Source organism: Stenotrophomonas sp. UBA7606 (assembly GCF_002477705.1).
GTDB lineage: Bacteria > Pseudomonadota > Gammaproteobacteria > Xanthomonadales > Xanthomonadaceae > Stenotrophomonas.
Window position 1 is genome coordinate 62,839 of sequence record NZ_DLJW01000113.1, and the last position, 56,340, is coordinate 119,178.

Here is a 56,340-nt window from a genome sequence, read left to right on the forward strand (position 1 = left end):
CTTCTCCCGCTTGCGGGAGAAGGTGCCCGGAGGGCGGATGAGGGGGCTTGTGGCTTCTTGCTTTGGCTTTTGCTGAAACCCAGACCCAAATCCAAGGCACCCTCATCCCACCCCTTCTCCCGCAGGCGGGAGAAGGGCTAGAGCCAAAGCCAAAGCCAAAGCCAAAGCCAAAGCCAAAGCGACAAGCACAACAAAAAAGGCCGCCCCTGCGGGCGGCCTTTCCTGTTCAAACGTTATTGCAGCCTTACTTCAGCTTTGCAGCCTTGCGCAGGGCTTCGGCGCGATCGGTCTGCTCCCACGAGAACGCGGTGGCGTTCTGGGTCTTGCCGTCGCCGTCGACGTACGAGAATTCCTTCGGCTTGCGGCCGAAGTGGCCGTAAGCAGCGGTCTGCTGGTACATCGGGTGGATCAGGTCCAGCATCTTGATGATGCCGTACGGGCGCAGGTCGAAGTGCGCACGGATCAGCTTCTCGATCTGTGCGTCCGGGATCTTGCCGGTGCCGAAGGTGGTGACCGAGATCGAGGTCGGCTCGGCCACGCCGATGGCGTAGGAGACCTGCACTTCGCACTTGTCGGCCAGACCGGCGGCAACCACGTTCTTGGCGACGTAACGGGCAGCGTAAGCGGCCGAACGGTCAACCTTGGACGGATCCTTGCCCGAGAACGCACCACCACCGTGACGGGCCATGCCGCCGTAGGTGTCGACGATGATCTTGCGGCCGGTCAGGCCGCAGTCGCCCACCGGGCCGCCGATCACGAAGATGCCGGTCGGGTTGATGTGCACCTTGTTCTTCGGCAGCTTGTCCAGCCATGCCTTCGGCAGCACCGGCTTGAGGATGTGCTCGCGCACGGCCTCGATCAGGTCCTTCTGCTTCACGCCCGGGTCGTGCTGGGTCGACAGCACCACCGCGTCCAGGCCTTCGATCTTGCCGTCCTGGCCGTAACGCAGGGTCACCTGGCTCTTGGCGTCCGGGCGCAGCCACGGCAGCGGCGAGTTCTTCTTCTTGCGGACCTTGGCCTGCTGCTCGACCAGACGGTGCGAGTAGTAGATCGGCGCCGGCATGTATTCCGGGGCTTCATTGCAGGCATAGCCGAACATCAGGCCCTGGTCGCCAGCGCCCTGTTCTTCCGGCTTCTTTGCCTTCTTGTTGGTGCCATCAACGCCGGCAGCGATGTCCGGCGACTGCTTGCCCAGCATGTTGATGATGGCGCAGGTGTGGCCGTCGAAGCCGACGTTGGAGTTGTCGTAGCCGATTTCGTTGATGACGTTGCGGGTCAGTTCTTCGATATCGACCCACGCCGAGGTGGTCACTTCACCGGCGACAATCGCCGCACCGGTCTTGACCAGGGTTTCGCAGGCCACGCGGGCGCGCTTGTCCTGGGCCAGGATCGCGTCCAGCACCGCATCGGAGATCTGGTCGGCAATCTTGTCCGGATGGCCTTCGGAGACCGATTCGGAGGTGAACAGGTAGCTGGACATCGGGCTATATATCCCTTGATTCGGATGGAAAGATGGGCGCGAATGATACACGCTCGGCCCCTTGACGGAATAGTGCCGATGCGGCTGTTGCCATACGGTTAAGGCGGGGTCACCAAATTGCCGCAAATCCGCAACCGGCCTGCCTTGTGGCGGGCGCAGGCTCCCGGCCAATGGGCCGTCAGGGAGACCTTGCCATGCAACAGATCGCGCAGCGCCTGCAGCAACGCTACCCCGATTGGTTCCACGGACCGCGCGGCCATTTGGCCCGGCCGCTGCTGCGCACCGTGGGGCGCTGGTCACGTTTTGCGCAGATGGACGCCTTCCTGCAGCGCAGTGCCGGGTTGCAGGGCTTCGCCTTTGTCAGCGCCGCGCTGGGCTTCCTGGATGCCGGTTATGCGGTGGACGCCGCGGCGCTGGCGCGGATACCGGCCAGCGGGCGGCTGCTGATCGTCGCCAACCACCCCTCCGGCGCGCTGGATGCGCTGGCCCTGCTGGATGCGGTGGGCAAGGTGCGCAGCGATGTACGGATCATCGCCAACGACATGTTGCTGGAGCTGGAACCCCTTCGCGAGCTGCTGCTGCCGGTGCGCATCCTCGGCGGCCGCGCCCAACGCGCCAGCCTGCAGGCGGTGGAACAGGCACTGCAGGCCGAGCAGTGCGTGATCGTGTTCCCGGCCGGGGAGGTCTCGCGGCTGTCGTTGCAGGGCATCCGTGATGGCCGCTGGAACCGCGGCTTTGTGCGTTTTGCCCGAGCCTGTGCGGCACCGGTGCTGCCGGTGCGGGTGCTGGCGCGTAACTCGGCGCTGTTCTACGGCGCCTCGGCGGTGTTCAAACCGGCCGGTACGGCGCTGCTGGCGCGGGAGATGTTCGCCCGCCGCAAACGCCCGCTGCGGCTGCAGATCGGCCAGCTGATGCAGCTGGACCCGCGGCAGGAACCCGGCCAGCAGCTGCAGGCGGTGCGCGATGCGCTTTACGCCCTGGGCACCGCAGCGCAGGACAGCGCCGCAACGGAGCAGCGCCCGCAGGCGCTGGCCGCGCCGCTGCCTGCCGCCGAGCTGGCAGCCGCCATCGAGGCGACCGAGCTGCTGGGCCAGACCGGCGACGGCAAGCAGATCCGCCTGGCTCGCTGCGCTGCCGATTCACCGTTGCTGCTGGAGCTGGGCCGGCTGCGGGAGCTGACCTTCCGCGAAGTAGGCGAGGGCACCGGCCGCAGCCGTGACCTGGACGACTTCGACCCGCATTACCAGCACATCGTGGTCTGGGATGCGCCGGCCCAGTGCATTGCCGGCGCCTACCGGGTGATGCGCGGCGCACCGGCGCTGGCCCGCAGTGGCCTGCAGGGGCTGTATACCGCCGGCCTGTTCCGCTATTCGGATGACGCCATCCCGCGTATCGCCGAGGGCCTGGAGCTGGGCCGCAGCTTCGTGGTGCCGGCGTACTGGGGCAGCCGCAGCCTGGATTACCTGTGGCAGGGCATTGGCGCCTATCTGGCCAGTCAGCCGGGTGTGCGCTATCTGTTTGGCGCGGTGTCGATCAGCGCCGCGCTGCCGCGCGCGGCGCGCGAGCAGCTGGTGGCCTATTACCAGCACTACTACGGTGCCGGCGCCGGCCTGGCCGAGTCCAACCGGCCATTCCAGTACTTTGCCGCGCCACCGAGTTTCGGCGAGCTGGGCGCGCAGGCCGCCTTCGATGTGCTCAAGGCCAACCTGGCGGCGCTGGGCACCAGCGTGCCGACGCTGTACCGCCAGTACACCGACCTGTGCGAGCCGGGTGGCGCGCGCTTCCTGGCCTTTGGCGTGGACCCGGATTTCAGCGATTCCATCGATGGCCTGATCGAAGTGGACCTGCAGGCCATCCGCCCGCACAAACGCAAACGCTATCTGCGTGATGCCGGAGCAACGGCATGAGTGCGGTGCCGCTGTTGCCGCCATACCGGCGCGCGGTGTTCATCTCCGACACGCATCTGGGCGCGCGCCATTGCCATGCGGCGGAACTGGCGCGCTTCCTCGCCAGCCTTCGTTGCGAACGTCTGTATCTGGTCGGCGACATCGTCGATCTATGGTGGCTTTCCCATAAGCGTGCAACCTGGCAGCAGGCGCACAACGAGGTGATCGAAGCCCTGCATGCGCTGCGCCGCGCAGGCACCGAGATCATCTACATCCCCGGTAATCACGACGCGCCGCTGCGGCGCACCTGTGGCCTGATGCTGCCGGCCATGCAGGTACGCCGCCGCGCCATCCACACCACCGCCGATGGCCGGCGCCTGCTGGTGGTGCACGGTGACGATTACGACGGCATCACCCATTTTGGTGGCCTGCAGGAGCGCTTTGGCGACTGGCTGTACTACCGCATCCTTACCGGCAACCGCCTGCTCAATGCCGTGCGGCGGCGGCTGGGCATGCGCTACTGGTCGCTGTCGGAGTTCCTCAAGCGGCAAAGCGGTGCGGCCGAGCGCTATATCGCGCGCTTCGTGCAGGCAGGGCTGGCCGATGTGCGTCGGCGCGGCCTGGACGGCATCATCTGCGGCCATATCCATCGCGCCGCGCTGGTCGAGCATGACGGCCTGGTCTATGCCAATGACGGCGACTGGGTGGAAAGCCTGACCGCGCTGGCCGAGGACCCGGATGGCAGCCTGCGTCTGCTCGATCATTCCGGCCGCAGCCTGGTATGCCTGCCAGGCAACCGGCGGCTGGCGCAGGCAGCCTGATTACGGGTCTGACTTCATCCTCACCTGCCGGGCGGCTATGCTGAGCTCAGCCGACGAGCGGGGAGTATCGGGGTGGCAGGCAAGCAACCAGCATCGATCGCGATAGGCTTGTGTGTGCTGTGGTTGCTGCTGGCGCCGCCGGCAGCGGCGGCAGAGGTGGTGCCGGCCTTGAGCTACGAGCAGGCGCGTCAGCGCCTGGAGCAGGTGTCCGATGCGCTGGCCGCCGCCGATGCAGGGGTACGCAACAAGCTGGATCTACAGGATGCCAGCCGTTATCTGCGCTTGCCGGAAATCACCGCCGACGTGCGCCGCATGCAGTTCCAGAAGACCTTGAACCTGCCCTTGGGTTCATTGGCACCGGTGGCTGAGGCGTTTGGCATCGAGTCGCCGCTGGAGTTCGGCGAGCGCGACTGGCGTACACGTCCCATTGTTACTGCCAGCGTGCCCTTGTACAGCGGTGGCCTGATCCCGGCCGCGCAAGGGGCTGCACAGGCCGCCAGCGAACTGGCCCAAGCCGATCGCGAACTGCAGCGGCAATCCTTGTCGCTGCAGCTGGTGCAGGCTTACTTCGGTCAGCAGTTGGCCGAGCAGGCGGTACAGGTGCGCCGTGACGTGCGTGACGGTCTGCAGCGGCACCTCGAAGATGCGCAGAAGCTCGAACGCGAGGGCTTTGCCACCAAGGCGCAGCGGCTGCAGGCCAACGTCGCCCGCGACAAGGCCGAGCGCGAGTACCAGAAGGCCGTCAACGATCTGTCCACCCTGCAGCAGGCGTTGGCCACCTTGCTGCGCAGTGGTGTCACGGTTGCGACGACGTCGCCGCTGTTCGTAATCAATGGCCCGGTCGGTGCGCGTGAGGAGTTCGAGCGCAGCGCCCAGCAGCGGCATCCGCAGGTTGGCCGGCTGCGCGCGTTGGCCGCGCAGGCCGAGCAGGGCGTGCGTGCACAGCAGGCCAAGCTCAAGCCGCAGATCTATCTGTTCGGCCAATACGACCTGCGCCGTCGCGATGCGTTGTTGACCGACGCCGACTGGGCATTCGGCATCGGCCTGCGCTACACCTTCCTGTCGCCGACGGCGCGGCCGCTGCAGGTCAGCGCGGCGCGCGCGCAGCTGGAGCAGGCGCAGTCGGGGTTGAGCGAGGTGGAGAACCAGTTGCAGCTCGGTGTCGGCAAGGCCTGGAACGAGCTGGAGACCGCCCGCGCGCAGTTCCAGCTGCTGGACAGCAGCATCGCCCAGGCGCAGGAAAACCTGCGTCTGCAGGAGCTGTCGTTCCGCGAAGGCCAGTCGACTTCGCTGGATGTGATCGACGCACGCCTGGGCCTGGGTGGGGCACAGGTGGAGCGTGCACAGGCCGCCTATCAGTTCGACGTGGCGCTGGCGCAGCTGCTGGAAGTGAGCGGGCAGCTGCAACGTTTTGACGACTACCGCCAACGCGCGGACAAGGTGCTGGAATGAGCGATTCGCTGCAGGTGGAGACCAATCCGCGGCAACGCCGCGTGTTCCCGATTGCCGGCGTGGTGCTGCTGGTGCTGGTGGCGGTCGGCCTGTGGCTGGGCCTGCGCAGCCCGCCGGACCAGGTGCAGGGCATGGCCGATGCCGACAACGTCAATGTCGCCGCCAAGGTCACCGCGCGCCTGCAGCAGTTGCATGTGCGCGAAGGCGACCGGGTCAAGGCCGGGCAGGTGCTGTTCGATCTCGACAGCCCAGAGGTCGCCGCCAAGGAACGCCAGGCCGACGCGGTGGTGGCTGCGGCTGCGGCGATGGCATCCAAGGCCGAGGAGGGCGCACGCAGCGAGGACATCCGCGCCGCCGAAGCCAACTGGAAGCGTGCGCAGGCCGGTGCCGAGCTGGCGACCAGCACCTTCCGCCGGCTCGACAATCTTTATGCCGAAGGCGTGGTGAGCCGGCAGAAGCGCGACGAAGCACAGGCGCAGGCGCGCAGTGCCAACGAGCTGACCCGCGCTGCCCGCGCGCAGTACGACCTTGCCCTGGCTGGTGCCCGCGTGCAGGACAAGGACGCGGCACTGGCGCAGATGCGGCAAGCGGAGGGCGCCAAGGCCGAGGTCGATGCGGCCCGGCAGGAAACCCAGGGCCGCGCGCCGCTGGCCGGCGAGGTTGGCAAGCGCATGGCCGATATCGGTGAGCTGGTACCGGCCGGCTATCCGGTTTTCACCCTGGTCGACATCGACCATATGTGGGTGGCGCTGAACCTGCGCGAGGATCAGATGAACGGGCTCAAGCCCGGCGCCCGCCTGCAGGGCACGATTCCGGCGCTGCAGGATCGCAGTGCAGCGTTCGAGGTCTATTTCATCAACCCGGCCGGTGACTACGCCACCTGGCGCAGCACGCGGCAGTCCTCCGGCTATGACGTGCGCAGCTTCGAAGTACGGGCGCGGCCGCAGCAGGCAATCGAAGGATTCCGGCCGGGCATGAGCGTGCTGTTTGCATGGCCGCAGGACTGACATCTGCCCACGCCTTCGCCGCCTCGCTGCGGCGCGAGCTGCAGCACTGGCGCAGTGACCGCTGGGAGCTGGCACTGGTGACGGTGCTACCGCTGCTGCTGATGGCGCTGATGATGTGGTTGTTTTCCGGCTCGGTGCTGCGGCAGGTGCCGATTGCCCTGGTGGACCTGGATCACAGCCCGATCAGTCGTGGCTTGGCACGTGCCATCGATGACAGCCCCGGCGTGCGGGTGGCAAGCCAGCCGGCGTCGCTGCAGCAGGCGCAGGCGCAACTGCGGGCGCTGGAAGTGTTTGCCATCGTGCTGGTGCCGCGCGACCTGAGCCGGCGCGCGCTGCGTGGCGAAACCTTGTCGGTCTACGCCTTCTACAACGCCACCTACATGGCGACCGGGCAATCAGCCGGGCGCGATATTGGCGACGCGGTGAGCGCCTACAACGCGCGCATGCTCAAGCAGCAGATCGCGCTGCAGGTTGGCCCGGCAAAACTGCGTGGGCCGCCGGTGACGGTGCAGGCGACGGTGCTGTCCAACCCGGCGCGCAGCTATGAACTGTTCCTGCTGCCGCTGATCTTCCCGGCCATGCTGTCCCTGCTGGCCGCGCTCGCCGCCGGCGCCGCGTTTGGGCGCGAGCAGCGCGATGGCCTGCTCGGCGACTGGTTGCAGCAACGGCCGTGGGCGGCGATGGCCGGCAAGCTGTTTCCGTATGTCACGCTGTTCTCGGTGTATGGCGCGTTTGGTGTGTTGTATCTGGCCTATGTGCGCGGTGACGGCATCGCCGGCAGTCTGTGGCTGATGCTGCTGGCGCAGCCGCTGTTCTACCTGGCCTGCTGCAGTTTCGCGCTGCTGTTCATTGCCGTGACCCGCGACACCTGCACGGGCCTGTCGGCGGTGGGTCTGACGATTGGTACGGCGTTGGCGTTCTCCGGTGCCACCTTCCCGGTGATCGAGGCACCGTTGTTCACCCGCGTCTGGAACATGTTGCTGCCGCTCACCGCCTATGTGCAGGTGCAGATGCAGCAGTTGTTCATGGGCGCGTCTTGGCAGGTGTCGCTGCGGCCGCTGGCGGTGCTGTTGTTGATGAGCGTGGTGGCCGGCGGTTTGGGGGCCTGCCTGCTGCTACGTGCAGCCCGCCAGCAGGCACGCGCATGAGCGGCTTTGGCGCAGGCTTCCGGAGCGCCTTGCAGGCCATGTTCGCCGACCCGGCCGCGCGCGCGGTGATGATAGGCGCGGTGCTGCTGTACTCGTTCTTCTACCCGGCGGCCTATCGCCATCAGGTTGCCAGTGACCTGCCGATCGCGGTGGTGGACGCCGACCACAGTGCCACCAGTCGCGAGCTGATCCGGCATGTGGATGCACTGCTCGCGGTACGGGTGGTCAGCCAGCCAGCGGATCTTGGTCAGGCCAAACAGCAACTGTTGCGCGGCGAGGTGGATGGCATCGTGCTGATCCCGCAGCGGCTGGAGCGTGACATCCTGCGCGGCGGCAGCGGCCAACTGGTGCTGCTGGGCAACGGCGCCTACCTGAGCCGGGCCAGCACCATCCTCAATGGGCTGGCTGAAGGCATCACCGGCTTTGGACGCCAGCAGGCCGTGCGCCAGGCGGCGTTCATGGGCGCGCCGCAGGCAGCGCCGCTGCAACTGGTGCAGCGGCCGCTGTACAACACGCGCGAAGGCTATGGCAGCAGCGTGGTGCCCGGCGTATCGGAACTGATCGTGCACCAGACCCTGCTGCTCGGTATCGGTGTACTGCTAGGTAGCCGCCGCGCGCAGCTGGGCAGGCGATTGCAGTTCGACCTGCCGACCTTGTCCGGCATGGCCTTGGCGTTCACTGTGGTGGCGGTATGCGGACTGCTGTACTACGTCGGCTTCACCGCTTGGGCGCAGGACTATCCGCGCGGCGGCAATATCCCGGGAATGTTGTTGGCGGTGCTGCTGTCCGCGCTGGCGACGGTGCCGTTCGGGATGTTCATCGCCAGTTTCTTCGATACCCGCGAGCGGGCCTTCCAATACGTCACCGCGGTATCGATCCCGCTGTTTTTCCTGTCCAACCTGTCGTGGCCGGCGATTGCCTCGCCGCCAGCGCTGGTGGCGCTGGCCAAAATGCTGCCGACGACCGCCGGCATCAACGCCATCGTCCGCACCCAGCAGTTGGGTGCGCGCCTGCCCGAGATAGCTGGCGAGCTGCTGAACCTGTTGTTGCTGGCGCTGCTGTACGGAAGCCTGGTGCTTTGGCGGCTGCATGGCCGGCGGCGGCACTGAGCGCAGCGTTGGCTGCTAGCATCGGCGGCATGGATTCCCTCAGTCAGATCGTTCTCGGTGGCACCATTGCCGCCGCCATCACCCCCGCCGCCCATCGTCGCGCCGCCTTGCTGGCCGGTGCTGCGCTGGCCACGCTGCCGGATCTCGACGGCTTGGCGATCATGGCCTTCACCGACAACCCGGTGAGCCTGATGACGGTGCACCGCAGCTTCAGCCATTCGCTGTTCGTGCTGCCCTTGCTGGGCACCTTGATCTGGTGGTTGTACAAGCGCTTCGGCCATGGCCGCGTCGCCCAGGCGCCGAAGCGCTGGTGGTGGGCGATGGTGCTGGCATTGGTGACCCATCCGCTGCTGGATGCCTTCACTGTTTACGGCACGCAGCTGTGGTGGCCGCTGACGCCGCCACCGACAATGTGGTCCAGCGTCTTCATCATCGATCCGCTGTATACGATCTGGTTGTTGGTCGCCTGCGGCATTGCCTGGTTCGCGCGTGCCCGGCCGTTGGCGCAACGCACGCTGGTGGCGGGCCTGGTGTTGAGCAGCGGTTATCTGGGCTGGTCGTTGATCGCCAAGGCGCAGGTGGATCGGGTTGCCGCGCAGTCCTTGGCGCAGATGGGCCTGGCCGATGCGCCGCGTTTCTCGGTGCCGATGCCGTTCAACACTTTGCTGTGGCGGGTAGTGGCGATGACGCCGCAGGGCTATGTGGTCGGTGATCGCTCGCTATGGGCCGATCACGGGCCCATGCAGTTCCAGGGCTATCCGTCGAATGTGCAGGCATTGCGGCAGGCCGCCGATGTGCCTGCGGTGCAGCGGTTGGGCTGGTTCAACCACGGCTTCATGCGCGCGCAGGTAGTCGATGGCGAACTAGTGCTCAGCGATCTGCGCATGGGCCTGGAGCCGGAGTACAACTTCAACTTCGCTGTTGCCAACGAACGCGGTGGCCAGTGGCAGGCGATGCCACCACGGCAGGTGATGCCGGCCTATCGACAGGCCGGCAATCGTGACGTGCTCAAGCAGCGTCTGGCGCAGGTGTGGCAGCGTATCTGGCGCGCGCCGGTGGCAAGCGACGCCGCCGCCACTCAGTAGACCGTGGCGCGGGCCTGTACGAAGGAATAGAAGAACACGGCATTGGGGTCGTTCTGCACCTGGGTGAACTCGGCGCGCATGCCATCCACTGTGGCCTGGTCGACCTTGCCGGCTTCCAGCAGTTGCTCGGCCGCTGACAGCAGCAGTTCTTCCCACAGCGCGAACATCACCTTGCGCCTGGCGGGCTCGCGGTTGTCCAGGTGCACGGTCTTGGTCTGCGTCTGCACATCGCGGAAACCGCCGGCCAGCAGCAGGTTGCCCAGCTTGGCCCCGACGAACGGGTCACCGCCGCTGTCGATCTGGTAGTCGTTGAAGGCCATCCAGTAGCGCCACAGGTTGGGCGAGTAAGGGTCGAGCAGGAATGAGGCATTCATCACCTCGGTGACAAATACCGGTGAGCCCGGGCTCAGTACGCGGCGTACCTCGGCCAGTGCGCGCGCTGGTGAGGGCACGTGTTCCAGCACCCAGCACAGGAAGGCGCCATCAAAACTGCGGGGCTCGAAGGGCAGGTCGCTGGCGTTGGCGCGTTGGAACTCGGCGCGTTCCTGCAGCCACGGCACCTGCGCCAGATGTGCATTGGCGGCGGCCAACTGACGTTCGTTGAGATCGATGCCGGTCACCCGCAGGTCGGGGAAGCGGCGCAGCAGGATCTCGGTCTGCGCGCCGACCCCGCTGCCTACTTCCAGGATATGGCGGGCATTGCAGAAATCGATGTCATGGAAGATCGCCGGCTCGAACAGGCGGGCCTGCTTGCGCAGCCGGGCCTGTTCGGTGGCGGAGAAACCATGCAGGTAGGGGAAGTCGTTGAGGGTCATAAAGCAGTGTCATGCAACAAGCCCCCAAGTATCGCCAGCGCCTGTTACCGCGGTGCATACGCTGCGGAACCCAGCATTGCGCTGGCCGTGGCAATGCTGCCGTGGCAAGGGCCGGGCGCCAGCAGTCTGCTCATGGTCATTGGTTCTCAGCAATCGGCTCCGGGACCAGGCGGGCGGATGCGATGGTGGCTGGGACAGCGCCGCGCGGCCGGTTCGCGCAGAAGGCAGAAGTGGATTTGTTCCGAAAATGAAACGAATCATTGGAATTTGAGTAATTGTTCTAATTTTGCCGATAAATACAATGGCCGCCAACAAGCACGGATCGGCCTGTCGCCGGTCTGCTTCTCCTTCCAAGGATCCGATCATGAGCAGCCAAGTCATCTCCCTGTACAAGAAGCGCCGTTCCCAGTACGCCCTCGGCAAGAATGTGCCGATCAGCCAGGCCGAGACCACCGAGCTGATCAAGCAGGCCATGCGCGAGGCGCCGTCGGCCTTCAACGCACAGTCCTCGCGCGCGCTGATCCTGTTTGGCGCCGAGAGCCAGAAGTTCTGGGAGCTGGCCAAGGATGAACTGCGCAAGATCGTGCCGGCCGAGGCCTTTGCTGCCACCGAAGGCAAGCTGACCAGCTTCGCTGCCGGCGCCGGCACCGTGCTGTATTTCGTCGACACCGACGTGGTGAAGGGCCTGCAGGAGCAGTTCGCGCTGTACGCCGACAACTTCCCGGTATGGGCCGAGCAGTCCAACGGCATGGCCCAGTTCGCGGTGTGGACGGCACTGGCCGATGCCGGTATCGGCGCCAGCCTGCAGCACTACAACCCGCTGGTGGACGAGGCGGTGCGCAAGGAATGGGGCGTCCATGGCAACTGGCAGCTGCGTGCGCAGATGCCGTTCGGCTCCAACGAAGCACCGTTCGGCGAGAAGAGCTACATGGAAGACGAAGCCCGTTTCAAGGTTTTCGGCTGAGCCACGTCGACGCGGATCTCTCCCCCGCGCGTTGATGCAGGCCGACCCGACCCGCCAGCCCCGCTGGCGGGTTTTTTTCTGCCAGGTTCTGTAGTGCCGAGCCATGCTCGGCAAGAGCCTGCCCGAAAATCTGGATCGCACGTTCACTGCGCGTACTTCGGGCTCGTCTGCGTCGCGACCTAGGCCGCGCCTACCGCCTCGGCATCGATCAGCGCGTTGAAATAATCACGGGTCAGGCGCAGCTGCGCATCGGCGGTTTCGGCGGAATTGACCACCGCGCGGAAGGCGGCGTTTTCCGGCCGGTCCTTGGCATACCAGCCCAGGTGTTTGCGGGCGATGCGCACGCCCTGCGGCTCGCCGTAGAAGGCGTGCAGGTCGGTGAGATGTCCCAGCAGGATGTCGCGTACTTCCTCCACCGAGGGCGGTGGCAGCTGCTCGCCGGTGGCAAGGTAGTGGGCGATCTCGCGGAAGATCCACGGCCGGCCCTGTGCGGCACGGCCCACCATCACCGCATCGGCGCCGGTGTGCTTGAGCACCTGTTCGGCCTTGCGCGGTGAATCCACGTCGCCATTGGCCAGTACCGGGATCTTCAGCATCGCCTTGATCGCGGCGATGGTGTCGTACTCGGCCACGCCGGTGTAGTGCTGGTCGCGGGTACGGCCGTGGATGGCCAACGCGGCGATGCCGCTGTCCTCGGCAATGCGGGCGATGGTCGGCGCGTTGCGCACGTCCGCGCACCAGCCGGTGCGGATCTTCAAGGTCACCGGAACGTCAACGGCATTGACCACCGCTTCGAGAATACGTGCGACCAGCGCCTCATCACGCATCAGTGCCGAGCCGGCCCAGGCGTTGCAGACCTTCTTGGCCGGGCAGCCCATGTTGATGTCGATGATCTGCGCGCCGTGGTCGACGTTGTAGCGTGCCGCCTCGGCCAGCTGCTGCGGCTCGGTGCCAGCGATCTGCACGCTGATCGGGGCGGGTTCGCCGGCATGATCCATGCGGTGGATGGACTTGCGGGTGTTCCAGAAACGGGGATCGCTGATCGTCATTTCCGACGCAGCCAAGCCCGCGCCCAGCCGTTTGCACAGCTGGCGGAAAGGTTTGTCGGTGACGCCGGCCATGGGCGCGAGCACCACATTGGGTGCGATGGTGTAGGGGCCGATCTGCATGGGGCTATTGTACGGCGCGGGCCGTAACCCGGGCTGTGTGGGGATGTGGGAGTGGCGTAAGCCGCGAAGCTGGCAATGCGCAAAAGGCCAGAGAGCTTACCCCTCCCCAACCCTCCCCTGCTGCGCAAGGGAGGGGGCAAAGCCGGGCCTCAGGCGTCGGCCGGGGTCATCTTCGGCATCGACAGAGCCGCGCCTTCGTTCTCGGTCGAACGCGCGGCGTACTGGTTGGCGAAGCGCACATGCTTGATGAACGACGCCTCCGGGGCCTGTGCCAGCGACGCGGCCAGCGCGCCGTTGAAGGCATCCCCGGCGCCGGTGGTGTCCACCACCTGCACCGATTCGGCAGCCACGCGGTAGTAGGGCTGGCTGTCGCCGCGCAGCTTGTCCTCGTCGTGCGAGACAAACACGCCCACCGCGCCCAGGGTCACCACCACGGTGTTGCCGGATAACTTGCGGCACAGCGCGTGCAGGCTGGCACCATCCAGGGTGGCCACGTCATCTGCCTCGATGCGCTCACCGACATGGCGGCCGAGCAGGGCGGCAAACTCGGTTTCGTTGGGGGTCAGCACATCGGCCAGCTTGAGCAGGCCGATGGTGGACGGGGCATTGGCCGGGGCGGCGTTGAGCATGGTCAGCACGCCGGCCTCGCGCGCCAGCGCCAGTGCCGCCTCGATGGTTTCCACCGGCGATTCCAGCTGCGCCAGCAGGACCTTGGCGGCGCTGACCAGGGCCGCATTGGCGGCCACGAAGCCCATGCTCAACGAGGCGTTGGCGCCGGCGCCGATCACGATCGAGTTGCGGCCACGGCCATCGACGTAGATGCCTGCGGTGCCGGTGGGTTCGTCACTGGCTTCGGCCACCAGCGCGATGCCGTCGGCAGCGGCCAGTTGGCGGGCCAGCGCGCCGCCGGCATCGGCACCCAGGGCGCAGACAAAACTGGTCTGCGCGCCGGCGCGGCCAGCGGCCACCGCCTGGTTGAAGCCCTTGCCGCCGGGGCCGGTGCTGTAACGGCCAGCAATCGTCGCTCCCGGCGCGGGCAGGGCATCGCAGCGCCAGACGTGATCGACATTGAAGGAACCAGCAACGACAACAGAACTCATGGAATCTACGTCTCTAAGGTGGCGATGAAGCAGCAGCTGCGGTGGTCGGGCAGGAAGCGTTCGGCCGGGTTGGATCAGGTGAAATGGGTCAGCACGCCGGCGATGGTGGCGGTCATCAAGGTGGCGATGGTGCCGCCCAGAACCGCACGCAGGCCGAACTTGGCCAGGTCCTGGCGACGGTCCGGGGCCAGCCCGCCGATGCCGCCGATCTGGATGGCGATCGAGCTGAAGTTGGCGAAGCCGCACAGGGCGTAGGTGGCGATCAGGCGGCCTTCCTCACTGAGGGTGACGCCGGCAACATTGCCCTTGATGATCTCCGACAGGTCCATGTAGGCGACAAATTCGTTGATCACGACCTTCTGGCCAATCAGCGAGCCGACCGTGGTGGCGTCAGCCCACGGGGTGCCGATCACCCAGGCAATCGGGGCCAGCACATAGCCGAAGATGGTCGCCAGGTTGGTCGGCTTGCCGATGGCGGCGGCCAGGCCGGTCACGTCGCCGATCCAGGTCAGCGGCGCATTGAGCAGGGCGATCAGGGCGATGAAGGCCAGCAGCATGGCGCCGATGTTCAGTGCAAGGCGCAGGCCGTCGCCGGCACCGGCGGCGGCGGCGTCGATGATGTTGGAGGAGGTCTTTTCCACTTCCATCTTGACTGTGCCACGGGTCAGCGGGGTGCCGGTTTCGGGCACCAGCAGCTTGGAAATCACCAGGGTGGCCGGTGCGGCCATGATCGATGCGGCCAGCAGGTGCTTGGCGTAGAAGGCCTGGGCCACCGGGTCGCCACCGCCGAGCATGCCCACATAGGCGGCCAGCACGCCGCCGGCGATGTGCGCCATGCCGCCGATCATCATGGTGATCAGCTCGGACTGGGTCATCTTGGAGATGTAGGGGCGCACGGTCAGCGGCGCCTCGGTCTGGCCGATGAAGACGCTGGCGCAGACGCTGGTGGTTTCGGCACCAGACACACGCATCACCTTGGTGATGGCCGCCGCCATGACCCGCACGATGGCCTGCATCACCCCCAGGTGGTACATCACGCCCATCAGCGCCGAGAAGAAGATGATGGTCGGCAGCACCTGGAAGGCGAAGATGAAGCCGTACTTGGGCACATCCATCAGGCTGCCGAAAATGAAGTTGGAGCCTTCATTGACGAAGCTCAGGATCTTGACGAAGCCCTTGCCCAGCCAGTCGAACACGTCGCGGCCGCCCGGAACCAGCAGCACCAGCGCGGCAAACGCGATCTGCAACGTAATACCGGTAGCAACCAGCTTCCAGTCAATGGCTTTCTTGTTGTTGGAGAACAGCCAGGTGATGCCCAAAAGCACCGCCAGGCCGAACAGGCCGAAGCCGATTCTGCCCAAACCTTCGAACATGAGTAATCCCCGGGCGTGCCCGCAAAAGACGCAAGCCTAGAGCAGCGGCTGATGCCGGGCAAGAATATCCATGGCATGAGGCCGAATTTGCCGCGATTGCGCCGGTATCGGCAAGGTCCGGGGGGCAGGCCGGCGCGCAGCCAGGGTTACACTGGGGGCCTGGCTGCGCGACTGCCGCGCAGCGTCCAATTGTTGGAGCCAGCCATGCAATACCGTCGTCTCGGGTCCTCCGGCCTGCAGCTGTCCGCCTTGTCCTTTGGTGCCTGGGTGACCTTTGGCAGCCAGATCGGGCGCGACGAGTCGCGCAACCTGATTGCCGCGGCCTGGGACAACGGGGTCAACTTCTTTGACAACGCGGAGGGCTATGCCAAGGGCCGCGCTGAACAGGTGATGGGCGATGTGATCGCCGACCTGCGCCTGCCGCGTGACGGCTATTGCGTATCGTCCAAGGTGTTTTTCGGCTCGGCCGAGGAGCCGGCGCCGACCCAGCGCGGCTTGTCGCGCAAGCATGTCACCGATGCCTGCCACGCCGCGCTCAAGCGCCTGCGGGTGGACTATCTGGACCTTTATTACTGCCACCGTCCCGATGCCGAGACCCCGATCGGCGAAACCGTGCTCGCCATGGACGCGCTGATCCGCCAGGGCAAGGTGTTGTATTGGGGCACCTCGGAGTGGTCGGGGGCGCAGATTGCCGAGGCGGTGGCCTTTGCTCGCGCCAACCATCTGTATGCGCCCAGCATGGAGCAGCCGCAGTACAACCTGCTGCACCGCAAGCGCGTGGAGCAGGAGTACGCCGGGCTGTATGGCGACGCGGGGCTGGGTACCACCATCTGGTCGCCGCTGGCCTCGGGTCTGCTGACCGGCAAGTACAACGATGGCATCGCCGCCGATTCGCGCCTGGGCCAACCGTCGCTGGAATGGCTGCAGGGTGCGGTGCTGGGCGAGCCGGCCGATGATCGCCTGGGCAAGGCGCGGCGCTTTACCGCCCTGGCCGCCGAGCTGGGCGAGTCTCCGGCGCAGCTGGCCATTGCCTGGTGCCTGCGCAACCCGCAGGTGTCCAGCGTGATCCTGGGCGCCAGCCGGGTATCGCAGCTGGAAGAGAACCTGCGCGCGCTGGATGTGCTGGCGCGGGTGGAAGAGGGCGCCTGGCAGAAGATCGAGGCCATTTTCGCCTGATCGCGCTGTGGTAGTGCCGAGCCATGCTCGGCAATGCCTTGCCAGCGGGGTTTCAAGCCCGGGGCATATGTGGGGGTAAATCGCGCGGCCATTGATCAGGCAGATTGCGGGCCGGGTGGTGGTTGCAGTGCTCCCAGCGTCGCGGCTTGTGCCGCTGATGAGATGGGCCGGCAAGGCCTTGCCGAGCATGGCTCGGCACTACCTGGCCCTCCCTTGCGCCGCAGGCGTAGGGCGGGGGGCTTTGGGGGGATTGGCTTTTGCGCCTTCCGGCGTAGCAGGCTTGGCGGCTTACGTCGCTCTTGCCTTGGTTGTTGAAAATAGTTCTTGCATCGCTATTGAGAATCATTATCATCAACTCCGTCCCCAGCACGGAATCACGATGATGTCCGCTCAGCCCATTCTGCTTCGCCCGCGTACCCTCCACCTGCCGCAGCGTCCGGTCCAGTTGATGTCGGCCGACGGTGCAATCGACAGCAGTGCCCTGCTCAAGGGCCAGCGCGAAATCCTGATCCAGCACGGCGACAAGGTGTACCGCCTGCGCCATACCAGCAACGACAAGCTGATCCTGACCAAGTAATACCGGCCGCGTTCGCCCGCCAGCCGCCATCGCGCGCGGCAAGCCTGAATCGCACAGCTCTCTCCCCCCTTGGCCGCGGCCGGCCTGTTCGCAGACCGGCCGTCCCGCCAAGGGTTTTGTTTACCCACCGATTCCAGGTTCCCATGATCCGTCCAACTGCCTTGAGCGCTGCCCTGTGGGTGGTGCTTTCCCCCGCGTATGCCGAAACCTCGGCCGCGCCCGACGTCCACGACTTCGACCGTATGCAGGTCACCGCAACCCGTACCGAGCGTGCGGTCAGCGATGTGGCGGCCACCGTGAATGTGATTGACCGCGAGCAGATGGACAAGCAGTTGGCCAACGACATTGCTGATCTGGTGCGCTATGAGCCGGGCGTATCGGTTACCCGCAGCGCCACGCGTTTCGGCCTGGGTGGCTTCCGCATTCGTGGCCTGGACGCCAACCGCGTGCTGATCCAGACCGACGGCATCGCCATGCCGAAGAGCTTCAACATCGGCAGCTTCGCCAACAGCAACCGCGATTTCACCGACCTGGAAACGCTCAAGCGGGTGGAAATTGTGCGCGGGCCGGCCAGTTCGCTGTACGGCTCCGATGCGCTGGGCGGGGTGGTGGCCTTCGTCACCAAGGATCCGGCGGATTACCTGAAGGACGGCAAGGACAGCTACGTCGGGCTGAAGTTCGGCTATGACGGTGACTGGAAAGGCCTGCTTGGCAGCGTGACCACTGCCTTCGGCGGCGAGCGCTGGAGCGGCATGGTCAATGTCAATCACCACCAGGGCCAGGAAACCGCCAGCAAGGGCGATGTGCACAGCCAGGACTACACCCGCACCGCCGCCAATCCGCAGGAGCGTGACGGCCGCAGCGTACTGTCCAAACTGGTTTATGCGCCTGACGATACCCAGCGCTTTCGTCTGACCGTGGAAGGCAACGAGGACATCACCGATACCGATGTCTATTCATCGGTCAACGCCAACCATCCGGTCGCGGCCTCGCGCACCACCACCAGCATGCGCGCGCATGACAAGCAGACCCGGGCGCGGCTCTCGTTCGGCCATGAAATGGATGCACTGCAATCGGCATTCGCCGACAGCCTTACCTGGCAGCTCTACCGGCAGGACAGCGAGACCACCCAGGTCACCGACGAAGGTCGGGTCAACGGCAGCCGTCGCCACCGTGAGTTCAACTTCGACCAGCGCGTGCACGGCGCACAGGCGCAGTTCAACAAGGCGGTGCAGACCGGTACGGTCGAGCATGCGCTGACCTGGGGCTTGGATGGTGCCTGGACCGAGATCCGGCAGAAGCGGGATGGTTTCCAGGTGCTGGCCAATGGCACGGTGAGCAGCAACATCTCGCCGGACAGTTTCCCGGTACGTGATTTCCCCATCAGCAAGACCACCGAGCTGGGCCTGTACGCGCAGGATGAGATGCGCCTGGCCGATGGGCGACTGTCGCTGGTGCCTGGCCTGCGCGTGGACCACTACCGGCTGAAGCCGGAGCTGGACACGATCTTCAGCGAGGACAACCCGGGCATGGCGGTGGCCGCGTTGAACAAGACCAGCGTGTCACCGAAGTTGGGCATGGTGTTGCGGCTGGACGAACAATGGTCGCTGTTTGCCGGCTATGCGCATGGCTTCCGCTCGCCACCGTACAACGACGTCAACCTGGGCTTCACCAACCTGGCCTTCGGTTACACCGCCATCCCCAATCCGGACCTGAAGCCGGAAACCAGCAACGGGCTTGAACTGGGCATCCGCTACATCAGCCCGGCTGTCTATCTGAGCCTGAGCGGCTATTGGAACGACTACCGCGATTTCATCGAATCGCAGCGCTATGTCGGGCGCAATGCGCAGGGCCTGATGGTGTTCCAGTCGCAGAACATCGCCGATGCGCGCATCTATGGCAGCGAGCTCAAGGCCGGTGTGGATTTCGGTGAACTCGCGCAGGCATTGGACGGTTGGGGCTTGTGCGGTGCCGTGGCCTGGTCGCACGGGCAGAACCGCACCGAGGACGTGCCACTGGATTCGGTGGATCCCCTGCGGGCCACGGTGGGTCTGCTGTATGACCGCGAGCACTGGGGCGTGGAACTGGCAGGCACGTTTGCCCGCCGCAAGGATCGCGTGGCATCGGCCGATGTCTATCGACCCGCAGGCTATGGCGTGCTCGACCTGATGGCGCATTGGGAGTTCACCCCTGGCTCGCGGTTCAACCTTGGCGTGTTCAACCTCACCGACCGCAACTACATCGAGTGGTCCGGCATCACCTCCACGCTGGCTGCCGGCAGCAGCGTCGTGGATCGTTTCAGCAGCCCCGGGCGCACGGTATCGGCCAGCGTCTCGGTGTCCTGGTAAGCAAACGGTTCCTCCAGGAACCCGGCGATGGACCGCCAAACGGCCAGGGATGGCCTTCTTTCAACCCCATTAGGAACGCCCATGAAGCTGTCTTCCGCCAGCCTGCCGCTGCTGCTTGTCATCAGCACCGCCGCCAGCGCCGCCCCTGCCGACATCGCCCGCGACCACGACAGCATCCTCAGGATGCAGGGTGAATACACGATCGATTTCGCCTTCGACGAAACCGTGCTGCTCAAGCCTGGTTATGAGCGTGCGCCGGCCATGCGCAGTGGCGGCGATGAAGTGGTGATCGTGGTCGAGGACAGCCCGCGCCGGGTGGTGCTGCAGCACCTGCTGGTGGACAGCAAGAGCGGTCACGTCACCAAGCATTGGCGCCAGGATTGGGTCTACGAGGCGGCGCATCGCTTCGAGTTCAGTGCCGACCAGACCTGGACGGTGCGCTCCATTCCCGCGGAGCTCAACCAGGGGGCATGGACGCAATGCGTCTATGAGGTCAGCGATGCGCCACGCTACTGCGGCACCGGCCGCTGGAGCTATGACAACAACGTATCTACCTGGACCAGTGACCTGAGCTGGCGGCCGCTGCCGCGCCGTGAATACACCAAGCGCAGCGATTACAACGCGCTGGCCGTGGTCAACCAGCACACGCTCACCCCCAATGGCTGGACCCACGAGCAGTTCAACACCAAGGTGCAGCGCAATGCCGACGGCAGCCAGGTGGAGATCGCACGCGAGTTTGGCTTCAACGATTACATCAAGACCACCGAGGTCGACTTCGGCCCGGCCCGCGTGTACTGGGCGGCCACTGCGCCGTTCTGGGCGCAGGTGCGGCAGCGCTGGGGGGCGTATCTGGGCAAGGCACCGGGCGTGCACCTGAAGACCAAGCTGGATGGCATGGCGATGATCATTCCGCTGTTCGAACAGGCGCAGGCCATCCAGGAAGGTGCTGCGCTGGACCCAGGCAAGATCGATGCGGTGTTCGCACAATACGTCGAAGCCGCCCAGTGACCGGGCCCCGCACTTGCCCATGTCAGGTGCAGAAGTCCCGGCAGGCGCAGCATAAGCAGCGAAAAACGCGGGGCCGGCAGGACTGAAGGGCCGCCAGCTAATCCCCCACTCCTGCGCCTGCGGCGCAGGAGTGGGGGCTGATCGCGCAGGGCCAAGCTCACTCCTTGAACATCAGCAGCGCCGCCAGCAGGATCAGCGCGAACGCAGCCCAGTGATTCCATTTCAGCGGTTGCCCCAGATAAGTGGCGGAAAACACCGCGAAAACGACTAGGGTAATGACCTCCTGCATGCCCTTCAGCTGCGGCGCCGAGTACACCGCGCTGCCCAGCCGGTTGCCTGGTACCTGCAGGCAATACTCGAAGAAGGCGATGCCCCAGCTGACCAGGATCACCGTCAGCAGGGGCGCGGACTTGTATTTCAGGTGCCCATACCAGGCCACGGTCATGAAGACGTTGCTGGCGACCAGCAGGAGCACGGGGTACAGGTAGGCGGTGAAGGGCGCGCTGGGCATGTGCAGATTCTTCGGAGCGGGTCGATAGGATAGGCGGGCAGGGTGGTCCCGCCGGGATGTCGCAGGCGGTGGTTTCATTCAAAACCATTCCCCGTTCCACTCTCTTCACATGATTTCTACTCCGGGTACGGCATCTTTCACAAAGCTGAAGACTAGGAGGCTCCATGCGACAGACAAAGGAATCGGCAGGGCTCGTGTTGGTTGTCGAAGACAACCGCAACATCTCCGAGATGATTGGCGAGTACCTGGAAGGCAAGGGGTTCGAGGTGGACTACGCGGTCGATGGCCTGGACGGCTACCGGCTGGCCGCCGAGAACAGCTACGACGTGGTGGTGCTGGACTTGATGCTGCCGCGCCTGGATGGCATCGAGGTCTGCCGGCGGCTGCGCAACGAAGCGCGCAAGTCCACCCCGGTACTGATGCTCACCGCCCGCGACACGCTGGATGACAAGCTCACCGGCCTGGGCTATGGCGCGGATGATTACCTGACCAAGCCCTTCGCCATCCAGGAACTGGAAGCCCGCCTGCGCGCCCTGATCCGCCGTGAACGCCGCCAGGTCGGGGCCGAGGTGCTGAAGGTGGCGGATCTGGTGCTGGACCCGGTGAGCATGCGTGCCACCCGTGCCGGCAACGAGCTGCAGCTCTCGCCGATCGGCCTGCGCCTGCTGACCATCCTGATGCGCGAGTCGCCGCGGGTGGTCACCCGCCAGGAGATCGAGCGTGAGATCTGGGGCAATGGCCTGCCGGATTCGGACACCTTGCGCAGCCATCTGTACAACCTGCGCAAGATCATCGACAAGCCGTTCGACCGCCCCCTGCTGCACACCGTGCAGAGCGCCGGCTATCGCATTGCCGATATCGGCCAGCCCATGGGCTGATGCGGCAGTCAGGCGTGATGGGTTCAGGCAGGCACCGCTGCATGCCAGCTGCAGCGGCCTTTCCTGGCTGTACCCCCGCATACAGCCGGCTTGAATCCCTATAATTGCGCCAGCTTCGGGGGGGAGCGGAATGCCATACGGGTTGCCGCGCAAATTGAGAAGGGCGTTCATCGTGCAGGCGCTGCTGGCGAGCCTGGCGGTGTTGGTGGGCGGCTATCTGGTTGCGCTGGTGATCAAGCATGGCCTGGTGCAGGAGGTGCTGCGCGAGGAAGCCGTACACTTCTGGAGCGCCTACGCCCGCGACCCCCGGCATCCCGCTCCGGACACCCTCAACCTGCAGGGCTATCTGCAAGCGGCCGGGGCTGGCCAGAGCACGCTGCCGCCGGCGCTGCAGCCGCTGCAGCCCGGGTTCCATGAGCTCAAGGACGCCGGCCTGCTGGTCCTGGTGGATGAGCGCAAGGAAGGGCGGTTGTACCTGGTGTTCCAGCGTGCGCAGGCCCAGCGCGCCGCGTTCTGGTTCGGGGTGGTGCCGGTGCTGCTGGTGCTGCTGGCGATTTACGGGGCCAGTTGGATCACCTACCGGGCCTCGTGGCGATTGGTATCGCCGGTGGACTGGCTGGCCCGGCGGGTGGCGCAATGGGACCCGCGCCACCCGGATGTCCACGAACTCTCGCCCGAGCGCCTGCCGGCCGATGTACAGGGGGAAAGCCGGCAGCTGGCGCTGGCCCTGCATGCGATGGCCGGCAAGGTCAGCGAACACGTCGCCCGCGAGCGCAATTTCACCCGCGACGCCAGCCATGAGCTGCGCACGCCGCTCACCGTGATCCGCATGGCCAGCGACATCGGTCTGGCCGACCCTGACCTGACGCCACGCCAGCAGCGCAGCCTGCAGCGCATCCAGCGTGCCGGGCGCGACATGGAGGCGGTGATTGATGCCTTCCTGCTGCTGGCCCGCGAAGTGGACGTGGAGCCGCAGTCGGAGCTGTTCGATGTCGGTGAGCTGGTGCGTTACGAGGCAGCCAATGCTGCCGAGCTGCTGAAGGACAAACCGGTGCGGATGACGGTCTCGATCGACGGCGCGCATCCGCTGGTGGCACCGCCGCGGGTCATGCACGTGGTGGTGGCCAACCTGCTGCGAAATGCCTGCCAGTACACCGACGCCGGCCAGGTGGAAGTAAGGGTGGCAGACGGCAAGGTGGTGGTCCGCGACACCGGCATCGGCATGAGCGCCGATGCGCTGGGGCATATCTATGAGCCTTTCTACCGTGCTGACCGCAACCAGAGCCACGGTGTTGGGCTGGGTCTGCCCATCGTGCGCCGTCTCTGTGAACGCTGCGGCTGGCGCATCCAGCTGGAAAGCGCCGAGGGGCAGGGCACCACTGCCACCCTGCACTACGGCTGAGCCGGCCTGGCAGCCCTGGTTCCGTTGGGTTGACGGCAGATGTGGCAAAATTACCGATTGCTCATCCAGCCGCTGGTATCTGTCAGATGACGGTTTCCTCGTTTTCCCTCTCATCGCTTCACCGTGACAAGGTGATCGGCATGGTGTGCCGTGGCTGACCAGATGGGGCATATGCCGCGTGGTCCCGGACGTATCTTCAAGGCGGCCAAGTGGTCCTGGCAGGGCTTGAGGGCTGCGTGGCTGTACGAATCCTCGTTCAGGCTGGAGGTCTGCCTGTTCGTGGTACTGGCCCCGCTGGCACTGTGGCTGGGCCAGACCCCGGTGGAACAGGTATTGCTGATCGGCTCGATGCTGCTGGTCCTGGCCATGGAACTGGCCAATTCCGCCATCGAGGCGGTGATCGAGCGCTACGGCCCGGAGTACCACGTGCTGGCCGGGCGTGCCAAGGACATGGGCTCGGCCGCGGTGTTCGTGCTGATGATGAATGTGCTGCTGTGCTGGGGCCTGATCCTGGTGCCGCGTCTGCTCTGATTTCAAACCGGCGTCAGGTGGCGTTGGTGATCTGGTTTTACTGAAGGATTTTCCGCATGTCTTTAGAGTTTTTGGCTGACCCGAACGTATGGGTAACCCTGTTCATGCTCAGCGCACTGGAAATCGTGCTCGGCATCGACAACCTGGTATTCATCTCCATCGCCGTCGGGCGCCTACCCGAGGAGAAGCGTCCGCTGGCGCGTCGCGTCGGCATCGCGGTTGCCTGCATCACCCGCATCATGCTGCTGATTTCGCTGGCTTATCTGGCGCACATGGAGAACAACCTGTTCACCGTGGCAGGCATGGGCATTTCGATCCGTGACCTGGTGTTGATCGTGGGCGGCGTGTTCCTGCTCTACAAGGGCATCAAGGAAGTCCGCGAGCTGGTCAGCGGTGGCGAAGATGCCGACCCCACCACCACCAAGGCCTCCGCGGCTTTTGGCATGGTCATCGCGCAGATCGCGGTGATCGACATCGTGTTCTCGCTGGACTCGGTGATCACCGCGGTCGGGATTGCCGACCACATCCCGGTGATGGTCTGCGCGGTGCTGCTGGCAGTGGCGGTGATGCTGCTGGCGGCCAATCCGCTGGGCCGTTTCATCGACGCCAACCCGACCGTCAAGCTGCTGGCCCTGGCCTTCATCCTGATGGTGGGTGCGGTGCTGGTGCTGGATGGCCTGGACGTGCACGTACCCAAGCCCTACATCTATGCCGCGATGGGCTTCTCGGTGCTGGTGGAGTGGCTGAACCTGCTGATGCGCCGCAATGCAAAGGCGCACCACGTGCCGGGTTCGGACAACTGGTAAGTGTTTGCAGGCCGGCATTGCCGGCCGGCAACAGGACCCCAAGGGCCGGCTCTGCCGGCCCTTTGTCTTTTGAAGGAGCGCCGTAAGCCGCGAAGCTGGTGCAGCTGTCGGTGGGGGGATGCCTCCAATTTGGCGGATGGCCGGCTTCGCGGCTGACGCCGCTCCCACGGTACCCACACACTCAAGATCATGTAGCCCGGGTAAGCGCAGCGCAGCCGGGGGGCGGATCCCATGGTCCTTCCGGGCTCGCGCCGATCGCCCCGGGTGCGCTGCGCTTCCCCGGGCTACGCGGTGCTCCGGCCCGACCCGATCCGGCCGGTGCTCCCGCCCGGAGGATCTTTGCAGACCTTGAACAGGCAACGTGGCATCCTCGGCACTCCAGCCTCACAGGGTCCGACCCATGCGCCAGTACCTTCGCCTGATGTTGCTCGTCATCGCGGTGATTTCCATTTCCGGTTGCGGTTACAACGCCATCCAGCAAAAGGACGAGGCGGTCAAGGCCGGCTGGTCCGAGGTGCTCAACCAGTACAAGCGCCGCGCCGACCTGATCCCCAACCTGGTCAATACCGTGCAGGGCTATGCCCAGCAGGAGCGCCAGGTGCTGACCGAGGTCACCAATGCCCGTGCCAAGGTGGGGCAGATCCAGGTCAATGCCGACGATGCCGATTCGCTCAAGCAGTTCCAGCAGGCCCAGGGCGAACTGGGCAGCGCGCTGTCGCGGCTGCTGGTGGTCAGCGAGAACTACCCCACGCTGAAGTCGGACCAGAACTTCCGTGACCTGCAGGCGCAGCTGGAAGGCACCGAGAACCGCATCACCGTGGCCCGCGGCCGCTATATCCAGCTGGTGCAGGACTACAACACCTATATCCGTTCGTTCCCACAGGTGATCACCGCCAAGATGTTCGGCTATGCGGCCAAGCCCAATTTCACCGTGGACAACGAGGCGCAGATCGCACAGCCGCCGGCGGTGAACTTCGGTACCCAGCCGGCAACCCCGCAGCAGACCCCGCCGCAGCCTGCCCCGGCACAGTGAGCCGGGCGCGATGAGCGCGTTGCTGCAGCGGCTGGGCCTGTTGCTCTGCCTGCTCGGCCTGGGCTGGGCAGGGCCGCTGCTGGCCCAGCAACTGGCGCCGATCCCGCCGCTGGATTCGCCGGTGGTCGATACCACCGGCACCCTGGATGCGGCGCAGAAGCAGGCCCTGGAACAGCAGGCGCTGGCCCTGCAGCAGCGCAAGGGCGCGCAGTTGCAGGTGCTGGTGGTGCCGACCACCCAACCGGAAGACATCGCCCAGTACAGCACCCGCGTTTTCGACCAGTGGGCGATTGGCCGCAAGGGCGTGGATGACGGTGTGTTGCTGCTGGTTGCCAAGGACGACCGGCGGGTACGGATCGAGCCGGGTTATGGGCTGGAAGGTGCCATTCCCGATGCCATCGCCAACCGGGTGATCCAGGAATACCTGGTGCCGCATTTCCGCCAGGGCGACTATGCCGGTGGCATCACTGCGGCCAGCGCGATGCTGGTCAAGGTCATCGATGGCGAAGCGCTGCCGGCGCCGGTCAGCAGCAATCGCGCCAATGGCAGCGGCGGCAGCGGCGACTCGATTTTCTTCTTCGCCATCCTGATCGGCGCATTTGCATCCACCTTCATGCGCATGCTGCTGTCCAAGCTGCCGCGCCCGGTCCGTGGTTTGGCGGCCGGGCTGATCGCCGGTGCCGCCGGTTGGCTGCTGTTGTCGGTGCTCGGCGGGGGTATCGCCGCATTGGTGGCCTTTTTCCTGTCCTTGGGCAAGGCCTCCCCGGGCGGTTTTGCCCGTGGCGGCGGCTGGGGCGGCGGCGGCTTTGGCGGCGGGGGTTTTGGAGGCGGCGGCTTCGGCGGCGGTGGTGGTGGCTGGGGCGGTGGCGGCGGACGGTCAGGAGGCGGTGGCGCCTCGGGGAGTTGGTGATGCGGTGGTTGCGCCATCTGTTCGCGCCTGCAGCGCAGGCCGCATTCCCGCCGGCCAGTCTGGACCGGATAGCCCAGGCCATTGCTGACGGGGAAAAGCGGCACAGTGGGCAGGTGATGTTCGCGGTCGAGTCAGACCTGTCGCTGACCCTGCTGTGGCAGGGGATCAACGCCCGCCAACGCGCTGAACATGCTTTCGCCGTGCTGCGCACCTGGGACACGCAGGCCAACAATGGGGTGCTGATTTACCTCTTGTTGGCCGACCATGCCATCGAGATCGTTGCCGACCGCGGGCTTCGCGCCCAGGTGGACGAGGCGCAGTGGCAGTTGGTCTGCGAGCACCTGCGCCAGCAGCTGAACGAACGCGGCCACGAAGCGGCTGTGCTGGCGGCCGTGAACGAGGTGTCCGACCTGCTGGCGGCGCGGTTTGCGCCCGATCCGGCGGGCCGCAGCCGCAATGAACTGCCGGACCGGCCGCAACTGCTTGGTTGAACCGGCTTGTGGGGCGGGGACCCTGCCCCGAGAATAGGAGATCGTTCGTTTGGCAGTGTCTACATGATCTATCTCCACGACATCGACCCCATCGCCTTCTCGCTGGGGCCGATCAAGGTGCACTGGTACGGCATCATGTACCTGCTGGGTTTTGCCGCCGCCTGGTGGTTGGGCCGCAGCCGCATCCTCGCCGGGCGCCTGCCGGGCGTGGGCATGAACGGGTTCTCCGACCTGTTGTTCTACGCCATGCTGGGCGTCGTATTGGGTGGCCGCATCGGCTACATGCTGTTCTATGCCACCGCTGAGTTCCTGCACAACCCACTGATCCTGCTGCGGGTGTGGGAAGGCGGCATGAGCTTCCACGGTGGCCTGCTGGGCGTGCTGATCGCCGGCTGGTGGTGGACCCGCAAGCACAAGCTGCATTTCTTCGACACCATCGATTTTGTCGCGCCATTGGTGCCGCTGGGTCTGGGCCTGGGGCGGTTGGGCAACTTCATCGGTGGCGAGCTGTTCGGCAAGTTCACCCATGCCGGTTGGGGGGTGATTTTTCCGCATGCGCCGTTGAAGGACATTCCCGCGGGCCTGCCCAGCATGCAGCAGCTGCTGTCGGCTACGCAGATCCAGCAGGACTACGCTGCCGGCCTGCTCAATCAGTACGCACGCCACCCCTCGCAGCTGTACGAAGCGCTGCTTGAGGGCCTGGTGATGTTCCTGGTGTTGTGGTTCTACTCGATGAAGCCACGCCCGCGTTACGCGGTGTCGGGCCTGTTCGCCTTGATGTACGGCAGCTTCCGTTTCCTGGTCGAGTTCGTGCGCATGCCGGACAACGGCGTGTATGTGGCGTTCGATTGGCTGACCCGCGGCCAGATCCTCAGCCTGCCGTTGATCGTGCTGGGCCTGGAATTGCTGGCCATGTCGCGGCGCGCGCCGGTGTTGCAGCCGGTACTCCCATTGGAAGAGAAGGCATGAAGCAATATCTGGATCTGCTACAGCATGTGATGGAGCACGGCACCGAGAAGTCCGACCGCACCGGAACCGGCACGCGCAGCGTGTTTGGCTGGCAGATGCGCTTCGACCTGAACCAGGGCTTCCCGCTGGTCACCACCAAGAAGCTGCACCTGCGCTCGATCATCCACGAGCTGCTGTGGTTCCTGAAGGGCGATACCAATATCGGCTACCTGAAGGACAACAAGGTCAATATCTGGGACGAGTGGGCCGATGCCAATGGCGACCTCGGCCCGGTCTACGGCAAGCAGTGGCGCAGCTGGGCCACCGCCGATGGCCGCGAGATCGACCAGATGCAATGGCTGGTGGACGAGATCAAGCGCAACCCGGATTCGCGCCGGCTGGTGGTCAGCGCCTGGAACGTGGGCGAGCTGTCGCAGATGGCGCTGATGCCCTGCCACAACCTGTTCCAGTTCTACGTGGTGGACGGCAAGCTCAGCTGCCAGTTGTACCAGCGCAGCGGTGACATCTTCCTCGGCGTGCCGTTCAACATCGCCAGCTATGCCTTGCTGACGCATATGGTGGCGCAGGCGACCGGACTGGGCGTCGGCGATTTTGTGCACACGCTGGGCGATGCGCACATCTATTCCAACCACTACGAGCAGGCACGCGAGCAGCTGTCGCGCGAACCGCGCGCGCTGCCCAAGCTGTGGTTGAATCCGGACGTGACCGACCTGTTCGGCTTCCAGTTTGATGACATCCGCATCGACGGCTACGACCCGCACCCTGCCATCAAGGCGCCGGTGGCGGTATGAGTGCGGGGTCGGGACTGGAAATTGGGGATGAGTGGGATTCGCAGGGGCAGAATGCAGGAGCGCTTGCATCCCGAATCCCGAATCCCCAACCCCGTCTATCACTGATCGCCGCGCTGGACCGCAATCGGAGCATCGGCCACGACAATGCGATGCCCTGGCACCTGCCCGATGATTTCAAGCACTTCAAGGCACTGACGCTCGGCAAGCCGATCCTGATGGGGCGCAAGACCGCGCAGTCATTGGGGCGCGCGTTGCCGGGCCGTACCAATCTGGTGCTGACGCGTAGTGGGCAGGTGCCATTTGCCGGCATGCGTGCGGTGGCGTCGCTGGAGGAGGCGTGGGCGATTGCTGCGGGCGAGGGCGCTGAGGAGTTGTGCGTGATTGGTGGTGGTGAGATCTATCGGCTGTTGCTGGATCAGGCCACCGACCTGCACCTGACCTGGGTGGATGCCGTGGTGGTTGCCGATACGCACTTCCCGGAGGTTGATCCTGCGGTGTGGCGGGAAGTGGAGAGCCAGGCGCATGCCGCTGATGAGCGGCATGCGTTTGCGTTCCGGTTCGTCCACTACGTACGCGTTTGAAGGGCAGCGTGATCGCCTGCTGTTGCGGTGGCCGGTCTATGGCAGAGCGCCGAGCAACAGCTTTAAAGCCAAAGCCCCCATCACCAGGCCAATCAGGAAATCCAGAATGCGCCATGCGCGCGGGTTGGCGAATACGGGGGCCAGCAGGCGCGCGCCGTAGCCCAGAGCGAAAAAGAATACGAACGAGGCCGTGATCGCACCCGCGCCGAAATGGAAGCGCTCAGCGCCGTAGTTGGCGGAGATGGTTCCCAGTAAAACCACGGTGTCGAGATAGACATGTGGGTTGAGCCAGGTAAAGGCCAGGCAGGTGAGAAGCGTTGCTTTCAGGCCAGGTGGACTTGTTTCCGCGGGGTTGAGGGATGCCTCATGGCGGAATGCCGAATAGAAGCTCCTGCATGCGTAGATGGCAAGGAATGCCCACCCAAGCAGGCTCATGGTCGCGGCTATCCACGGCGCCTTGCTGATGACGGCGCCGAATCCGATGACGCCAGAAAATAAGGACGGCATCGGATAGCGAGCACGCAAGGCTGACCGCAAAGACGTGTCTTTTTTGCAGGCCCTGTCGCAGCACGAATGCGTTCTGGGCGCCGATTGCCGCGATCAGGCTGAGACCAAGAAGAAATCCGGATAGCAGCGCATTCATGGAGCGGGGCTCTGATCGGCGTCGCGGTCAGCCGGTGTCTGCGCTTGTTCAAAGGGGGCCTTGATGCGTCGGTGATTCGCCCGATAGACGTTGTCCTGCATCAACAGGTTATGGAAGCGCCCAAGATGCTCCACCGGCACTCCCGGGAAAAGAGGGTGGACCAGGTGGTAGGCGTCGTTCCTCGGGAAGAACATGAGCCTGGGCAGCAGTGGGACCCTGACGTTTCTTGAGCGCCATATTTCGTCTTTGTTGCCGAGCAGGCCGCCATGGTCGATGCAATCGGTCCAGTAGTTCAGGGCCGGATGGATCCAGACGAATGGAATGATGACGAAAGCCAGGGCCGCTGTGAGTGAGTTGAATGCAAAGAAGGCTGCGGCGTAGAGAATCGCGGCTTTCAACGCGGCATAGCGGAAGCCGTCATTCAGTGACAGATCGAATTGCAGGTATCTGCGCAGGTGCAAGCCAAGCAGCGGTGTGATCGCGTGGCGGAAGAAGGTCCTGGTTGTCATCTGATCTTCAAGGCGGTAGTCCTCGATGTTGCGGAAGTCCAGGTCTTGCTTGTACTGGCCCAGATGGGCGTGATGCGTGCGGTGTTCAAGTCGATACGTCCGGAACGACTTCATCAGGATGGCGGCCGCCACGCAGCCATAGATGGCGTTCCATCTTCTTGAATGCGTGAATGAGGCATGGCTGCACTCATGCACGATGTTGTTGATGCCTCTGAGGCGGGTTGCGATGAAGATCGAGAGTACGACGGTGGTGATATGTGTAAGCGGTGTGGATGCATGCAATGAAAGGGCGCCCGCGACGATGCTGATGATGATCAGGAACAGGTAGACGCCCAATGTGATTCCGGCCTGCACTGGCCCTTTTCGCGTGAGTGGGCGAAACACGGGTGCGTACTTTTTCCGGATTTCCTTCGTGGGGTCGTTCTTCATCATCCAGCCACCTTCTCTCTGAGGATCGCGCTTCCGACGGGTGCTTTCCTGTGCCGATGCCGTGGATCCTGGTCCAGGTCATGCAGGCAAGGAGGCCGAGTTTCGCCGTGTGTGAAGCAACAGCATCGGCGAGGCAATTCTTATGAGCGAGTCATTGAATGCCGTGCAGGCGGGTAGGTGGGCAACCATAAGGTTAGGCGGAAAGTTCTGATCGTTTTCCTGTGGCGCTTGTTGAGCGCGATGCGCCGGATCACCGCGCCAAGGAACGTACGGGCTGTTGTCGCTTTGCCCGGGTATGCAAGTGGTCAACTCTCCGGGATGGTGCCAACGGGCACCGGTTGGCGCGACGAGGGACAGCGCCGCCTAGCGGGCAGAAACTGCCTGCTGCATGCGGTAGTGCCCGATGATCGTGTGCCGGAACAGCAGATCCTGCTCCTGCGTGCCCTGCGCAATGTTGTGCAGGACCAGTGGGGTGCCATCGCCCAATCGTCGATCCGAGACGATGCCCACGTGCAGCAGGCCACTTCCGTTGAGTCGCCACGCCACGATGTCACCGGCAGCATAGTCATTGGCAAGTGCGCTGATTGGCAGTTGCCAGCCCTGGCGCTGGAACCAGCGCATCTGGTTGGGCACGCGGCGGTGATCGATGTTCCGATCCGGTCGCGATAGCCCCCACAACCGAGGATAGGCAGCGAAATCAGCGCGCATGTCGTCATTGATGCGCTGCTGCAGGTCAACACCTTGCGTGCGCAGGGCGCGGATCACCACGTCGGTGCAGACGCCACGATCCGCTGGCGGGTCGCCGCCGGGATAGCTGAGTGAGAAATAGGCCGGATCGTAGCGGGTGGTGACCCCGATCTGCGCCCGTGCAGCTGCCACCAGCGGGGGCGAAGTTGCAGCAGGCGTGGATTCGGTTGCTGCCTGCGACGGCGGGCTGGTCTGCGTGTCATCCGTCTGCGGACGACAGCCGGCAAGCACTGCGATGACCATCAGCACCAACGCTGATGGCCAAGGCCTCATGCAGTCGTGCCGTTGTTGTCCGGCGTAGGGGTGCTGTTGCTGCCGTTGTTGTTGCCATTGCCGTTGCGCCCACGCGGACGCTGGCGGCGCGGCCGGCGGCGCTGTTCACCGCTGCGCTCGGGGCGGGGCGTTTCGCTGCGCGTTTCGGATTTGGCCTCGGGCTTGGCTTCCGGCTTGGCTTCCACGCGCGGCTTGCGCGGCGGGTGCTGGCCCGGCACCGGTGCTGGCACGTCACGGCCCGGCACCTGCACGACGCGCAGGTCTTCGCTGTCCAGCTGCAACGCGGTGAGCTTGCCACCCCAGACCGCACCGGTATCGATGGCATGCACGCCCTGGGTGATGGTCAGGCCCAGCGCCGACCAATGGCCGCAGACCATCTTCAGTTCGCGTTCGACCCGCCCCGGCACTTCGAACCACGGGTACATGCCTTGCGGCTGGGTGCCCGGGGTGCCCTTGTCGTCCATGCCGATGCGCCCGCTGGGGGTGCAGTAACGCATGCGGGTGAAGATGTTGATGATGGCGCGCGAACGGTCATAGCCGCTCAGGCCCGGCGACCATGCCGGCTTGTCGCCGTACATGTTGCGGAACAGCTTGCGGTAGCCATTGCCGTGCAGCTGCTGCTCCACCTCGCGGGCATGTTTTTCGGCCAGCGCAACGGTCCACTTCGGTGCCAAACCGGCATGGAACATCATCCAGCCCAGCTCGCGGTCCACGTGGGCCAGTTTCTGCAGGCGCAACCAGTCCAGCAACACGTCGCGGTCCTCGGCCAGCACGATGCGCTGCAGGTCGGGGTTGACCTTGCGCTGCTCCTCCTCGCTGCGGGCACCGATGGCCAGCAGTGACAGGTCGTGGTTGCCGAGCACGATGACGCTGTGCTCGCGCAGCGAATGCACCAGCCGCAGGGTTTCCAGCGACTGCCCGCCACGGTTGACCAGATCGCCGGCAAACCACAGCTTGTCCGCCGCGGGGTCGAAGTTGATCTTCTCCAGCAGGCGCTGGGTGACGTCGTAACAGCCCTGCAGGTCGCCGATTGCCCAGGTGGCCATCAGTGCAGCGTCCTGGGAATGGTGAGCACGAAGGGCGCGATGGGCGCGGCGAACTCGGTGCCGTCGTCGGCGAGCATGTCGTAGTGACCCTGCATGGTGCCGTGCTCGGTGCCCAGCATCACCCCGGAGGTGTAGCGGAACTCTTCGCCGGGGCGCAACCGCGGTTGCTCGCCGACCACGCCCTCACCATCGACGTGCTCGACCCGGCCTTCGCCGTCGGTGATGCGCCAATGGCGGCTGATCAGGCGGGCCGGGACGGTGCCACGGTTGTGGATGCGGATCGTGTAGGCGAACGCAAAGCGGCCGTCTTCAGGGGCCGACTGGTCGTCGATGAACCGAGGCGAGACCTCGATCTCGATCGCATAGTGGCGGGTGTCTTCCATGGGGGGAGTGTAAGCAAAAGCAGGTGAGCGGGGCGCGCGGATGCGCGCTCAGGTGTGCGGTACGTTGGCCAGGCGGATGAAATCGGCCACGTCCAGCTGCTCGGCACGGGCATCGCTGCGCACCCCCGCGGCCTCGAACTGCGTCTGATCAATGACGCCATTGAGTGCGTTGCGCAGGGTTTTACGGCGCTGGCCGAAGGCGGCCTTGACCACCTCGGCAAAGCGTTTGGGATCATCGATGCCCACGCTGGCAGGGTCGCGCGGCACCAGCCGGGCAACTGCCGAATCCACCTTCGGCGGCGGCCGGAACGCACCCGGCGGCACCACGAACAGCGACGTCACTTCGCACCAGGCCTGCAGCATCACGCTCAGGCGGCCGTAGACCTTGCTGCCGGGGCCGGCCGCCATGCGGTCGACCACTTCCTTCTGCAGCATGAAGGTCATGTCCGAGATCGCCGCGGCATGGTCCAGTGCATGGAACAGGATGGGCGAGGAAATGTTGTAGGGCAGGTTGCCGACCAAGCGGATCTTTTCACCTGCAGCCAGCTCGGTGAAATCCACCCGCAGCACGTCGCTATGGACGATGGTCAGCTCGCCCAGCGGCGCGGCGGCCTCGGTCAAGGGCACGATCAGGTCACGGTCGAACTCGATGACGGTCAGCCTGGGGTGGCGGCGCAGCAGCGGGAAGGTGATCGCGCCCTGGCCCGGGCCGATCTCGACCAGGCGGTCGCCGTCCTTCGGGTTGACCGCCATGACGATCTTCTCGACGTAATACTTGTCCGCCAGGAAGTGCTGGCCCAGCTGTTTCTTGGCCGGGGCAGTGAAGCCGCTGCGCGGGGAATGATCTGAATTCATGCGGTGATTTTACGTTGTGCAGCCAGCCGGGCGCACAGCTCGGTGGCGGCAAACAGGCTGGAGGGATCGGCCACGCCCTTGCCGGCGAGGTCCAGGGCGGTGCCATGGTCAACCGCCACGCGCGGGTAGGGCAGGCCCAGGGTGATGTTGGTGGCCTGCTCGAAGCCGCTGTACTTGAGCACCGGCAGGCCCTGGTCGTGGTACATCGCCAGCACCGTGTCGAAACCGGTCAGCTTGGCCGGCAGGAAGGCGGTATCGGCCGGTAGCGGGCCGATCAGTTGCATGCCTTCGGCACGCAGCTGTTCCAGGAGCGGGATGATCAGGTCCAGCTCCTCGCGGCCCAGGTGACCGTCTTCGCCGGCATGCGGGTTCAGGCCGAGCACGGCGATGCGCGGTGCGGACAGGCCGAAGTCGCGGCGCAGGGCGGCGTGGGTGGTACGGATGACCTTGCCCAGGCTGTCGGCGCTGATGGCGTCGGCGACGTCGCGCAGCGGCAGGTGGGTGGTGGCCAGGGCTACGCGCACGATGTCGTTGGCCAGCATCATCACCACTTCCACGCCGGCCTGTTGGGCCAGCAGCTCGGTGGTGCCGCTGTAGGCGATGCCGCCCTGGTTGATCACCGCCTTGTGCACCGGGCCGGTGACCACGCCGTCGAGGCTGCCGTCCAGGCAGGCTTGGCCGGCGCCGAGCAGGGCGTCGATCACCGCGCGGGCATTGCGCGGGTTGGCCTGGCCGAACTGCGAGGGGGTGGCGTTGCGGACTTCACGCAGGCGCAGGTCGCCGGGGCGCTGGGCGTCGGCGTGTTCGGGCAGCAACTGCAATGGAAGGTTCAGCGCGCGGGCTGCGGCCTGCAGGGTATCCGGGTCCGCAAACGCCAACAGCCGGCAGTCACTGCGCGGCTGTTGGGCAAGGCGGATGCAAAGTTCCGGGCCGATCCCGGAGGGCTCGCCCGGGACCAGAGCGAGCTGGGAAATCATCGGTCAGGGCTTGGCGGGTTCTGCGGGCGTGGTTGCCGTATCGGCATTGCCCTCGGCACGGTCGCCGCTGCGGAAGCTGACATAGGCTTCGCCGCGCAGCTCCTGCAGGAAGCGGTTGTACTCGTCGTCCAGCTTGCGGCGGCCGATCTGCTCACGGATCTGGGCGCGCTTGTTGTTGTCGCTGACGTCGGTCTGGCGGCTGCCCACGCGCTGCACGATATGCCAGCCGGCATCGGTGCGGAACGGGGTGCCCACACCGTTGTCGGCGAGGCTTTCGACCTGCTTGCCGAAGTCCGGGCCGAAGGCGTCGGCCGGGAACCAGCCCAGGTCACCGCCCTGGCCACGGCTGTTGGCGTCGTCGGACGACTCCTTGGCCACGGTCTGGAAGTCGGCGCCGCCGGCGATGCGTGCACGCAGGGTGTCGATCTTGGCCTTGGCCGCCGCTTCGTCCACCTCGTCGGTGATGCGTACCAGGATGTGGCGGGCGTGGTATTCGGTGACCTTCTGGCCATCGCCGTCACCGGCACCGGCGTCACGTACTTCCACCAGCTTGAGCAACTGGAAGCCGCTCGGGCCACGGATCGGGCCGAGCACGTCGCCCGCCTTCATGGCCTTGATCTGGTTGGAGAACGCGTTGGGAATTTCGTCGGCGCTGCGCCAGCCCAGGTCGCCACCTTCCAGCGCATTGGGGCTGTCCGAGTAACGGACGGCGGCCGCGGCGAAGTCCAGCTCGCCCTTGTCCAGCAAGCCCTTGACGCCATCCACCTTGCTCTGGCCCGTGGCGATCTGCTCGGCGCTTGCGCCATCGGGCAGTGCAATCAGGATATGCGCCAGGTGGTACTGGGCGCCGCCACTGCTCTGCTGGGCCAAGGCGGCGTCAACCTCGCCTTCGCTGACGCTGATGCGGCTCTGCGCAAAGCTCTGGCGCAGGCGCTGGGTGATGATTTCCTCGCGCACCGAGTTGCGGAAGTCGGAGAAACCAATGCCGTCCTGGGCCAGGCGCTGGCGCAGGCCATCGACATTGGTACCGTTTTGCTGGGCAATGCTGCCGATGGCGTGGTTGAGTTCTTCGTCGCTGACGCGGATGCCGCTGCCGTCGGCGCGGGCGACCTGCAGCTTGACCAGCACCAGGCGCTCGAGCACCTGCCGCTCCAGCACGGACTGCGGCGGCAGCTGGCCTTCACGACCGGCGTACTGGGCCTTGATGTTGTTGACCGCGCGCTCCAGCTCGCTCTGCAGGATCACGTCCTCATCGACGATGGCGGCGATGCGGTCCAGCGGCTGGCTCTGCTGGGCAAAGGCCGGGGTGGCAGCAGCGGAAAACGCCAGCAGGGTGGCGAGGACAGCGGGAAGGGTCTTGGTCATGGAATCAGGTTGGGATCGTAGTCGTCTTCGTTCGCCTCGATATTGCTCGGGGGAACGAGGTACAGGTCGTCGCGGTTGTAGCCGAGAATAGCACGGCGCAAGGTGCGGTCCGTGTCCTGGCCGAAGGAGCTCAGGCCCTTGAGTTCGAACTCGACCTGGAAGGAGTTGTTCAGGTCGCCGTCGCGGTTGCGCACATAGCGGCGGGCCAGCGCGCGCACGGTCAGGCAGCAGCTGTCCCACTGCACACCACCGATGATTTCCAGTGGTTTGCGGTCCATGATCGAGTAGTAGTAGCGGCCCACCACGCTCCAGCGCGGATTGATCGGGTACAGGAAGGACAGATCGGCCTGCTCAAGCTGGTCGCGGCCGTTGCTCGGATTGCGCCGGTAACGGTAGGCCAGATTGACCACGCCATCCTGCGGCATCAGGTAGCGGGCGCGGATGGTGGCCAGGTCCTCCTTGCGGTACTTGGGATTCCATTGGTAAGTGGAACCCAGCGTCCAACGGTCGGTAATGGCCCAGTTGACGTCGGCCACCCAGGCGGACTTGCCTTGCTCCACCGGTGCTTCATTCTTGTTGAGGCTGACCAGCGAGTCTTCGAAATAGGTGATCTGGCCGAGGCTGGCCGACAGCTTTTCGCGGCCGTCTTCCTGCCGGATCAGGCGCGTGGTCAGTGCCGTGGTCAGCTGGTTGGCGTCGTTCTGGCGGTCCGCACCGGTGTAGCGCGAGTCGCGGAACAGCTGGCCCCAGCTGAAGGTGAAAGCACGGGTGTCGAACAGCGGCAGACCGGACTGGTCGCGGTACGGCGTGTTCAGATAAAACACGCGCGGTTCCAGGGTCTGCAGGTAGGACTTGCCCTTGATGCTGGTATCGCGATCAAAGAACAGGCCGGCATCGATGGTGGTGATCGGAAGACTGCGGGTGGGGGTGCGGTCGCCGCCCAGCGTGTCGGCCAGCTTGCTGTCCAGTTGATACGCGGTATAGCGCCAAGCCAGGGTCGGCGTGATGTACCAGGAGGCGCCTCCCAGTGGCATGGAAATGTAGGGTTTGATGTCCAGGCGCGAGCCGCCTGGCATTTCGGTGACCGTACCGTCGCGGACATACTCCCCGTCGGCATCGATCACCTTGCCGTGCACGTCGTCATGGGTGAAACGCACCACATCGGCAGAAACGCCAGCCTCGAACCAGCGGCCGAAGTCCTCCTCCCAGGTGGCGAACAGGCGCGGCTCGCGGTTGTAAGGCAGGGCTCTTTCGGTCAACGTATAGTCGCTGAGCTGGGCGTGGTCGGCCATGATGCCGGCCGTCCAGCTGCGGCCGGTACCATACAGCCCGGCCGTGCTCTTGATGTTGGAGGCGGCAATGCCCAGCAGCCGGCTGGAGAAGTCCTCCACATAGCGCTCGTCACTGACCCAGGCGATGTTGCCGCGGGCCTGCCAATTCTTGTTCAGATTGTGGTGGCCGAGGTACCTGACCTGTCCGCGGTCCTTGTCGCGCAGCGAATCGTTGGGCAGGTAGCTGGTGCTGAGCTCGCCGCGGCCGCTGCCGTACAGGTAGCGGAATTCGTTCTCCAGCATCAGGCCGCGCTTGCTCATGTAGCGCGGGGTCAGGGTATCGTCGAAATTCGGTGCCAGATTGAAGTAGATCGGCTGGCCATAGTCGAAGCCGTTGCGCCCGGACAGGCTCAGCTTGGGATACAGCAGACCGGTCTGGCGGCGGTCGTCGATGGGGAACTTGAAGTAGGGCGCATACAGCACCGGCACCTTGCCGATCCGCAGCACCGCATTGCGGGCAGTGCCGAAACCTTCCTCGTTGTCCACCTCGATCTGCGGGGCGATCAGCTTCCACAGCGGCTGCGAGGGATCGCAGGTGGTGTAGGTGGAATGGTGCATCTGACCGACCGAGCCCTGCAGGTCGATCGAGTCGGCGCCGCCATTGCCGCGCTTGGACACCAGCTGGTAGCGGATGTTGCTGATCTTGTGCGAATCGGTTTCCTGGTTGCCCTCGGCCCGTTCGGCCACCACCCGGATCGAGGAATCCGAATAGCGGACGTTGCCCTCGGCGATGTAATTGCCAGTCTCGGTGTCGATGCGCAGGTTGTCGGTGCCCATGAACTGGTCACCGCGCTTGAGGATCACATTGCCCTGGTACTGCGGCACGGTGCTGGTGCCGCTGAGCTCGTTGCCCTCGACCTCGGTCGGGAGCTGCTCACGCGGGGTGGTGGCCTTGGGGTCCGGCGGCGGGGCTTCATCAAAGGCGGGCAGGGAGTCGGAAACCGGGCACAGGCCCCAGTTCACCGGCTTTTCGCCCGCCCACGCCGGCAGGCAGATGGCAATACCCAAGGGAAGAGGCAGCAGGCGGAGGGCTCGTCGCACGCGGTTCGGATTCAGTGAAAACGGCCGCTAGCTTGCCGCATCACCTGCATGGGGGCAATGAAGACGCCCGCAAGGAGCGGGGCGGGGTTCATCCGTCAGCCGGTTGCGAGCAGTGCCTGGACATGGGCCACGCTGCATTCGCGCAGGGCCTGCAGGTCGTAGCCGCCCTCCAGCATTGACACCACCCGGCCGCTGCCGTGGCGCTCGGCCAGCGTGACCAGCTCGGTGGTCAACCAGCCGAAATCCTCGGTTTCCACCATCAGGTCAGCCTGCGGGTCGCGCATATGGGCGTCGAAGCCGGCCGAAATGAACAGCAGCTGCGGCCGGAATGTCTCGATCTGCGGCAGCATCTCGTCGGCCCAGGTATTGCGGAAGCGGAAGCCGCCACTGCCCGGCGGCAGCAGGATGTTGCAGATGTTGCCGACCCCGCGTTCGCGCATATTGCCCGAGAACGGGAACAGGCCGGACTGGTGGGTGCTGTAGTAGGCAACCTTCGGGTCGGTTTCAAAGATGGCCTGGGTGCCGTTGCCATGGTGGACGTCGAAATCGACGATGGCCACCCGCTCCAGGCCATATTTGTCACGGGCGTAAGCCGCAGCCACGGCGATGTTGTTGAACAGGCAGAAGCCCATCGCAGTATCGGCGGTGGCGTGGTGACCGGGCGGCCGCACCGCGCAGAACACATGCTTGTTGTCTTCTTCCAGCATCACCGCATCCACCGCCGCCACGCCGGCACCGGCCGCGTGCAGGGCCGCGCTGGCCGAGCCGGGGGAGGTGAAGGTGTCCAGGTCGATGCGCCGCAGCGGCGCGGTCTGCGCCTGCAGCATGGCGTCGATCAGCTCGCGGCTATGTACCCGCGCCAACTCGCCGAGTTTGGCCGGCGGTGGATTGCGCCATTCCAACTGGTCCGGGAATTCGGCGCGCAGGGCGGAAATGACGGCGTGCAGACGCTCGGGCGACTCGGGGTGGTCGATACCGGGGTCATGTTCAAGGCAGGCGGGGTGGGTGAATACCAGCATGGCCGCACTGTAACCGGCGACGCCGCGCGGTGCGCGGCGTCGTATGAAAGGGGAGGATCAGCCGTGACGGCGTTCGTGGTTCCACAGTACTTCGCCATGGCCACCGGCCCTGGCAAGTACGCGGGACAGCACGAACAGCAGGTCGGACAGGCGGTTCAGGTAACGCACGGCCTCGGCGCGGATGTCTTCGACCCGTGCCAGCGCGACCGTCTCACGCTCGGCGCGACGGACGATGGTGCGTGCCAGATGGCAGCGTGCGGCGCCTTCGCCGCCGGCCGGCAGGATGAAATCCTTCAGCGGCGGCAGGTCGTCGTTGTAGCGGTCCAGGTGCTGCTCCAGCGCGTCGATGTCGGCGGCGTGGATGGCGGCATGGCCGGGGATGCACAGCTCGCCGCCCAGGTCGAACAGCTGGTGCTGGATGGTGGTCAGCAGATCGCGCACGTCCTGTGGCAGCTCCACCGCCAGCAGCACGCCGATGGCCGAATTGGCCTCGTCGACGGTGCCGTAGGCGTTGACCCGCAGCGAATCCTTGCCGGTGCGGCTGCCATCGCCCAGGCCGGTGCTGCCATCGTCACCGGTGCGGGTGTAGATCTTTGAGAGGCGGTTACCCATTGCCTGGCGCGCCCTCAGTGGGCAACGCGGCCGGCGGCCGGCTGCTTGCTGGTGGCCTCGACGACTACCTGCACCACTGCGGCGGCACCGACGTACATGGCTGCGGTCTGCATGTAGGGCAGCAGCCAGTCGCTGTAGTTCTTGGCCCAGCCGGCAACGCTCGGTTCAGCCACCGAGGCGCTGATCCAATAGAAGCTGCCCTGGGCGATCAGGTGGCACAGAGCGACAGAACCGATCACGCTGGCGGCCAGCAGGCCCAGCGACTTGAGGCTGGCGCCGGTGTAGTAACGACGCAGCAGCATGCCGCCCGCCCACATCGCGAAATAGGCCGGGATCAACATCCAGTAGGCGGCCGAGACACAGTAGTGCTGCCAGAAGCTCATGCCCTGGTTGGAGATCACCACCCAGTCAACCACCACGGCCAGACCCATCAGCAAGGGGAAGGCCCAGCGGGTCCAGTTGCGCAGGTAGAAACCACCGATGAAGAACACCGCCCAGGACGCATCCGGCACCGGTGCGAAGTGGTTGAGGCGGGTGCCGGCCATCAGCAGCACGAGCAGGGACAGGATGATGGCGCGTTGGACGTTGGCGGTCATGGTGTCGGTTTCCGTTAATCAGACGGCCATTCTAGCCGTAGTGGGGGTGAACCGGCGGTTGCGCTGCGGCAATACGGGCGTAGCCGTGCCGGTGATCCCCCGTATCATTGGGCCATGAGCAAGAACCATGACGTAGTGATCGTTGGTGGCGGGCTGGTCGGCGCCAGCCTGGCCATCGCACTGGACCGGCTGGGACTGGACGTTGGCCTGGTCGAGGCGACCCCGGCCGGCACCATGCCGGCGGTGTTCGACCAGCGCAACCTCAGCTTTGCTGCAGCTACGGTCAACGCCCTGACCGCGCTGGGCGTAATGCAGAAGCTGGCCAATCCGGGTGGCCCGATCCGCCGCATCCATGTCAGCCGCGCCGGCGATTTCGGCCGGGTGGTGATGCAGGCCAGCGACTATGGCCGCGAAGCCTTCGGCCAGGTGGTGGTGGCGCGCGACTTTGGTGCCGCGCTGGAAGCCCGGCTGGGCGAACTGCAGCACCTGACCCGCTACCGCCCGGCGCGCTTCCTTGGCCTGGGGGGCAGCAGCGATGGCCGTCGCCAACTGGTCATCGACGATGCGTCTGGCGAGCAGCAGCTGCAGGCGCGGCTGGTGGTGGGGGCCGACGGCACCCGCAGCGCGGTGCGGCAGGCGCTGGGCATCGCGGTCAGCGAACACGATTACGAGCAGACCCTGTTCGTGGCCCGGCTGCGCGCGGCCAAGGCGCCGGACGGCACTGCCTACGAACGCTTCACCGATACCGGCCCGACCGCGCTGCTGCCGCGCGGCGATCGCCATTACGGTGTAGTCCACGGCGTGGCCCGCGACGAGGCCGACGCGGTGATGGCACTGGACGATGCGGAATGGCTGGCACGGTTGCAGGATGCGGTGGGCTGGCGCGCCGGGCGCCTGCTGGAAAGCGGCCCGCGCAGCGCCTACCCGCTGATCCAGGTGCTGGCGCAGCAACTGGTGGGCGAGCGCGCGCTGTTGCTGGGCAATGCCGCGCAGACCATCCACCCCTTGGGCGCGCAGGGCTTCAACCTGGGGCTGCGCGACGCGCTGACCCTGGCCGAATTGATCGAGGACGGCGCGCAGGACCCGGGCAGCGATGCGCTGTTGCAGGCCTATGTGGCCCGCCGTGGCCCCGACCGTGAGCAGACCCTGGCCTTCTCCGACGGCCTGGCGCGCCTGACCAGCAACGAGGCAGCGCTGATGCGGCCGCTGCGCAGCCTGGGCCTGGTCGCGGCGGCGCAGGCGTCGGCAGTGCAGTCCTTCCTGGTGGGAGGGGCGATGGGCTTCCGTGGCCAGGTGCCCGAATTGTGCAGGAGCGAAGTGCGATGAGCCGGCGCGGACAATGGGATGCGGTGATCGTGGGCGGCGGCGTGGTCGGCGCGGCCTGTGCGCTGGCGCTGGCCCAGGAGGGCCTGCAGGTGGCCTTGGTGGAAGGCCGCGAGCCGCCGCCATGGTCAGCGCTGAAGCCGGACCTGCGCGTGTTCGCCTTCGCGGCTGACAATGCCGCCCTGCTGGAATCGCTGGGGGTGTGGAAGCAGGTGGACCAGACCCGCGCCCGTGCCTATCGGCGCATGCGGGTCTGGGACGCCGCCGGTGGCGGTGACCTGACCTTCGATGCCGACACCCTGGGCCGCCGCGAACTGGGCTGGATCGTCGAGAACGGCCTGCTGGTGGATCGCTTGTGGGCGGCGTTGCCGGCGGCGGGTGTGCAGTTGTATTGCCCGGCACGGGTGGAGGCGATGGAGCAGGATGCGCAGGGCGTGCGCCTGCGCCTGGACGATGGCCGTCGGGTCGAGGCCTCGATCGCGATAGCCGCCGATGGCGCCGAATCCACCCTGCGCACGCTGGCAGGGTTGGAGGTCAGCCGCCACGACTATGGCCAGCGCGGCGTGGTTGCCTACGTGGATAGCGCGCTGCCGAACGAGGACACCGCCTGGCAGCGTTTCCTCGACACCGGGCCCCTGGCGGTGCTGCCGTTCGACCGCCACCGCAGCTCCATTGTCTGGACCTTGCCGGATGCCGAAGCCGAACGGGTGCTCGCCCTGGATGAGGACAGCTTCAATCGCGAGCTGACCAATGCCTTTGCCGGGCGTTTGGGTGAGATGCGTTTGGTTTCGGCGCGCGCGGCATTCCCGCTGCGCCGGCAGTTGGCCAGCGCGTATGTGGCTGGGCGTGTGCTGACCCTGGGCGATGCCGCGCACGTGGTGCATCCACTGGCCGGGCAGGGCGTGAACCTGGGGCTGCGTGATGTCGCCGGCCTGCGTGATCTTGTGCGCGAAGCCAGGCAGCGTCGGCAGGACTGGAGTTCGCCGCACCGCCTGCAGCGCTGGGCGCGTACCCGGCGCAGCGAGAACACGGTGGCCGCTTACAGCTTCGAGGCGATCAACAAGGTGTTCTCCAATGACGAGATGCACCTGACCCTGGCACGTGGCGCGCTATTGGGCCTGGCGGGCAAGATGCCGCCACTGATGTCGTTGTTCTGGAAGCGCGCCTCCGGCCTGTGGGCAAGGTAGTGCCGAGGCATGCTCGGCAGGGGCTTTACCAGCAATGCCAGTGTAGTGCCGAGCCATGCTCGGCAAGGGTTTTACCGGTAACGCCCCATGCCGAGCATGGCTCGGCACTACGGGTGAAGCTTCACCGCAGCCAGCCGGCCAACTGCTCACGCGACAGCTTGCCGCGACGCGCTGTATCCAGGGCATTGAATTCATCGGCCAGCGCAGGATTGGCCTGCGCTTCCTCGCGGCTGATGAAACCATCGCCATCCACATCCATCGCGTCGAAATCGATGCGGTAATTGCCGACTACGCTGTCGGGCTGGATCGAGCGGACGGTGACCTGCGCCTGGCCGGCCGGCATCTGGATCTGCGTGGAATGGGTGACCTTGCCAGTGGACAGCGATTGCTCGCGTACGTTCACCGGTGTATCGCTCAGTGGCACGCTCACCGCCGGTGCAGGTCGCTGCACCGTCTGTGCGGGGACGGCGAAGGGGAACAGGCCGACAATGACCAGGGGCAGGGAGTAACGAAACGCGAGCATGGCATGACTCATCCAGATGGAAGCAGGTCCGCCCAGGTGAGCGGATACCTGCGATGGTAGTGCGCGTAGGCTGAACAGGCGAATCGTCAGCCCGGAATAAAGGGGAACACCAGCTTCAACAGCCCCTTCAAACCACCTTCGGCGGTTGAGCTGATGGCCTTGGCGCCCAGGCTGTTGAGCGCACGCCGCAGGTCGACCCAGCGCAGTTGGGTGAGGTCCTTCTTCAGCAGGTCGGCGACTTCTTCCGAGGCCGGGGCCAGCTTTTTCAGCGCATCGAGCGTGGCCTGCGGATCGGGCTGCAGGTAGTTCCAGCGTTCGGCGATGTTGAGCAGGGTGTCGAAACGCACTGCCACCACTTCGCGGTTGCGTTCGTAAACCGGGATTGCGCCGACATCGAGGATGGCCTGCTCGAAGCGTTGGGCATCGTCGGGGTGTTCGATGCGGATGGCGAGGAAGCCTTCCTTGCGACTGCGTTCGCTGACGTGTTTTGCCCCGGAACGCAGATTGGCCTCGGTCAACACCGCGGCGACGATGCGCTGCAGGGCGGCGTCGCCTTCCTCCGGCACCAGCGCACGCCAGCGTGCATAACCATCGCGACGCAGGCCCTTGACCTTGGCCGGGGTGACCCGCAACTGCAGGGCGACCGCTGCATTGGAGTTGCTGCGGTTGATGGCGCCGTCGCGCTCGAGCAGTACGAAGATCAGCAGTTCCAGGTCGCGCTTGGTCAGCGACTGGAAGCCCTGCATCAGGGTCAGCCGCAGAAACTCGTTGCCGAAACCGGCCGGGTCCTTCAGTTCGATGCTGTGCATTGCGGTTCCTCCCATGGCCTACAGCATGCCTGATATGGATTGCAGCAGCTGAGACTGGCGCTCTCAGGGTTTGGCTGAGGGTTGCAAGCCGTATTCACGGCCGGGACGGTCTGCCTGGAAAGTTTCCACCGCGCCACGGTCCTGCAGGGTGACGAAGACCTGGCGGCCATCGCTGCCACCGAAGGCGACATTGGTGGGTTTGCGGCCCTTGAGTGGCACCTCACGCAGCAGCTTGCCTTCCGGCGAGACCACCGCAACCACACCGGCGTCGTAACGGGCGATATAGAGATTGCCGTCGGCATCGCAGCGCATGCCGTCCATGCCATGGTCCTCGAAGCGGATCAGCAGGCGCTTGTTGCTGATGCTGCCGTCGGCGGCGCGGTCGTAGACCCAGACATTGCGTTGAACGCTTTCGTTGACGTACAGGCGCTGGCCGTCCGGGCTGACCTCGATGCCATTGGTGGTGCCCATGCCGGTTTCGAGCAGGTGCACACTGCCATCGCGGTCGATGCGCCACAGCTGGCCGTCATCGACCTTTGCCCAGTTGGGGTCGCTGGCATACAGCGTGCCGTCCGGAGCCAGGGCGATGTCGTTGGGCTGGTGCGCATCGGGCAGGTGGGCGAACACGTTGACGCTGGTTGAGCCGGGTGCCACGCGCAGGATGTTGTGACGCGGGTAGTCGGCGATATACATCGTGCCATCACTGCCGAAGCGGATGCCGTTGCCGATGCTGCCTTCGGGCAGGGTGAGGAACAGCGTTGCCTTGCCGGTGTCATCAACGCGGCCGATGGTGCCGTCCTTGCCGATGTTGACCACGTACAGCGCGCCATCCGGGCCGGTCGCCGGGCCTTCGATGCCACTGGTGAAGGTGCCATCGCTGACGTGGTCGCGGGCGATGAAGGTGTCGGCGGCCAAAGCAGTGCTGCTCAGGGTGATGAGCGCGAGGGCAGCGATGCGGGCGCGGGTGATCTGGCGGGCGATGGCGGTGACTTCCGTGTTGGTGGAAGCGCGAGTGTGCCAGAGGCTTGGAAGGAAGCGCAGTGTGGTTGCTTGGGCAACTTTGGCAACGGCGCAGGTAGTGCCGAGCCATGCTCGGCAGAGGCTTTACCGGAACAATGATCGGTAGTGCCGAGCCATGCTCGGCAGGGGCTTTGCCGGAACAATGAATTGTAGTGCCGAGCCATGCTCGGCAGAGGCTTTACCGGCACAATGAACTGTAGTGCCGAGCCATGCTCGGCAGAGGCTTTACCGGTAATGCCCATGCCGAGCATGGCTCGGCACTACAGGGAATCTCGAGGCAGAAGCTGCCCTCACCCCAACCCCTCTCCCGCTTCGCAGGAGAGGGGCTTCAATCACAAGCCTTTGGACCGCGGAGTCACGAACACCGTGATTTCCTCGCGGTCGTGATACAGCTGCTTGGCGCGGATGGTCAGTGGTTTGCCGGCCTTGTCGGCGAACAGCTCCAGGCAAAGGCGCGTCTCGTCCCAGCGCTTCTTCATCGGCAGCTTCAGATTGAAGATGGCGTGCTTGCACCAGCCCTCGCGCAGCCAGGTGGCCATGCGTTCGGCCACGCGGCGCGGCTGTTCGACCATGTCGCAGACCATCCAATCCAGCGGCGTTTCCGGCTGCCAATGGAAGCCATCGGCACGCAGGTGTTCGACCAGACCGGTATCCAGCACGTGCTGGCGCAGTGGGCCGTTGTCGATGCTGCTCACATGCAGGTGCTGGCGGGTCAGCACCCAGGTCCAGCCGCCGGGTGCGGCACCCAGGTCCGCCGCGCGCATGCCCGGCACCACCAGTGCCTCACGTTCTTCCGGCGTGAGCAGGGTCATGAAGGCTTCTTCCAGCTTCAGGGCCGAACGCGAGGGGGCGTCCGGCAGCAGCTTCAGCCGCGGAATGCCCAGCAACCACGGCGCGCTGTCGCGGGTATCGGCCACGCATACAAATGCGTGCGTACCATCGACAAACACCACATGCAGCCGCGGCAGCTTGCCGTTGGGCTTGTCGGTGAGCAGGCCGGCCTTGCGCAGGGCCGGCCGCAGGGCATTGCCGAAGGCGCGCGCCAGCCCGGCCAGCGGCTTGCCGGCGTCCGAATCGGGGTGTTCCACCCACAGGTCGCCAAAGCGCTGCTGGCCTTCCAGCGCGGCGATGATCGGGGTGATGCGGTCGCTGGCATCGAGCTGCGGCAGTTCAGCCAGTACCCGCAGTTTCTGGCGGGCGAAGATCAACTCGCGCCAGGGCAGGCGCTGGTCCAGCGCTTCGACCTCGTCGGTGACGAACATCACGTAGCCATCGTTGCGCTGGGTACGCGCGTAACCGGAAATGCCGGCATGGCCTGCACGTTCGTTCAGTTCGCCGGCCAGTTCCGGTTCAAAGCCTTGGCGGCAATAGCAGAGCAGGCCGGTCATGGAAATCCTTGGTGTGGAGCGGGTGGGCCTCTCCTTCTCCCGCCGGGAGAAGGTGCCCGCAGGGCGGATGAGGGTAGGTGATGCTCCGGTAGCAGACTGCATGAAAACTGCCGGACCCTCACCCCAACCCCTCTCCCGGTGGGAGAGGGGCTTCAGGTCAGTAGCGGGCGCCGTCGTTCTTGCCGTAGCTGTGCAGCACGGCGCGTGCGTCGTCGCGGTTGATGCCTTGCACGACCTCGATGCCGCGCTTGTTCAGCTCACCAGCCCAATCGGTGGGCAGCGGGCCTTCGTCGAACGGGGTCAGTTCTTCCACGTCGGCGGCGCTGGCGCCGATCAACAGGCGGTCGATGCCGGCCCAGACGGTGGCGCCATAGCACTGGCAGCAGGGCTGCGAGGAGGTGGCCAGGGTGATCGGCGACAGCAGCGCGTTCAAGCGCGGGGTGTTGAGCTTCTGCTGGGCCAGCATATAGGCCATGTTTTCGGCGTGTGCCAACGAGGTGGCATGCGGCACCACGCGATTTACCGCGGCGGCGATCACCTTGTGGTCGGGGCCGAATACCACCGCACCAAACGGGCCGCCACTGGCGTGTTCAACGTTCAGCCGCGACAGCGCGATGGCCAGCGCCACCTTGTCCGCATCGCTGGTATAGGCGCGGTCGCAGTCGACGGCGTCGTGAATCCAGACGGGGAGGGTGAGGTGAACCTGGGCGTGCAGCATGATGATGACCGGTGTTGTGGCAAAAAACGGCGGTCAGTTTAGCGGACTGGGGGGCTGGGGCGGGTTTGCGGGTGGGGCTTGTTCAGGTGTGGGGATCAGCCGCGCGCGCGGAACTGGAGCGGAGCCGCACTAAGCCCCCTCCCTTTCGCGTAGCGAAGGGGAGGGTTGGGGAGGGGTCGGCTTTTGCTTTGGGGTTTGCGGATGACGCGAAAAGCCCCCCTCCCCAACCCTCCCCTTGGCCTTCGGCCAAAGGGAGGGGGTTTAGTTCCCTTTGGCTGCGCCAAAGGGAAGGGGCTTAAAAGGCTTAAAATTCCGCGCCTACGGTCATGAAAATCTGCCGCGGCGCGCTGGCGTGGATGGAATAGCGGGTGCCTGCGGGATCGGTCGGGGCGAACGAGCTGAGCTGCCCGGCGTAGCGCTTGTTGGTCAGGTTGGTGACGTTCAAGGAGACCTTCACATTCTGCAGGCCCAGGCCGGGGCCGAAGCTGTAACCGCCGCCGGCGTCGAAGGTGGTTACGCCCGGTACCGACTGGTCATTGGTATAGGTGTAGTAGCGCTTGCCGGTGTACTTGCCGCGCAGGCTCGCGAACCAACCATCACGGTTCCAGCTCAATTCGCTGGAGGCCATGCGTTGCGGGGTGTCGACGGTGATCTTGCCGGCCACCGGCACGATCGCACCGCCGGAGAGGTAGTCGTTCTCGTAGGTGGTCTTGTTCCAGGACAGCGCGTTGTACCACTGCAGGCCCTGTGTCGGCTTGAGGATGAAGGTCAGTTCCGCGCCCTGGCTCTTCACCGAGCCAACGTTGATGAAGCGGGTGATGCACTCCGGTCGCGTGCCCACTTCAATGCTGGTGCAGGGATTGAGCGAGAGCAGGCGGTTGTCGAACATCACGTGATACGCGGCCAACGAGGCCTGGTACTTGCTGCCGAACGTACGGAAACCGGCTTCGAAGGTCTTGGACTTCTCCGGTTCCAGGCCGGCACTGGCGCCAAACGACTCCGGCGAAACCTGCAGCGGGCCGCCGCTGCCACCACCGACGAAGGCGGCGATGTTCTCGGCATACGAGGCGAACAGCTCATTGTTTGCATTGAGCTTGAAGCCCAGCCCCAGCTGCGGCAGCAGCGACTCCTTGGCGGTCAGCGTGCCCGACGCGAGCTTCTGCTCGGTGCCGGGTTTGGCCGTCGCGCGCATGCGGGTATTCGGGCTCTTGATGCCGATATCCACCGTCAGGCGCTGGTCGAGGAAGCGCATGCGGTCCTGCACGTAGAACTGGCGCGTGCGGATGTCGAAATCCTGATCAAACAGGCGGCGGTCCGGATTCTTGAGGTAGGTGTCGTCGAGGAACGGGCCGTCGATGTAATAGAAGTTGCGCTCGACGTTGTGGTCGTTCTGCTCGAACCACAGGCCGGCCTCCAGTTCATGGATGCCGACGTTCCACGACAGTGCAGCGGTCAGGCCCTCGCGGTCGATGGTGTAGTTGGTGCTGCGGATGGAAATCGGCAGCATGCGGTCGGTGCCCGGATACGAGGGCTGGCCCGGTGCCCACCAGTGGCCCTGGCCACGGTTGTCATGGTGGTAGGCAAGCAGCTTGAGGTTGAGTTCCTCACCCAGATGCAGGCTGGCATCGAGCGAGTACAGATTGTCATCACGCAGCGCACGGCTCTGGTAATAGGCATCGTCGATGCTGTTGACGCCGCCAGTGAAGGCGCATCGCGTGGCGTCGAAGGTCGCTGGCGCGCAGTACGCCGCGGCGACGGCGCGGTCCCAATCCGGCGCATAGATGTTCCAGTCGTAGCCCAGTCCACGCTGCAGCATGCTCTTGGACAGATAGGCGTAGTTGGGCTGGCTTGCCCGCGAGGTGGCAACGAAGGCGCCGAAACGGTGATCACCCACGTTCCACACCGCCTTGGCATTGAACTGGCGGGTGGTCTGGTTCTGGTGCGGTGCGGCCCACATGTCGGCATCCTGATGCACGCCGGAGACATAGGCAGAGAAGCCATTCAGATCGCCGGTATCCACGCGCAGATAGCCACGGCGCTGGTTGTCATCGCCAACGGTGACACTGGCGCGGCCACCGAATACGGTGGACGGGTCCTGCGAGAAGTACTGGATGGCACCGCCGAGGTTGCTGGTCGAGGCCACGCCCAGCGAGCCGATGCCCTGTGACAACTCGGCGCCGCCCAGGTTCTCGGCGATGATGGCGCGGGCGATGCTCAGGCCGTTGTAGTTGCCATAGCTGTTGTCGCCGAGCGGGATGCCATCAAGCGTATAGCCCAGGCGTGTCTTGTCGAAGCCGCGCAGGCTGATGGTCTGCGATTCTTCGTTGGCTCCGAAGGCGTCGTTGGACTGCACGGAGACACCGGGCAGGCGATCAAGAATCTTCTGGCCGCTGCTGCCCGGCGGCAACACCTGCTTGTCGACTTCACCGATGCGTTGCACCTGGCGGGTCTGGCCCTGGCCGATCACCGAGATGGTGTCCAGCGTCTGCGCGGAGGCGCTGTCGGCGGAGTCTGCTTCGGCGTAGGCGTGGCTGGTGCACAGGGCAAGCGTGATGGCGAGGCTGAGGCGTTTGGAAATCATGGTCTACCGTTCCGTGGGAGGGCCGGCGCGCGCCGGTAACGGAAGGGTGTCGGTGCTTTGTTAAACCCCGTTTACGGTGGCATCCAATTACGTTGCTTTGCACAGTATTGGTGACGTGATTCCCGTTTGACCCGGCTCGAATCGACTGTTCATTGCGGGCATGGTGACGGTGGGCGCAAAGAAAACGCCGCGACAATGCGCGGCGTTCGTTGTTGCATCCATGGACCGCTACATCAACCCATGTAGAGGCCACCGTTGACCGGATAATCAGCGCCGGTCACATACGCCGCATCATCGCTGGCAAGCCATGCGCACAGAGAGGCCACTTCCTCGGGCTTGCCAAGGCGGCGGATCGGCACTGAGGCCGCAAGCCGATCGAGCACATCCGGCGGGAAGCTGCTGATCGCCTGGCTGGCGATATAGCCGGGCGAAATGGTGTTGACGGTGACGCCGCGCGCTGCGACTTCCGCGGCCAGCGCACGGCTGAAGCCGTGCATCGCGGCCTTGGCGGTTGCGTAGTTGACCTGGCCGATCTGGCCCTTCTGCGCACTGACCGAGCCGATGTTGATGATGCGGCCCCAGTTCTGGTTGGTCATGCCATCGACAACCTGCTTGCTCAGGTTGAACAAGGTGTTGAGGTTGGAGGCGATCACCGCGTTCCAGTCCTCGCTGCTCATCTGCCGGAACAACATGTCACGGCTGCCGCCGGAGTTGTTGACCAGTACGTCGACTTCGCCCACTTCCGCGCGCACCTTGGCGAACGCAGCGGCGGTGGAGTTCCAGTCGGCGGCATTGCCTTCGGAGGTGATGAAGTCGAAACCGAGCTCGCGTTGTTCGCGGATCCAGTTGGCCTTGCGCGGCGAATCCGGCGCGCAGCCTGCGACCACGGTGTGGCCTGCGCGGGCAAGGGTCTGGCAGATGGCAGTGCCGACACTGCCCATGCCACTGGTGACGTAAGCGATACGTAGCGTCATTGTGCTCTCCAATGCGTCAGGTAGGTGCCGCTCAGGCGGCCAATGGATACAGGGCGAACAGCAGGCTGCCGGCCATCAGGATCATGGAGATCAGCACGGCCCACTTCAGGGTGAATTTCTGGTGGTCAGCGAAATCCACCTTGGCCAGACCAACCAGCAGATAGGTCGATGGCACCAGCGGGCTCAACAGATGCACCGGCTGTCCGGCCAGCGAAGCGCGCGCCATTTCCACCGGGGTGATGCCGTAGTGACCCGCCGCTTCGGACAGGATTGGCAGCACGCCGAAATAGAAGGCATCGTTGGACATGAAGAAGGTGAAGGGCATCGATGCCACCGCGGTGATCACCGCCAGGTAGGGTCCCCAGGCTTCCGGAATCACCGACAGGAAGCCCCGCGACATCGCCTCGACCATGCCGGTGTTGGACAGGATGCCGGTGAAGATGCCCGCGGCGAAGATCAGCGATACCACCGACAACACATTGCCGGCGTGGTTGACCACGCGACGGCGTTGCTCGGCCAGGTTCGGGTAGTTGATCACCAGTGCAATCGCGAAGCCGACCATGAACAGCACCGGCATCGGCAGCAGGCCGATCACCAGCGCCGCCATCAATGCCAGGGTCAGGGCGAAGTTGACCCACAGCAGCTTCGGCCGCTTGGTGTCTTCGGCGTCTTCCACCGTCGGCAGCGCATCGCTGTCATCGGAGACGCTGGCGTCCATCCACGAGCCACCCTGCGGCAGGGCAACCACACCGAGGCGACGGCGTTCCTTCATGCCCAGGTACCAGGCCAGTGCGAGGATGCCGGCGCAGGCCAGCACCATCGCCGGAATCAGCGGCACGAATACATCGGCTGGATCCACATGCAGCGCAGTGGCCGCACGCGCGGTCGGGCCGCCCCACGGGGTGAGGTTCATCACGCCACCGGCGAGGATGGTCACGCAGGTCATGCTCAGCGCGTTCATGCCCAGGCGACGGTACAGCGGCAGCATCGCCGACACGGTGATCATGTAGGTGGTGGAACCGTCGCCATCGAGCGAAATCAGCATCGCCAGCACCGCGGTGCCCATCACGATCTTCAGCGGATCGCCCTTGACGATGCGCAGGATGATGCGCACCAGCGGATCGAACAGGCCGGCGTCGATCATCACCCCGAAGTAGAGGATGGCGAACATCAGCATCACGCCGGTCGGCGCGATCTTCTTGATGCCGTCGAGCATCATCTCATCGAGGCCGGCACCGAAGCCGCCGATCAGGGCGAACACGATGGGTACGGTAATCAGGGCGACCAGCGGCGACAGTCGTTTGCTCATGATGAGATACATGAACGTCAGGACCATGCCGAAGCCGAGGATGGTCAGCATCATCTGCAGACTCCTAGAAGGGACAGGACGGGGAAGAGGTATTTAGAAATCGAACTGCAGGCGGCCGGTGACCGCGCGGGTGTGGTCCACCGTGGTATCGGTCAGGCGGTTGCGGTTGCGGCTTTCGATCAGGTTGAGCATGAAACGCAGGTTGTCGCGCAGGTACCAGTTGCCGGCCAGGGTCCAGGCCTCGGTGCTGCCGTTGCGCAGATCAGGCTGGCCATCAAGGTGCTGGTTACCGCGCATCTGGTCATAGCGCAGCGCGACTTCAAACGCGCCGGGCTTGTGGCGGATGTCCTTGATGCGGGCGAAGCGGCCGGTCTTGCGGTCGTAGCTGCGCGACTCGCCGGTGACGAACCAGCTGAACATGCCGTAGGCCGCCATCACTTCACCGCGTTGCGCGCCATCATCGAAGGTGGCGCCGCTGAGTTCGCCCTGCCATGACAGCGGGCCGCGCACCTGTGCGTATTCCAGCGACCACTTGTTGACGTCGGTATCGCGGCCGGCCGAGAAGTCGACCAGGGTCAGTCGACTTTCATCGGACAGATGGCCGGCCGGGCGCGGACGGATACGCAACGCAGGAACGCCGTTTACGCCGGGGTTGTCATAGGCCTCGCGGGCCAGCGACACGCCCAGGTGCAGCACGTCGCCTGCGGCCGGGCTCGGTGCCCAGGTGACACGACCACCGGCGGCGCGGCCCTTTACCTGCCAGGCATCGATGCTTTCCAGACTGTAGACGCTTGCCGCCCAGGTCATGTCGCCAGGATTGGCCTGCCAGGACGCGCCGAGGCGGTACAGCGGGGCAAGGCTGGTGCCGGCGCTGCCGCGCTCCAGGAAGCTGCCGTAGTTGGAGCCGGTGCGGTCGTCCAGCGAGTAGTACTGCTTGAACTGGCCGACGGTCAGGCGGCCGGCATCGCCGAAGCTGCGGCTGACGTAGACATCCTTGGCCTCGGGGCGGTCGCCGGAGAAGTCAGCTTCCAGCTTGTAGTCGACGACGAAGAACTTGCCGGATACATCCAGCCAGGCGCGACGGATCTCGGTGTCGTCCTTGTTCGGGGTGCCGCGATGGTCGTTGTCAAAACTGGCGAAATCCAGATGCAGGCGGCCGCCGATGGTGGCAGTCACCGGGCCTTCGTCTTCTGCGGCCAGCGCTGGAGCGCACAGGCTCAGCAGGACAGCGGCAGCGAGGCTGCGCTTTTGGAAAACACTCAGTTCCACAAACCCTCCCAGGTGCGCGCCAGGCGCGCGGCAAACATGGGCACCTGCTGGTGCGTGGGCGCAGTCTGGCCGGGACTAGCTGTCATCCGCCTGTCAAGGGTTTGTGCGGCGCAGCAACGCGCGCTGGCACTGCGCCTTTGCGGCTTCCGCGTTAGCATTCGCGCCTTCCCGACACTTTCCACCGCGATGCGCCTGCTGCTGGTTGAAGACAATGCGGACTTGGCCGATGCCATCATCCGTCGCATGCGCCGCAATGGCCACGCGGTGGATTGGCAGGCCGACGGCATGGGCGCAGCCAGTGTGCTGCGCTACCAGAGCTTTGATCTGGTGGTGTTGGATATTGGCCTGCCCAAGCTCGATGGCCTGCGCGTGCTGGCGGGCATGCGCGAGCGCGGTGACAGCACGCCGGTGCTGATGCTGACCGCCCGCGATGGCATCGAGGATCGCGTGCAGGCGCTGGACGTGGGCGCCGATGACTATCTGGGCAAGCCGTTCGATTTCCGCGAATTCGAAGCGCGCTGCCGGGTGTTGCTGCGTCGCGGCCGTGGCCAGGCCAGCGAAGTGGTGCAGATCGGCAGCTTCCAGTTCGACAATGCCGCGCACCGGGTCAGCCTGGATGGCGAAGTGATCGAACTGCCGAACCGTGAATTCCGCCTGCTGGAGATCCTGGTCGGCCGGCTCGGGCAGGTCGTCGGCAAGGATGAGATCGGCAAGGGCCTGTTCGGTTTCGACGACGAAGCCGGGCCCAATGCCATCGAACTGTATATCGGGCGGCTGCGCAAGAAACTGGCGGCTGCGCCAGTGCGCATCACCACCGTGCGCGGCGTGGGCTACATGCTGGAAGCCAGTGACGGCGTTACCGATGGCGACGGCTGAGGTCCGCACCTCCGGTTCATTGCGGCGCACCTTGATGCTGTATCTGGGTGCCTTGCTGGCGGTGTTCGCGGTGGCCTTGCTGTTTGCCGCACGGGACTACGGGCAGCGTGCGGCCAACCGTTCCTATGACCATCTGCTGGTGTCCTCGGCGTTGTCCATCGCCGATTCGGTGGCGCTGGTGGATGGCCAATGGCAGGTGGACCTGCCGTATGCGGCCCTGGACCTGCTTTCGATGGCGGAAGAAGACCGCGTGTTCTACCGCGTGGCCGACAGTCGTGGTCGCACCATCACCGGCTACGAGGATCTTCCCCTGGCACCGCGCAGGAGCGGCAGCCAGCCGCAGTTGTTCGATGCCGACTACAGTGGCGAGACGGTGCGCTTCGTGGTGGTCAAGCGCAGCTTTGCCGCCGCTTCTGCGCAGGGTGAAGTGCAGGTGCAGGTCGGCCAGACCCGTCGCGCACGTGCCGAACTGGCACAGGAAATGGTCAACCGCGCGTTGATCGCCATCGGCGTGTTATCGGCCTTGTTGCTGGCGCTGGTGGCCTTCGGTGTGCATCGCGCGTTCCGCCCACTGGTGCGCCTGGAGCGCGAGCTGTCGCGGCGTGAACCCTCCGACCTGAAACCGCTGGACTCGCATGTGCCGCGCGAGATGAACCAGATGGTCGCTGCCTTGAACCGCTTCATGGAACGCCTGTCCAGCAGCAACGAAACCCTGCGTGCATTCATGGCCGAAGCCGCACATCAGATGCGCACGCCGCTGGCAGCACTGCGCGCACAGGCCCAGCTGGCCTTGGACGAAGAAGAGCCCGAGGAGATGCAGCGCAGCCTGCGTGCAATCGAGCGAAACGCCACCCATATGAGCCGCCTGCTGAACCAGCTGCTCAGCGATGCCAGCGTCATCCATCGCTCCAACCTGCAGCGCTTCGCGCCGCTGGACCTGGTCGAAACCGTGCATCAGGCCCTGCACGAAGCACTGCCGCAGGCCGGTCCGGCACCGCGCGTGCAGCTGGCGGTCACCACCGGTGCGGTGCAGGTCAATGGCGACGCCCTGCTGCTGCGCGAGGCGATCAAGAACCTGATCGACAACGCGGTGAAATACGGCGGCGACGGCCCGCT

52 protein-coding genes and 1 pseudogene (1 of these 53 only partly in view) are annotated in these 56,340 nt (G+C 65.2%); 26 read left to right on the forward strand and 27 right to left on the reverse strand.

Translation table 11 applies throughout. The features are described from left to right. Positions 1–244 precede the first annotated feature (244 nt). Entirely contained in the window at positions 245–1,480 is a 1,236-nt protein-coding gene (gene metK, locus B2527_RS14845) for a methionine adenosyltransferase (protein ID WP_293715206.1), read from the reverse strand. Positions 1,481–1,674: 194 nt separating this feature from the next. Between metK and B2527_RS14850 the strand changes: the two genes are divergently transcribed. The 7 genes from B2527_RS14850 (at position 1,675) to B2527_RS14880 (ending at position 9,988) form a co-directional block, all read left to right on the forward strand. Then, complete coding sequence (locus B2527_RS14850) at positions 1,675–3,387, forward strand: lysophospholipid acyltransferase family protein (protein WP_293715209.1); 1,713 nt, start codon at positions 1,675–1,677, stop codon at positions 3,385–3,387. Next, complete coding sequence (locus tag B2527_RS14855; RefSeq protein ID WP_293715212.1) at positions 3,384–4,187, forward strand: UDP-2,3-diacylglucosamine diphosphatase; 804 nt, start codon at positions 3,384–3,386, stop codon at positions 4,185–4,187. The genes B2527_RS14850 and B2527_RS14855 overlap by 4 nt, the downstream gene beginning before the upstream one ends. A 66-nt stretch (positions 4,188–4,253) precedes the next feature. Beyond that, positions 4,254–5,639 carry a TolC family protein gene (locus tag B2527_RS14860; protein ID WP_414717107.1) on the forward strand — a complete coding sequence of 462 codons (1,386 nt, stop codon included), beginning with the start codon at positions 4,254–4,256 and terminating at the stop codon, positions 5,637–5,639. Then, positions 5,636–6,646, forward strand: coding sequence for an HlyD family secretion protein (locus B2527_RS14865; RefSeq protein WP_293715215.1), 1,011 nt, complete (start codon positions 5,636–5,638; stop codon positions 6,644–6,646). The genes B2527_RS14860 and B2527_RS14865 overlap by 4 nt, the downstream gene beginning before the upstream one ends. Continuing rightward, positions 6,631–7,794: an ABC transporter permease gene (locus B2527_RS14870; RefSeq protein WP_293715218.1), complete on the forward strand. Its 1,164-nt coding sequence runs from the start codon at positions 6,631–6,633 to the stop codon at positions 7,792–7,794. The genes B2527_RS14865 and B2527_RS14870 overlap by 16 nt, the downstream gene beginning before the upstream one ends. Beyond that, positions 7,791–8,903: an ABC transporter permease gene (locus B2527_RS14875; RefSeq protein WP_414717104.1), complete on the forward strand. Its 1,113-nt coding sequence runs from the start codon at positions 7,791–7,793 to the stop codon at positions 8,901–8,903. Before B2527_RS14870 ends, B2527_RS14875 begins: the two co-directional genes overlap by 4 nt. Positions 8,904–8,932: 29 nt before the next feature. After that, positions 8,933–9,988 carry a metal-dependent hydrolase gene (locus tag B2527_RS14880; protein WP_293715221.1) on the forward strand — a complete coding sequence of 352 codons (1,056 nt, stop codon included), beginning with the start codon at positions 8,933–8,935 and terminating at the stop codon, positions 9,986–9,988. Here B2527_RS14880 and B2527_RS14885 read toward each other — a convergent pair. Continuing rightward, positions 9,982–10,803: a methyltransferase domain-containing protein gene (locus B2527_RS14885; protein WP_293715224.1), complete on the reverse strand. Its 822-nt coding sequence runs from the start codon at positions 10,801–10,803 to the stop codon at positions 9,982–9,984. The two genes, B2527_RS14880 and B2527_RS14885, sit on opposite strands and share 7 nt — an antisense overlap. A gap of 364 nt (positions 10,804–11,167) precedes the next feature. Between B2527_RS14885 and B2527_RS14890 the strand changes: the two genes are divergently transcribed. After that, positions 11,168–11,767, forward strand: a complete 600-nt coding sequence (locus B2527_RS14890; protein ID WP_293715227.1) for a nitroreductase family protein — start codon at positions 11,168–11,170, stop codon at positions 11,765–11,767. Positions 11,768–11,946: 179 nt separating this feature from the next. Here B2527_RS14890 and dusB read toward each other — a convergent pair whose 3' ends face one another. From dusB to B2527_RS14905, 3 genes are all read right to left on the reverse strand, one after another. Next, positions 11,947–12,936 carry a tRNA dihydrouridine synthase DusB gene (gene dusB, locus B2527_RS14895; RefSeq protein WP_293715229.1) on the reverse strand — a complete coding sequence of 330 codons (990 nt, stop codon included), beginning with the start codon at positions 12,934–12,936 and terminating at the stop codon, positions 11,947–11,949. 149 nt (positions 12,937–13,085) lie between these two features. After that, positions 13,086–14,036, reverse strand: a complete 951-nt coding sequence (locus B2527_RS14900) for a ribokinase (protein ID WP_293715232.1) — start codon at positions 14,034–14,036, stop codon at positions 13,086–13,088. 74 nt (positions 14,037–14,110) lie between these two features. Further along, complete coding sequence (locus B2527_RS14905; RefSeq protein WP_293715235.1) at positions 14,111–15,409, reverse strand: NupC/NupG family nucleoside CNT transporter; 1,299 nt, start codon at positions 15,407–15,409, stop codon at positions 14,111–14,113. Positions 15,410–15,613: 204 nt separating this feature from the next. Between B2527_RS14905 and B2527_RS14910 the strand changes: the two genes are divergently transcribed. The 4 genes from B2527_RS14910 to B2527_RS14925 all read left to right on the forward strand — a co-directional run bounded on the left by B2527_RS14910 (position 15,614) and on the right by B2527_RS14925 (position 20,518). Beyond that, positions 15,614–16,585 (forward strand): aldo/keto reductase, encoded by a 972-nt coding sequence (locus tag B2527_RS14910; RefSeq protein WP_293715237.1) that lies wholly within the window; start codon positions 15,614–15,616, stop codon positions 16,583–16,585. A 382-nt stretch (positions 16,586–16,967) separates the two neighbouring features. Continuing rightward, positions 16,968–17,162 carry a hemin uptake protein HemP gene (gene hemP, locus B2527_RS14915; protein WP_293715240.1) on the forward strand — a complete coding sequence of 65 codons (195 nt, stop codon included), beginning with the start codon at positions 16,968–16,970 and terminating at the stop codon, positions 17,160–17,162. Between the two features lie 143 nt (positions 17,163–17,305). Continuing rightward, the gene (locus B2527_RS14920) at positions 17,306–19,510 is read left to right on the forward strand and encodes a TonB-dependent hemoglobin/transferrin/lactoferrin family receptor (protein WP_293715243.1); all 2,205 of its coding nucleotides are present in this window, start codon (positions 17,306–17,308) and stop codon (positions 19,508–19,510) included. A gap of 81 nt (positions 19,511–19,591) precedes the next feature. Continuing rightward, positions 19,592–20,518, forward strand: a complete 927-nt coding sequence (locus tag B2527_RS14925; RefSeq protein ID WP_293715246.1) for a DUF6607 family protein — start codon at positions 19,592–19,594, stop codon at positions 20,516–20,518. 157 nt (positions 20,519–20,675) lie between these two features. Here the strand turns inward: B2527_RS14925 and B2527_RS14930 are convergent, their stop codons facing one another. Further along, complete coding sequence (locus tag B2527_RS14930; RefSeq protein WP_293715248.1) at positions 20,676–21,029, reverse strand: DMT family protein; 354 nt, start codon at positions 21,027–21,029, stop codon at positions 20,676–20,678. A gap of 164 nt (positions 21,030–21,193) precedes the next feature. On the opposite strand from B2527_RS14930, the gene B2527_RS14935 reads away from it, so the two are divergent. From B2527_RS14935 to B2527_RS14980, 10 genes are all read left to right on the forward strand, one after another. Next, positions 21,194–21,907, forward strand: coding sequence for a response regulator transcription factor (locus tag B2527_RS14935; protein WP_293715250.1), 714 nt, complete (start codon positions 21,194–21,196; stop codon positions 21,905–21,907). A 130-nt stretch (positions 21,908–22,037) separates the two neighbouring features. Then, positions 22,038–23,309 (forward strand): sensor histidine kinase, encoded by a 1,272-nt coding sequence (locus B2527_RS14940; protein ID WP_293715252.1) that lies wholly within the window; start codon positions 22,038–22,040, stop codon positions 23,307–23,309. A gap of 150 nt (positions 23,310–23,459) precedes the next feature. Beyond that, entirely contained in the window at positions 23,460–23,840 is a 381-nt protein-coding gene (locus B2527_RS14945; protein WP_293715255.1) for a diacylglycerol kinase, read from the forward strand. A gap of 56 nt (positions 23,841–23,896) precedes the next feature. Continuing rightward, a complete protein-coding gene (locus tag B2527_RS14950; RefSeq protein WP_293715258.1) occupies positions 23,897–24,646 on the forward strand; it encodes a TerC family protein in 750 nt (249 codons plus the stop codon). Between the two features lie 400 nt (positions 24,647–25,046). Continuing rightward, a complete protein-coding gene (locus tag B2527_RS14955; RefSeq protein ID WP_293715261.1) occupies positions 25,047–25,679 on the forward strand; it encodes a LemA family protein in 633 nt (210 codons plus the stop codon). 10 nt (positions 25,680–25,689) lie between these two features. Then, positions 25,690–26,589: a TPM domain-containing protein gene (locus B2527_RS14960; protein ID WP_293715263.1), complete on the forward strand. Its 900-nt coding sequence runs from the start codon at positions 25,690–25,692 to the stop codon at positions 26,587–26,589. Next, a complete protein-coding gene (locus B2527_RS14965) occupies positions 26,589–27,080 on the forward strand; it encodes a TPM domain-containing protein (protein WP_293715266.1) in 492 nt (163 codons plus the stop codon). The genes B2527_RS14960 and B2527_RS14965 overlap by 1 nt, the downstream gene beginning before the upstream one ends. A 63-nt stretch (positions 27,081–27,143) precedes the next feature. Then, on the forward strand, positions 27,144–28,049 hold the full coding sequence (lgt, locus tag B2527_RS14970; RefSeq protein ID WP_293715269.1) for a prolipoprotein diacylglyceryl transferase: 906 nt from the start codon (positions 27,144–27,146) through the stop codon (positions 28,047–28,049). Then, the gene (locus B2527_RS14975) at positions 28,046–28,840 is read left to right on the forward strand and encodes a thymidylate synthase (protein WP_293715272.1); all 795 of its coding nucleotides are present in this window, start codon (positions 28,046–28,048) and stop codon (positions 28,838–28,840) included. Before lgt ends, B2527_RS14975 begins: the two co-directional genes overlap by 4 nt. Before the next feature lie 74 nt (positions 28,841–28,914). Beyond that, positions 28,915–29,421, forward strand: coding sequence for a dihydrofolate reductase (locus B2527_RS14980; RefSeq protein WP_293715363.1), 507 nt, complete (start codon positions 28,915–28,917; stop codon positions 29,419–29,421). Between the two features lie 36 nt (positions 29,422–29,457). Here the strand turns inward: B2527_RS14980 and B2527_RS14985 are convergent. The 12 genes and pseudogenes from B2527_RS14985 to B2527_RS15040 all read right to left on the reverse strand — a co-directional run bounded on the left by B2527_RS14985 (position 29,458) and on the right by B2527_RS15040 (position 41,247). Continuing rightward, positions 29,458–30,064, reverse strand: a pseudogene (locus B2527_RS14985) (LysE/ArgO family amino acid transporter). Next, positions 30,061–31,002, reverse strand: a complete 942-nt coding sequence (locus B2527_RS14990) for a fatty acid desaturase family protein (protein ID WP_293715275.1) — start codon at positions 31,000–31,002, stop codon at positions 30,061–30,063. Before B2527_RS14990 ends, B2527_RS14985 begins: the two are co-directional and overlap by 4 nt. A 363-nt stretch (positions 31,003–31,365) precedes the next feature. Further along, entirely contained in the window at positions 31,366–31,992 is a 627-nt protein-coding gene (locus B2527_RS14995) for a DUF1287 domain-containing protein (protein WP_293715366.1), read from the reverse strand. Positions 31,993–32,018: 26 nt separating this feature from the next. Further along, on the reverse strand, positions 32,019–33,068 hold the full coding sequence (locus B2527_RS15000; RefSeq protein ID WP_293715277.1) for a symmetrical bis(5'-nucleosyl)-tetraphosphatase: 1,050 nt from the start codon (positions 33,066–33,068) through the stop codon (positions 32,019–32,021). Further along, positions 33,068–33,451, reverse strand: coding sequence for a Co2+/Mg2+ efflux protein ApaG (gene apaG, locus B2527_RS15005; protein ID WP_293715280.1), 384 nt, complete (start codon positions 33,449–33,451; stop codon positions 33,068–33,070). The genes B2527_RS15000 and apaG overlap by 1 nt, the downstream gene beginning before the upstream one ends. Before the next feature lie 48 nt (positions 33,452–33,499). Next, positions 33,500–34,306: a 16S rRNA (adenine(1518)-N(6)/adenine(1519)-N(6))-dimethyltransferase RsmA gene (rsmA, locus tag B2527_RS15010; RefSeq protein ID WP_293715282.1), complete on the reverse strand. Its 807-nt coding sequence runs from the start codon at positions 34,304–34,306 to the stop codon at positions 33,500–33,502. Beyond that, entirely contained in the window at positions 34,303–35,283 is a 981-nt protein-coding gene (gene pdxA, locus B2527_RS15015) for a 4-hydroxythreonine-4-phosphate dehydrogenase PdxA (protein WP_293715285.1), read from the reverse strand. The genes rsmA and pdxA overlap by 4 nt, the downstream gene beginning before the upstream one ends. 3 nt (positions 35,284–35,286) lie before the next feature. Further along, the gene (locus B2527_RS15020; protein ID WP_293715288.1) at positions 35,287–36,648 is read right to left on the reverse strand and encodes a peptidylprolyl isomerase; all 1,362 of its coding nucleotides are present in this window, start codon (positions 36,646–36,648) and stop codon (positions 35,287–35,289) included. Then, positions 36,645–39,020, reverse strand: a complete 2,376-nt coding sequence (gene lptD / locus B2527_RS15025) for an LPS-assembly protein LptD (RefSeq protein WP_293715291.1) — start codon at positions 39,018–39,020, stop codon at positions 36,645–36,647. The genes B2527_RS15020 and lptD overlap by 4 nt, the downstream gene beginning before the upstream one ends. 95 nt (positions 39,021–39,115) lie before the next feature. Beyond that, positions 39,116–40,039 (reverse strand): histone deacetylase family protein, encoded by a 924-nt coding sequence (locus B2527_RS15030; RefSeq protein WP_293715294.1) that lies wholly within the window; start codon positions 40,037–40,039, stop codon positions 39,116–39,118. Positions 40,040–40,096: 57 nt separating this feature from the next. Beyond that, positions 40,097–40,651 (reverse strand): cob(I)yrinic acid a,c-diamide adenosyltransferase, encoded by a 555-nt coding sequence (locus tag B2527_RS15035; RefSeq protein WP_293715297.1) that lies wholly within the window; start codon positions 40,649–40,651, stop codon positions 40,097–40,099. A gap of 14 nt (positions 40,652–40,665) precedes the next feature. Continuing rightward, positions 40,666–41,247 (reverse strand): hypothetical protein, encoded by a 582-nt coding sequence (locus tag B2527_RS15040; protein ID WP_293715299.1) that lies wholly within the window; start codon positions 41,245–41,247, stop codon positions 40,666–40,668. Positions 41,248–41,361: 114 nt separating this feature from the next. On the opposite strand from B2527_RS15040, the gene ubiH reads away from it, so the two are divergent. After that, a complete protein-coding gene (gene ubiH, locus B2527_RS15045; protein WP_293715302.1) occupies positions 41,362–42,573 on the forward strand; it encodes a 2-octaprenyl-6-methoxyphenyl hydroxylase in 1,212 nt (403 codons plus the stop codon). Next, positions 42,570–43,757: a UbiH/UbiF family hydroxylase gene (locus B2527_RS15050; protein ID WP_293715305.1), complete on the forward strand. Its 1,188-nt coding sequence runs from the start codon at positions 42,570–42,572 to the stop codon at positions 43,755–43,757. The genes ubiH and B2527_RS15050 overlap by 4 nt, the downstream gene beginning before the upstream one ends. A 121-nt stretch (positions 43,758–43,878) precedes the next feature. Here the strand turns inward: B2527_RS15050 and B2527_RS15055 are convergent, their stop codons facing one another. The 9 genes from B2527_RS15055 to B2527_RS15095 all read right to left on the reverse strand — a co-directional run bounded on the left by B2527_RS15055 (position 43,879) and on the right by B2527_RS15095 (position 54,348). After that, entirely contained in the window at positions 43,879–44,280 is a 402-nt protein-coding gene (locus B2527_RS15055) for an EF-hand domain-containing protein (RefSeq protein ID WP_293715308.1), read from the reverse strand. A gap of 86 nt (positions 44,281–44,366) precedes the next feature. Beyond that, complete coding sequence (locus B2527_RS15060) at positions 44,367–45,089, reverse strand: hypothetical protein (protein WP_293715311.1); 723 nt, start codon at positions 45,087–45,089, stop codon at positions 44,367–44,369. A 63-nt stretch (positions 45,090–45,152) separates the two neighbouring features. Further along, the gene (locus B2527_RS15065; protein ID WP_414717108.1) at positions 45,153–46,058 is read right to left on the reverse strand and encodes an SMP-30/gluconolactonase/LRE family protein; all 906 of its coding nucleotides are present in this window, start codon (positions 46,056–46,058) and stop codon (positions 45,153–45,155) included. A gap of 383 nt (positions 46,059–46,441) precedes the next feature. After that, on the reverse strand, positions 46,442–47,497 hold the full coding sequence (gene rlmM / locus B2527_RS15070) for a 23S rRNA (cytidine(2498)-2'-O)-methyltransferase RlmM (protein WP_293715314.1): 1,056 nt from the start codon (positions 47,495–47,497) through the stop codon (positions 46,442–46,444). Between the two features lie 157 nt (positions 47,498–47,654). Further along, the gene (locus B2527_RS15075) at positions 47,655–48,215 is read right to left on the reverse strand and encodes a nucleoside deaminase (RefSeq protein ID WP_293715317.1); all 561 of its coding nucleotides are present in this window, start codon (positions 48,213–48,215) and stop codon (positions 47,655–47,657) included. Positions 48,216–48,519: 304 nt separating this feature from the next. Continuing rightward, the gene (locus B2527_RS15080) at positions 48,520–50,796 is read right to left on the reverse strand and encodes a TonB-dependent receptor (protein WP_293715320.1); all 2,277 of its coding nucleotides are present in this window, start codon (positions 50,794–50,796) and stop codon (positions 48,520–48,522) included. A 233-nt stretch (positions 50,797–51,029) separates the two neighbouring features. Beyond that, the gene (phbB, locus tag B2527_RS15085) at positions 51,030–51,770 is read right to left on the reverse strand and encodes an acetoacetyl-CoA reductase (protein WP_293715323.1); all 741 of its coding nucleotides are present in this window, start codon (positions 51,768–51,770) and stop codon (positions 51,030–51,032) included. Positions 51,771–51,801: 31 nt separating this feature from the next. After that, the gene (locus tag B2527_RS15090; protein WP_293715372.1) at positions 51,802–53,130 is read right to left on the reverse strand and encodes a CitMHS family transporter; all 1,329 of its coding nucleotides are present in this window, start codon (positions 53,128–53,130) and stop codon (positions 51,802–51,804) included. A gap of 42 nt (positions 53,131–53,172) precedes the next feature. Continuing rightward, complete coding sequence (locus B2527_RS15095; protein ID WP_414717105.1) at positions 53,173–54,348, reverse strand: OprO/OprP family phosphate-selective porin; 1,176 nt, start codon at positions 54,346–54,348, stop codon at positions 53,173–53,175. A gap of 186 nt (positions 54,349–54,534) precedes the next feature. On the opposite strand from B2527_RS15095, the gene B2527_RS15100 reads away from it, so the two are divergent. Then, the gene (locus B2527_RS15100; protein ID WP_293715326.1) at positions 54,535–55,224 is read left to right on the forward strand and encodes a response regulator transcription factor; all 690 of its coding nucleotides are present in this window, start codon (positions 54,535–54,537) and stop codon (positions 55,222–55,224) included. Next, positions 55,211–56,340: the 5' portion of a sensor histidine kinase gene (locus B2527_RS15105; protein ID WP_293715329.1), read on the forward strand. 256 nt of this gene lie beyond the right edge of the window; 1,130 of the gene's 1,386 nt are visible here — the first part of the coding sequence; it begins with the start codon at positions 55,211–55,213; its stop codon lies off the right edge, out of view. The genes B2527_RS15100 and B2527_RS15105 overlap by 14 nt, the downstream gene beginning before the upstream one ends.

What these genes read in the sequence shown, in the direction of transcription:
- B2527_RS15100 (WP_293715326.1), top strand. Translation starts at nt 54,535, where the DNA reads ATGCGCCTGCTGCTGGTTGAAGACAATGCGGACTTGGCCGATGCCATC.
- B2527_RS15075 (WP_293715317.1), bottom strand. Translation starts at nt 48,215, where the DNA reads ATGCTGCACGCCCAGGTTCACCTCACCCTCCCCGTCTGGATTCACGAC.
- B2527_RS15060 (WP_293715311.1), bottom strand. Translation starts at nt 45,089, where the DNA reads ATGCACAGCATCGAACTGAAGGACCCGGCCGGTTTCGGCAACGAGTTT.
- B2527_RS14910 (WP_293715237.1), top strand. Translation starts at nt 15,614, where the DNA reads ATGCAATACCGTCGTCTCGGGTCCTCCGGCCTGCAGCTGTCCGCCTTG.
- ubiH (WP_293715302.1), top strand. Translation starts at nt 41,362, where the DNA reads ATGAGCAAGAACCATGACGTAGTGATCGTTGGTGGCGGGCTGGTCGGC.
- B2527_RS14920 (WP_293715243.1), top strand. Translation starts at nt 17,306, where the DNA reads ATGATCCGTCCAACTGCCTTGAGCGCTGCCCTGTGGGTGGTGCTTTCC.
- B2527_RS15035 (WP_293715297.1), bottom strand. Translation starts at nt 40,651, where the DNA reads ATGGGTAACCGCCTCTCAAAGATCTACACCCGCACCGGTGACGATGGC.
- rlmM (WP_293715314.1), bottom strand. Translation starts at nt 47,497, where the DNA reads ATGACCGGCCTGCTCTGCTATTGCCGCCAAGGCTTTGAACCGGAACTG.
- B2527_RS14975 (WP_293715272.1), top strand. Translation starts at nt 28,046, where the DNA reads ATGAAGCAATATCTGGATCTGCTACAGCATGTGATGGAGCACGGCACC.
- pdxA (WP_293715285.1), bottom strand. Translation starts at nt 35,283, where the DNA reads ATGATTTCCCAGCTCGCTCTGGTCCCGGGCGAGCCCTCCGGGATCGGC.
- B2527_RS14950 (WP_293715258.1), top strand. Translation starts at nt 23,897, where the DNA reads ATGTCTTTAGAGTTTTTGGCTGACCCGAACGTATGGGTAACCCTGTTC.
- B2527_RS14955 (WP_293715261.1), top strand. Translation starts at nt 25,047, where the DNA reads ATGCGCCAGTACCTTCGCCTGATGTTGCTCGTCATCGCGGTGATTTCC.
- B2527_RS14930 (WP_293715248.1), bottom strand. Translation starts at nt 21,029, where the DNA reads ATGCCCAGCGCGCCCTTCACCGCCTACCTGTACCCCGTGCTCCTGCTG.
- B2527_RS14870 (WP_293715218.1), top strand. Translation starts at nt 6,631, where the DNA reads ATGGCCGCAGGACTGACATCTGCCCACGCCTTCGCCGCCTCGCTGCGG.
- metK (WP_293715206.1), bottom strand. Translation starts at nt 1,480, where the DNA reads ATGTCCAGCTACCTGTTCACCTCCGAATCGGTCTCCGAAGGCCATCCG.
- phbB (WP_293715323.1), bottom strand. Translation starts at nt 51,770, where the DNA reads ATGACGCTACGTATCGCTTACGTCACCAGTGGCATGGGCAGTGTCGGC.
- B2527_RS14965 (WP_293715266.1), top strand. Translation starts at nt 26,589, where the DNA reads ATGCGGTGGTTGCGCCATCTGTTCGCGCCTGCAGCGCAGGCCGCATTC.
- B2527_RS14925 (WP_293715246.1), top strand. Translation starts at nt 19,592, where the DNA reads ATGAAGCTGTCTTCCGCCAGCCTGCCGCTGCTGCTTGTCATCAGCACC.
- B2527_RS14995 (WP_293715366.1), bottom strand. Translation starts at nt 31,992, where the DNA reads ATGGTCATCGCAGTGCTTGCCGGCTGTCGTCCGCAGACGGATGACACG.
- B2527_RS14900 (WP_293715232.1), bottom strand. Translation starts at nt 14,036, where the DNA reads ATGAGTTCTGTTGTCGTTGCTGGTTCCTTCAATGTCGATCACGTCTGG.
- B2527_RS14935 (WP_293715250.1), top strand. Translation starts at nt 21,194, where the DNA reads ATGCGACAGACAAAGGAATCGGCAGGGCTCGTGTTGGTTGTCGAAGAC.
- B2527_RS14875 (WP_414717104.1), top strand. Translation starts at nt 7,791, where the DNA reads ATGAGCGGCTTTGGCGCAGGCTTCCGGAGCGCCTTGCAGGCCATGTTC.
- B2527_RS14905 (WP_293715235.1), bottom strand. Translation starts at nt 15,409, where the DNA reads ATGTTCGAAGGTTTGGGCAGAATCGGCTTCGGCCTGTTCGGCCTGGCG.
- B2527_RS14880 (WP_293715221.1), top strand. Translation starts at nt 8,933, where the DNA reads ATGGATTCCCTCAGTCAGATCGTTCTCGGTGGCACCATTGCCGCCGCC.
- B2527_RS15050 (WP_293715305.1), top strand. Translation starts at nt 42,570, where the DNA reads ATGAGCCGGCGCGGACAATGGGATGCGGTGATCGTGGGCGGCGGCGTG.
- B2527_RS14940 (WP_293715252.1), top strand. Translation starts at nt 22,038, where the DNA reads ATGCCATACGGGTTGCCGCGCAAATTGAGAAGGGCGTTCATCGTGCAG.
- B2527_RS14960 (WP_293715263.1), top strand. Translation starts at nt 25,690, where the DNA reads ATGAGCGCGTTGCTGCAGCGGCTGGGCCTGTTGCTCTGCCTGCTCGGC.
- B2527_RS15040 (WP_293715299.1), bottom strand. Translation starts at nt 41,247, where the DNA reads ATGACCGCCAACGTCCAACGCGCCATCATCCTGTCCCTGCTCGTGCTG.
- B2527_RS15090 (WP_293715372.1), bottom strand. Translation starts at nt 53,130, where the DNA reads ATGCTGACCATCCTCGGCTTCGGCATGGTCCTGACGTTCATGTATCTC.
- B2527_RS14990 (WP_293715275.1), bottom strand. Translation starts at nt 31,002, where the DNA reads ATGAAGAACGACCCCACGAAGGAAATCCGGAAAAAGTACGCACCCGTG.
- apaG (WP_293715280.1), bottom strand. Translation starts at nt 33,451, where the DNA reads ATGGAAGACACCCGCCACTATGCGATCGAGATCGAGGTCTCGCCTCGG.
- B2527_RS15020 (WP_293715288.1), bottom strand. Translation starts at nt 36,648, where the DNA reads ATGACCAAGACCCTTCCCGCTGTCCTCGCCACCCTGCTGGCGTTTTCC.
- rsmA (WP_293715282.1), bottom strand. Translation starts at nt 34,306, where the DNA reads ATGAATTCAGATCATTCCCCGCGCAGCGGCTTCACTGCCCCGGCCAAG.
- B2527_RS15055 (WP_293715308.1), bottom strand. Translation starts at nt 44,280, where the DNA reads ATGCTCGCGTTTCGTTACTCCCTGCCCCTGGTCATTGTCGGCCTGTTC.
- B2527_RS14850 (WP_293715209.1), top strand. Translation starts at nt 1,675, where the DNA reads ATGCAACAGATCGCGCAGCGCCTGCAGCAACGCTACCCCGATTGGTTC.
- B2527_RS14885 (WP_293715224.1), bottom strand. Translation starts at nt 10,803, where the DNA reads ATGACCCTCAACGACTTCCCCTACCTGCATGGTTTCTCCGCCACCGAA.
- B2527_RS15000 (WP_293715277.1), bottom strand. Translation starts at nt 33,068, where the DNA reads ATGGCCACCTGGGCAATCGGCGACCTGCAGGGCTGTTACGACGTCACC.
- B2527_RS14865 (WP_293715215.1), top strand. Translation starts at nt 5,636, where the DNA reads ATGAGCGATTCGCTGCAGGTGGAGACCAATCCGCGGCAACGCCGCGTG.
- lgt (WP_293715269.1), top strand. Translation starts at nt 27,144, where the DNA reads ATGATCTATCTCCACGACATCGACCCCATCGCCTTCTCGCTGGGGCCG.
- B2527_RS14855 (WP_293715212.1), top strand. Translation starts at nt 3,384, where the DNA reads ATGAGTGCGGTGCCGCTGTTGCCGCCATACCGGCGCGCGGTGTTCATC.
- dusB (WP_293715229.1), bottom strand. Translation starts at nt 12,936, where the DNA reads ATGCAGATCGGCCCCTACACCATCGCACCCAATGTGGTGCTCGCGCCC.
- B2527_RS15080 (WP_293715320.1), bottom strand. Translation starts at nt 50,796, where the DNA reads ATGATTTCCAAACGCCTCAGCCTCGCCATCACGCTTGCCCTGTGCACC.
- hemP (WP_293715240.1), top strand. Translation starts at nt 16,968, where the DNA reads ATGTCCGCTCAGCCCATTCTGCTTCGCCCGCGTACCCTCCACCTGCCG.
- B2527_RS15030 (WP_293715294.1), bottom strand. Translation starts at nt 40,039, where the DNA reads ATGCTGGTATTCACCCACCCCGCCTGCCTTGAACATGACCCCGGTATC.
- B2527_RS14890 (WP_293715227.1), top strand. Translation starts at nt 11,168, where the DNA reads ATGAGCAGCCAAGTCATCTCCCTGTACAAGAAGCGCCGTTCCCAGTAC.